Annotated in this window: 49 protein-coding genes (2 of these 49 running past the window's edge); 21 read left to right on the top strand and 28 right to left on the bottom strand. The window is 65.8% G+C overall.

Annotated features, from left to right (window positions below; translation table 11 throughout):
- The 8 genes from QX041_RS20960 to sdhC form a co-directional block, all read right to left on the bottom strand.
- Positions 1 to 228, bottom strand: the 5' end (the start) of a protein-coding gene (locus tag QX041_RS20960; protein WP_315825706.1) for a pyridoxamine 5'-phosphate oxidase family protein. It extends 258 nt beyond the left edge of the window; the window shows 228 of its 486 coding nt (coding positions 1-228); it begins with the start codon at positions 226 to 228; its stop codon lies off the left edge, out of view.
- A gap of 82 nt (positions 229 to 310) precedes the next feature.
- Entirely contained in the window at positions 311 to 1138 is an 828-nt protein-coding gene (locus QX041_RS20955) for an FkbM family methyltransferase (protein ID WP_315750535.1), read from the bottom strand.
- A gap of 118 nt (positions 1139 to 1256) precedes the next feature.
- Positions 1257 to 3212 (bottom strand): ABC transporter ATP-binding protein/permease, encoded by a 1956-nt coding sequence (locus QX041_RS20950; RefSeq protein WP_315750534.1) that lies wholly within the window; start codon positions 3210 to 3212, stop codon positions 1257 to 1259.
- Between the two features lie 64 nt (positions 3213 to 3276).
- The gene (locus QX041_RS20945) at positions 3277 to 5427 is read right to left on the bottom strand and encodes an ATP-binding protein (protein WP_315825705.1); all 2151 of its coding nucleotides are present in this window, start codon (positions 5425 to 5427) and stop codon (positions 3277 to 3279) included.
- 121 nt (positions 5428 to 5548) lie between these two features.
- A complete protein-coding gene (locus tag QX041_RS20940; RefSeq protein ID WP_315716769.1) occupies positions 5549 to 6331 on the bottom strand; it encodes a succinate dehydrogenase iron-sulfur subunit in 783 nt (260 codons plus the stop codon).
- A gap of 48 nt (positions 6332 to 6379) precedes the next feature.
- Positions 6380 to 8218: a succinate dehydrogenase flavoprotein subunit gene (sdhA, locus tag QX041_RS20935; RefSeq protein WP_315750532.1), complete on the bottom strand. Its 1839-nt coding sequence runs from the start codon at positions 8216 to 8218 to the stop codon at positions 6380 to 6382.
- A gap of 3 nt (positions 8219 to 8221) precedes the next feature.
- Entirely contained in the window at positions 8222 to 8596 is a 375-nt protein-coding gene (gene sdhD / locus QX041_RS20930; RefSeq protein WP_315716954.1) for a succinate dehydrogenase, hydrophobic membrane anchor protein, read from the bottom strand.
- Between the two features lie 20 nt (positions 8597 to 8616).
- Positions 8617 to 9015 carry a succinate dehydrogenase, cytochrome b556 subunit gene (gene sdhC / locus QX041_RS20925; protein WP_315716771.1) on the bottom strand — a complete coding sequence of 133 codons (399 nt, stop codon included), beginning with the start codon at positions 9013 to 9015 and terminating at the stop codon, positions 8617 to 8619.
- 555 nt (positions 9016 to 9570) lie between these two features.
- Between sdhC and QX041_RS20920 the strand changes: the two genes are divergently transcribed.
- The gene (locus QX041_RS20920; RefSeq protein ID WP_315758639.1) at positions 9571 to 9828 is read left to right on the top strand and encodes a hypothetical protein; all 258 of its coding nucleotides are present in this window, start codon (positions 9571 to 9573) and stop codon (positions 9826 to 9828) included.
- Between the two features lie 7 nt (positions 9829 to 9835).
- On the opposite strand, the gene QX041_RS20915 is transcribed toward QX041_RS20920, so the two are convergent.
- A complete protein-coding gene (locus tag QX041_RS20915) occupies positions 9836 to 11362 on the bottom strand; it encodes a malonyl-CoA synthase (protein WP_316166422.1) in 1527 nt (508 codons plus the stop codon).
- A 186-nt stretch (positions 11363 to 11548) separates the two neighbouring features.
- Between QX041_RS20915 and QX041_RS20910 the strand changes: the two genes are divergently transcribed.
- Positions 11549 to 12307, top strand: coding sequence for an SDR family oxidoreductase (locus QX041_RS20910; protein ID WP_316166421.1), 759 nt, complete (start codon positions 11549 to 11551; stop codon positions 12305 to 12307).
- Between the two features lie 1166 nt (positions 12308 to 13473).
- Here the strand turns inward: QX041_RS20910 and bamA are convergent.
- On the bottom strand, positions 13474 to 15975 hold the full coding sequence (gene bamA / locus QX041_RS20905; RefSeq protein WP_316166419.1) for an outer membrane protein assembly factor BamA: 2502 nt from the start codon (positions 15973 to 15975) through the stop codon (positions 13474 to 13476).
- Positions 15976 to 16784: 809 nt separating this feature from the next.
- Between bamA and QX041_RS20900 the strand changes: the two genes are divergently transcribed.
- The 3 genes from QX041_RS20900 to QX041_RS20890 all read left to right on the top strand — a co-directional run bounded on the left by QX041_RS20900 (position 16785) and on the right by QX041_RS20890 (position 21440).
- On the top strand, positions 16785 to 17999 hold the full coding sequence (locus tag QX041_RS20900; protein ID WP_316166418.1) for an aminotransferase class I/II-fold pyridoxal phosphate-dependent enzyme: 1215 nt from the start codon (positions 16785 to 16787) through the stop codon (positions 17997 to 17999).
- 11 nt (positions 18000 to 18010) lie between these two features.
- Positions 18011 to 20482 carry a DNA translocase FtsK gene (locus tag QX041_RS20895; protein ID WP_315750528.1) on the top strand — a complete coding sequence of 824 codons (2472 nt, stop codon included), beginning with the start codon at positions 18011 to 18013 and terminating at the stop codon, positions 20480 to 20482.
- A 196-nt stretch (positions 20483 to 20678) separates the two neighbouring features.
- Positions 20679 to 21440, top strand: coding sequence for an outer membrane lipoprotein carrier protein LolA (locus QX041_RS20890; protein WP_315716778.1), 762 nt, complete (start codon positions 20679 to 20681; stop codon positions 21438 to 21440).
- Between the two features lie 19 nt (positions 21441 to 21459).
- Here the strand turns inward: QX041_RS20890 and QX041_RS20885 are convergent, their stop codons facing one another.
- Complete coding sequence (locus QX041_RS20885; RefSeq protein ID WP_315750527.1) at positions 21460 to 22530, bottom strand: DUF2336 domain-containing protein; 1071 nt, start codon at positions 22528 to 22530, stop codon at positions 21460 to 21462.
- A 233-nt stretch (positions 22531 to 22763) separates the two neighbouring features.
- Here QX041_RS20885 and QX041_RS20880 point away from each other — a divergent pair, with 233 nt between their 5' ends.
- From QX041_RS20880 to QX041_RS20870, 3 genes are all read left to right on the top strand, one after another.
- Positions 22764 to 24302: a YifB family Mg chelatase-like AAA ATPase gene (locus QX041_RS20880; protein WP_316166417.1), complete on the top strand. Its 1539-nt coding sequence runs from the start codon at positions 22764 to 22766 to the stop codon at positions 24300 to 24302.
- 103 nt (positions 24303 to 24405) lie between these two features.
- A complete protein-coding gene (locus tag QX041_RS20875) occupies positions 24406 to 24837 on the top strand; it encodes a hypothetical protein (protein WP_316166416.1) in 432 nt (143 codons plus the stop codon).
- A 137-nt stretch (positions 24838 to 24974) separates the two neighbouring features.
- Positions 24975 to 27209 carry a PAS domain-containing hybrid sensor histidine kinase/response regulator gene (locus QX041_RS20870; RefSeq protein ID WP_316166415.1) on the top strand — a complete coding sequence of 745 codons (2235 nt, stop codon included), beginning with the start codon at positions 24975 to 24977 and terminating at the stop codon, positions 27207 to 27209.
- Between the two features lie 49 nt (positions 27210 to 27258).
- Here the strand turns inward: QX041_RS20870 and coaA are convergent, their stop codons facing one another.
- The 7 genes from coaA to hisB all read right to left on the bottom strand — a co-directional run bounded on the left by coaA (position 27259) and on the right by hisB (position 32024).
- Entirely contained in the window at positions 27259 to 28215 is a 957-nt protein-coding gene (gene coaA / locus QX041_RS20865) for a type I pantothenate kinase (RefSeq protein WP_315716783.1), read from the bottom strand.
- Between the two features lie 33 nt (positions 28216 to 28248).
- Positions 28249 to 28572, bottom strand: a complete 324-nt coding sequence (locus QX041_RS20860) for a phosphoribosyl-ATP diphosphatase (RefSeq protein WP_315716784.1) — start codon at positions 28570 to 28572, stop codon at positions 28249 to 28251.
- 77 nt (positions 28573 to 28649) lie between these two features.
- Entirely contained in the window at positions 28650 to 29426 is a 777-nt protein-coding gene (gene hisF, locus QX041_RS20855; protein WP_315716785.1) for an imidazole glycerol phosphate synthase subunit HisF, read from the bottom strand.
- Positions 29427 to 29437: 11 nt separating this feature from the next.
- On the bottom strand, positions 29438 to 30172 hold the full coding sequence (hisA, locus tag QX041_RS20850) for a 1-(5-phosphoribosyl)-5-[(5-phosphoribosylamino)methylideneamino]imidazole-4-carboxamide isomerase (protein WP_316166414.1): 735 nt from the start codon (positions 30170 to 30172) through the stop codon (positions 29438 to 29440).
- A 59-nt stretch (positions 30173 to 30231) separates the two neighbouring features.
- Positions 30232 to 30882 (bottom strand): imidazole glycerol phosphate synthase subunit HisH, encoded by a 651-nt coding sequence (gene hisH / locus QX041_RS20845; RefSeq protein WP_315750522.1) that lies wholly within the window; start codon positions 30880 to 30882, stop codon positions 30232 to 30234.
- A complete protein-coding gene (locus QX041_RS20840) occupies positions 30879 to 31403 on the bottom strand; it encodes a DUF2628 domain-containing protein (RefSeq protein ID WP_316166413.1) in 525 nt (174 codons plus the stop codon). Before QX041_RS20840 ends, hisH begins: the two co-directional genes overlap by 4 nt.
- A 27-nt stretch (positions 31404 to 31430) precedes the next feature.
- A complete protein-coding gene (gene hisB, locus QX041_RS20835; RefSeq protein WP_172132601.1) occupies positions 31431 to 32024 on the bottom strand; it encodes an imidazoleglycerol-phosphate dehydratase HisB in 594 nt (197 codons plus the stop codon).
- Between the two features lie 195 nt (positions 32025 to 32219).
- Here hisB and hslV point away from each other — a divergent pair, with 195 nt between their 5' ends.
- From hslV to QX041_RS20815, 4 genes are all read left to right on the top strand, one after another.
- Positions 32220 to 32798: an ATP-dependent protease subunit HslV gene (gene hslV, locus QX041_RS20830; protein ID WP_316166411.1), complete on the top strand. Its 579-nt coding sequence runs from the start codon at positions 32220 to 32222 to the stop codon at positions 32796 to 32798.
- Positions 32798 to 33295, top strand: a complete 498-nt coding sequence (locus QX041_RS20825; RefSeq protein ID WP_315825695.1) for a GNAT family N-acetyltransferase — start codon at positions 32798 to 32800, stop codon at positions 33293 to 33295. Before hslV ends, QX041_RS20825 begins: the two co-directional genes overlap by 1 nt.
- 27 nt (positions 33296 to 33322) lie before the next feature.
- Positions 33323 to 34627: an ATP-dependent protease ATPase subunit HslU gene (gene hslU, locus QX041_RS20820; protein WP_315716792.1), complete on the top strand. Its 1305-nt coding sequence runs from the start codon at positions 33323 to 33325 to the stop codon at positions 34625 to 34627.
- A 234-nt stretch (positions 34628 to 34861) separates the two neighbouring features.
- Positions 34862 to 35983, top strand: coding sequence for a hypothetical protein (locus tag QX041_RS20815; protein WP_316166410.1), 1122 nt, complete (start codon positions 34862 to 34864; stop codon positions 35981 to 35983).
- 3 nt (positions 35984 to 35986) lie between these two features.
- Here QX041_RS20815 and QX041_RS20810 read toward each other — a convergent pair whose 3' ends face one another.
- From QX041_RS20810 to QX041_RS20800, 3 genes are all read right to left on the bottom strand, one after another.
- Positions 35987 to 36562, bottom strand: coding sequence for a Smr/MutS family protein (locus QX041_RS20810; RefSeq protein ID WP_315750516.1), 576 nt, complete (start codon positions 36560 to 36562; stop codon positions 35987 to 35989).
- Between the two features lie 12 nt (positions 36563 to 36574).
- A complete protein-coding gene (locus QX041_RS20805) occupies positions 36575 to 38155 on the bottom strand; it encodes a murein transglycosylase A (RefSeq protein ID WP_316166409.1) in 1581 nt (526 codons plus the stop codon).
- Between the two features lie 169 nt (positions 38156 to 38324).
- Complete coding sequence (locus QX041_RS20800) at positions 38325 to 39026, bottom strand: Tim44/TimA family putative adaptor protein (RefSeq protein ID WP_315716796.1); 702 nt, start codon at positions 39024 to 39026, stop codon at positions 38325 to 38327.
- 384 nt (positions 39027 to 39410) lie between these two features.
- Here QX041_RS20800 and secB point away from each other — a divergent pair, with 384 nt between their 5' ends.
- Positions 39411 to 39899: a protein-export chaperone SecB gene (secB, locus tag QX041_RS20795; protein WP_315716797.1), complete on the top strand. Its 489-nt coding sequence runs from the start codon at positions 39411 to 39413 to the stop codon at positions 39897 to 39899.
- 57 nt (positions 39900 to 39956) lie between these two features.
- On the opposite strand, the gene dnaQ is transcribed toward secB, so the two are convergent.
- The 4 genes from dnaQ to QX041_RS20775 are packed head-to-tail and all read right to left on the bottom strand — an operon-like array spanning position 39957 to position 42795.
- A complete protein-coding gene (gene dnaQ / locus QX041_RS20790; RefSeq protein WP_316166408.1) occupies positions 39957 to 40655 on the bottom strand; it encodes a DNA polymerase III subunit epsilon in 699 nt (232 codons plus the stop codon).
- A 42-nt stretch (positions 40656 to 40697) separates the two neighbouring features.
- Entirely contained in the window at positions 40698 to 41297 is a 600-nt protein-coding gene (coaE, locus tag QX041_RS20785; RefSeq protein ID WP_316166407.1) for a dephospho-CoA kinase, read from the bottom strand.
- 38 nt (positions 41298 to 41335) lie between these two features.
- Positions 41336 to 41944 carry a Maf family protein gene (locus QX041_RS20780; protein WP_315716800.1) on the bottom strand — a complete coding sequence of 203 codons (609 nt, stop codon included), beginning with the start codon at positions 41942 to 41944 and terminating at the stop codon, positions 41336 to 41338.
- An 11-nt stretch (positions 41945 to 41955) separates the two neighbouring features.
- The gene (locus QX041_RS20775; protein WP_316166406.1) at positions 41956 to 42795 is read right to left on the bottom strand and encodes a pyruvate, water dikinase regulatory protein; all 840 of its coding nucleotides are present in this window, start codon (positions 42793 to 42795) and stop codon (positions 41956 to 41958) included.
- A 413-nt stretch (positions 42796 to 43208) separates the two neighbouring features.
- Here QX041_RS20775 and hemJ point away from each other — a divergent pair, with 413 nt between their 5' ends.
- The 7 genes from hemJ to QX041_RS20740 all read left to right on the top strand — a co-directional run bounded on the left by hemJ (position 43209) and on the right by QX041_RS20740 (position 51379).
- Complete coding sequence (hemJ, locus tag QX041_RS20770) at positions 43209 to 43631, top strand: protoporphyrinogen oxidase HemJ (protein WP_316166404.1); 423 nt, start codon at positions 43209 to 43211, stop codon at positions 43629 to 43631.
- Positions 43632 to 43870: 239 nt separating this feature from the next.
- On the top strand, positions 43871 to 45136 hold the full coding sequence (rho, locus tag QX041_RS20765; protein ID WP_008965552.1) for a transcription termination factor Rho: 1266 nt from the start codon (positions 43871 to 43873) through the stop codon (positions 45134 to 45136).
- A gap of 179 nt (positions 45137 to 45315) precedes the next feature.
- Complete coding sequence (gene mnmE, locus QX041_RS20760; protein ID WP_316166403.1) at positions 45316 to 46653, top strand: tRNA uridine-5-carboxymethylaminomethyl(34) synthesis GTPase MnmE; 1338 nt, start codon at positions 45316 to 45318, stop codon at positions 46651 to 46653.
- Between the two features lie 235 nt (positions 46654 to 46888).
- Entirely contained in the window at positions 46889 to 48766 is a 1878-nt protein-coding gene (gene mnmG, locus QX041_RS20755) for a tRNA uridine-5-carboxymethylaminomethyl(34) synthesis enzyme MnmG (RefSeq protein ID WP_316166401.1), read from the top strand.
- A gap of 10 nt (positions 48767 to 48776) precedes the next feature.
- The gene (gene rsmG, locus QX041_RS20750) at positions 48777 to 49445 is read left to right on the top strand and encodes a 16S rRNA (guanine(527)-N(7))-methyltransferase RsmG (RefSeq protein ID WP_410051880.1); all 669 of its coding nucleotides are present in this window, start codon (positions 48777 to 48779) and stop codon (positions 49443 to 49445) included.
- Between the two features lie 34 nt (positions 49446 to 49479).
- Positions 49480 to 50331: a ParA family protein gene (locus QX041_RS20745; protein ID WP_315716805.1), complete on the top strand. Its 852-nt coding sequence runs from the start codon at positions 49480 to 49482 to the stop codon at positions 50329 to 50331.
- A 154-nt stretch (positions 50332 to 50485) separates the two neighbouring features.
- Positions 50486 to 51379, top strand: a complete 894-nt coding sequence (locus tag QX041_RS20740; RefSeq protein WP_315716956.1) for a ParB/RepB/Spo0J family partition protein — start codon at positions 50486 to 50488, stop codon at positions 51377 to 51379.
- A gap of 413 nt (positions 51380 to 51792) precedes the next feature.
- Here QX041_RS20740 and holA read toward each other — a convergent pair whose 3' ends face one another.
- From holA to leuS, 3 genes are read right to left on the bottom strand one after another with little or no spacing between them, the layout of a single operon-like run.
- Positions 51793 to 52821: a DNA polymerase III subunit delta gene (holA, locus tag QX041_RS20735; RefSeq protein ID WP_315716806.1), complete on the bottom strand. Its 1029-nt coding sequence runs from the start codon at positions 52819 to 52821 to the stop codon at positions 51793 to 51795.
- 18 nt (positions 52822 to 52839) lie between these two features.
- Positions 52840 to 53391 (bottom strand): LPS assembly lipoprotein LptE, encoded by a 552-nt coding sequence (gene lptE, locus QX041_RS20730; protein WP_315716807.1) that lies wholly within the window; start codon positions 53389 to 53391, stop codon positions 52840 to 52842.
- Complete coding sequence (leuS, locus tag QX041_RS20725) at positions 53378 to 56002, bottom strand: leucine--tRNA ligase (protein WP_316166399.1); 2625 nt, start codon at positions 56000 to 56002, stop codon at positions 53378 to 53380. Before leuS ends, lptE begins: the two co-directional genes overlap by 14 nt.
- A gap of 324 nt (positions 56003 to 56326) precedes the next feature.
- On the opposite strand from leuS, the gene QX041_RS20720 reads away from it, so the two are divergent.
- Positions 56327 to 56795, top strand: the start of a protein-coding gene (locus QX041_RS20720) for a GGDEF domain-containing protein (RefSeq protein WP_315825825.1). It continues 518 nt past the right edge of the window; the window shows 469 of its 987 coding nt (coding positions 1-469); the start codon lies at positions 56327 to 56329; its stop codon lies beyond the right edge, outside the window.

Raw genomic sequence — 56795 nt, 5'->3', positions numbered from 1 at the left:
GCCGGCGTCCGCGAACGACAGATTGACCTGCGGCGATCGCGCGATCTCCTCGTCCTTGTGATGCCGCGCGTCAGTGAGAAAATAGATCATGTTCTCGCCGCGCGCGAGATACGCGCTCATCGGCCGTGCCCGCAGCCTGTCACCGTCGCGGGTGACCAGCATCGCAAAGCCGATCTTCTTCATCAGGTCCCAAACGCGGTCCTGGTCGCGCGCGTCGTCATTGCTCATGGTCGGCTCCCTCAATGTCAGGGGCGACAACGCCGCGTGGGGCGCCGATGTTCCGGACGCGCCCGGGGAAAGCGAACGCCATTCAGCCGCGCAGCAGCAGCGTATTGCTGCGCGTGCGGCCGCTCTCACGGTAACCGCGACCGAGCATGTCGGCGAGACAATCGTTCTGCCATTCGTCGCGCGACAGGTGTTCGATGACGACGGCACGCGGCCATAACGCGGCAGGCGCGTCACGGAAGAAGCCGGTCAGCACGCGGTCCTCAAAACCTTCCACGTCGATCTTCAGCGCATCAACCCTGGTCGCTCCGGCCTGTGCGAGAATGGTCTGCAGCCGCAACGACGGCACCTTGAACGCTTCCGCTCCGGCCTCGCCGGTCACGATGTGACTGGCGCCGAGATTGTCCCCATCGGTCTCGATCATCACCTCGCCATCGCTCTCACCCGCTGCCACCGCGAGCAGCCTGACCTGGGGCAGCGCGGACGCAGCACGGTTGAAGCTCAGCCGCGCATGCGTGACCGGATGCGGCTCCACTGCGATCACGAGGCCATCAGGCCCGACGTGACGGGCAAGCGGCAAGGCGAACGTTCCGACATTGGCGCCGACATCCACCACCACGCCGCCCGGCGGAACGTGGCTGCGCAGGAAATCCAGCTCCTCGCGATTGTAGTCGGGATTGAACAGTGCACCGCGCTCGGTCGCACTGACCTGATGGTAGAAACGGAAATTGGCGCCCTGATAGCCGACGTCGACGGGGCCTGCTCCGAGCATGTTGACGACACGCGTCAACATCGGCCGGAACGCGCCGCGCTTCAGCCCGGAGCCGTGCGCCATGCGGATCACCAGCGCCTGGGCGGCATTCGGAGCGAAGGCACCAAAGGGGGGCGGAGAAGGATCGTTGTCGGGCGTCAAGGTCGCGTCCTGGGCTGAGGGCGACGTGTGATAGCTGGTTTCGCCGCGATCTCCAATGCAGGCGGCGTGGCCGCATTGTGTCGTCTCCAGGACCGCGCTGAGGCAACGCCCGAGCCGTTCAGGCCGCCTTGCGCTGACGCAGGAAGCGGCCGATGAGGCGGCGCTTCCCCTTGCGCGGAATGAGATCGATGTCGCTGACGAGCTTGGCGCCGCCCTTGCGCCGTTCGAGCACGATCTTGCGGCTGTGGAAGGCCTCGAGCTCCGCCCGATGCGCCACGCTGACGATGGTCGCCTTCGGCAGCTCGCTCGTCACCATCTCCATCATCTTGTCCTGGCTCTTCTCGTCGAGCGCGGAGGTGGCTTCATCGAGCACGACGATGTCGGGGCTGTGGAGCAGCAGGCGCGCGAAGGCGAGACGCTGCTTCTCGCCGCCGGAGAGCGTCTGATCCCAGGGCGCGTCCTCCTCGATCTTGTCCTTGAGATGGTCGAGACCGACCTTGTGCAGGGCTTCGCCGACCTGCGCCACGCTCCAATCCTCGGCAGCCCCGGGATAGGCGACGGCCCGGCGCAGGGTGCCCGATGGCACGTAGGGTCGCTGCGGCAGCATGAACAGCTTGCGGTCGGGGTGGAAGTTGATGCTGCCGCCGCCCCACGGCCACAGCCCGGCGATGGCGCGCACGAGCGTGCTCTTGCCGGTGCCGGATTCGCCCGCGACGAGCAGGCGCTCGCCGGGATCGACCACGACCTCGGTCTCGCCGACCACGGCGGTGCCGTCGTCGAGCGTCACCTGCAGATCATTCAGACTGAGCATCGCGTCGCCGGTGGTCTCGCCGCGCTTGATGCGGCCGATGCCGTCGCCTCTCTCGGCACGTTCCAGCGCATCGAGCGACATCATCAGCGAGGCGATGCGGCGGGCACAGGCATTCCAATCCGCGAGCCGCGGATAGTTGTCGACCAGCCAGCCGAACGCGGTCTGCACGATCGTGAACGCGCTCGCCGCCTGCATCACCTGCCCGAGCGTCATGCTGCCGTCGAGGAATTTCGGCGCGCACAGCAGCAGTGGCACGACAGGGGCGATGAGGCTGGAGCCCTGCGACACCAGGGTGGTGCGCATGTGCTGGCCGGCGAGCCGCGCCCATTGCTGCAGCACGTTACCGAACGTCCGGTCGATGCCGGCGCGCTCTTCGGTCTCGCCGCCGAGCAGGGCGATGCTCTCGCCGTTTTCGCGGACGCGGGTCAGGGTGTAGCGGAAATCGGCCTCGGCCTGGTTCTTGTCCTCGGAGACCTGCACGAAGCGGCGGCCGATCGTCATGATCGAGCCCGAGGCGATGGCGGCGTAGGCGATCGCGGCAATGACCAGAAAACCGGGAATGGTGATCTCAGTGGCGCCGAGATGCAGCGTCAGCGCGCCGCCGATGGTCCAGAGCACGACGATGAAGGTCGCAGCCGACAGCAGCGCCGAGGTCACGCCGGCGATGAAGTCGACCGGCGAATCGGTCGCGATGCGCAGGTCCTCGGCGATCCGGTATTCCGGATTCTTGTGGTCGCCGCTGACGAGATTGAGCTGATAGTAGCGCCCGCTGGCCAGCCAGCGGGTGACGACGCTGTTGGTCAGCCAGGCGCGCCAGCGCCGCTGGATCGACATGCGCGCATAGACCTGGGCGACCCCGAGTATGACGCTGCCGATCGCGAGCGGGAAGAAGATCGCGGTGAGATGAAAGACCGTCGCCGAATCGCGTTTCTCGATCGCATCGAAGATCGACCGATTCCAGACGTTGATGCCGTACTGAAATCCGACAGTCGCAACGATGAGGAACAGCAGCCCGATCGTGAATGCCCACGCCAGACGGTCGCCGCTCTGACCCCAATAACCGCGGGCGCTGATCCAGAACCGCGTCAGCAGATAGCGCTTGCGCAGCTGCTCTGCCTCTTCGGGCGACAGCTCCGGATCAGGCTCCACCAGTTCGGGCGGCGGCGGCTCAACCTGGGCGCCATTCTCGGCCGCGATCTCGATGATCGGCGCCTTCTCGGGCGCCTGTGCCGGCGGCCGCGCGGTGTCCTGAACCTGTCCCATCGCGCGATAACAGCAGTGCGAACAGAAGGTTCCGGGCCTGGTTCCCGCGCGATGCGCGCCGGTTTCAGGGCACCTGCGTGTTCGGCGCCATTGGTGGGGCGCGATACAGCGGCACCGGAACGACCTTGTTCAGCACGCGCGACAATTCCTCGATCGAATAGGGTTTGCGCAGCAGCTCGAAGCCATGCGTGCCCTGCTGCGCCAGCACATGGCTGTAGCCACTCGCGAGCACGACCGGCACGTTGAGCTCGAGCCGCCTGATTTCCTCGGCAAGTTCCAGCCCAGTCATGCCGGGCATCACGACATCGGTGAAGACGACGTCGAACCGGCTGGTGCCGCTGATCAGCTCCTCCAGCGCGTCTCTGGCGTTGTCGACCAGCGTGGTCCGATAGCCGAGCTCGGCCAGCGCTTCGGTCGCCGACCTGCCGACGTCGATGTTGTCCTCGACCACCAGCACCGACATGCCTCGACCGTCGATCGGCTCCGCATGGCTGCCGTCCTCGCCGCGCTGCACCTGGGCTGGAGCGACGCGCGGCAGATAGAGCGTGAACGTCGCGCCGCGGCCCGGCTGGCTCATGACCCCGATTTCGCCGCCGGACTGCTTCGCGAAGCCGAAGACCTGCGAGAGACCGAGGCCGGTGCCCTGGCCGATGGTCTTGGTCGTGAAGAACGGCTCGAAGATGCGTCCGAAATGCTCCGACGGGATGCCGACGCCGGTGTCCTGGACGGTGATGGCGACATAGCCCAGCGGCGGACGGTCGTGCGGCGCCGCCGGCGTCGGCAGCGCCGCTGCAGGGGCGACGGTGATGCTGAGACGTCCCTGGCCGGCCATCGCATCGCGGGCATTGACGGCCAGGTTGATCAGTGCCGTCTCGAACTGGCCAGCGTCGGAATTGACGTAGCACGGCTCGTCGGGAACGGAGACCGCGACCTCGACGCGTGACCCGACCAGGGTCTTGGTCATGTCGCGCAGGGTGACGACGCTGCGGCAGATGTCGAAGACCTCCGGCTTCAGCGTCTGGCGACGGGCGAACGCGAGGAGCTGCGACGTGAGCTTCGATGCGCGCGCCACCGTATCCGAGATCGCGTCGATATAGCGCTGCCGCCGTTCATCAGCCAGATTCGGCCGGCGCAACAGGTCGGCTGAGGCCCGGATCACGGTCAGCAGATTGTTGAAGTCGTGCGCAACGCCGCCGGTCAATTGTCCGAGCGCCTCCATGCGCTGACCGTGCTTGAGCGCATCCTCGGCCTCGAGGCGGCGGGCGGCCTCGACATGCAGGCGCTCGGTCCGCCGCTGGGCAAGGGCCAGGAAGACGATGAGCAGCGCGGTTGCCGGAATGCCGAAGATGAGATGCCGGCCGATCGTGCCGAGCCAGCGGTTGCGGATGGTCGACGTCGCAAGCCCTGCCGAGACGTAGACGGGATAGCCGCCGAGCCGCTGATACCCGACGAGACGCTCGACGCCATCGACCGGCGAGATCTCGGTGACGAGCTGCTCCGTATCTGCGGCCCGGGCGGCGATGTCGCTGGGCCCCGCAGCCGCGCTTCGCCCGCCGGCCGGGAAGCGCGCCAGAACGAGACCATCGAAGCGGCGCAGCGCGAAGTAGCTGCCGGGCGCCCGGCCGATCCGGGCATAGAAGTGCTCGAAATAATCCGGAAGCACCGAGGCCTGGATGATACCGGTGAAGCTGCCGTCGTCGCTCTGGCGGCGGCGGCTGATGCTGAAGAACGGCGCGCCTTGATAGGGCGGCCGCGGCGTCAACTGCGCGCCGATGAAGGTGCCGATGCTGTCCTTGACGTGGGCGCTGAAGTAGTCGCGGTCGAGGAACGTCATGTCCGGCGCCGGATAGATCATGCTGTTGACCAGCGGCCGGCCATTGGCGTCGAACACCCAGGCGGACTTCATCTGCGGCAGCGCGTCCGACAATTGTCGCAACCGGGCATGCAGCACCTGCTCGCGCGCCTTGATGTCGGCATCCGACAGATCGCGGACGACCTCGTCGATCTCCGAGAGGCTGCGCTCGATCGTCTCGAACACCTTCAGCGCGTGCTCGTGGACGATTTCGAGCGAGCGGCGGATCTCGCGATCGGCCTCCTCATACGTCGTGCCGTGGGATACGTAGGCCGTGATCACGAACAGCGCGACGGGAAGCGCGAGGGACGCGACCATCATCCAGCGCAGCATCGTCATCGATTTGCGTTGTGCGGTCTGCACGGTCGCTCCGGCTTCAAAGGGCCACGAGCTTAACGCAATCGACGGCAGCTACAAACTAGCCGCGCCCGAAACTTGCACCGGTATCGGGCGCGGAAGGTGAGATCGAAAGCCGCCCGTCAGGCTAGATCTGCCGCTCGACCAGCTTGAACTTGAGTTCCGCGATCGCCTCGGCGGGGTTGAGCCCCTTCGGGCAGGCCTTGGCGCAGTTCATGATGGTGTGGCAGCGGTACAGCCGGAACGGGTCCTCGAGATTGTCGAGCCGCTCGCCGGTGGCTTCGTCCCGGCTGTCCTTGACCCAGCGCGTCGCCTGCAGCAGAGCGGCGGGTCCGAGATAGCGCTCGCTGTTCCACCAGTAGCTCGGGCACGAGGTCGAGCAGCAGGCGCACAGGATGCACTCGTAAAGGCCGTCGAGCTTCTCGCGATCCTCGTGGCTCTGCCGCCATTCCTTCTGCGGCGTCGGCGAGGTCGTCTTCAGCCACGGCTCGATCGAGGCGTATTGCGCGTAGAAATTGGTGAGGTCCGGCACCAGGTCCTTCACGACAGGCTGATGCGGCAGCGGATTGATCTTGACCGCGCCGTCCTTCACGTCGTGCATCGACTTGGTGCAGGCCAGCGTGTTCTGGCCGTCGATATTCATCGCGCAGGAGCCGCACACGCCCTCGCGGCAGGAGCGGCGGAAGGTGAGCGACGGATCGATGTGGTTCTTGATCCAGATCAGCCCGTCCAGCACCATCGGGCCGCAATCGTTGACGTCGACGTAGAAGGTATCGACGCTCGGATTCTTGCCGTCGTCCGGATTCCAGCGATAGACCTTGAACTCGCGGACCTCGGTGGCGCCGGCCGGCTTGGGCCAGGTCTTGCCGCCGGTGATCTGAGAATTCTTCGGAAGTGCGAACTCAGCCATTTCGGAAGGCCTTCTTGGGTTTGACGGACGGGCTCAGGTCACACGCGATCAGTACACCCGCGCCTTCGGCGGGATGTACTGCACGTCGTTGGTCATGGTGTAGTTGTGCACCGGGCGGTAATCGATCGTGGTTTTGCCGTCCTTGCTGTCGATCCACGCCAGCGTGTGCTTCATCCAGTCCTTGTCGTCGCGATCCGGAAAATCCTCGCGCGCATGGGCGCCGCGGCTCTCGGTGCGATTGACGGCCGAGTCCATCGTCACGACTGCCTGCGCGATCAGATTGTCGAATTCGAGCGTCTCGATCAGGTCGGAATTCCACACCAGCGATCTGTCGGACACCGCGATGTCGCCGATGCCGCCATACACCTTGTGGATCAGGTTATGGCCTTCCTGCAGCACCTCGCCGGTGCGGAACACGGCACAGTTGGTCTGCATCACGTTCTGCATGCTCTCGCGCAGCTTCGCGGTCGGCGTGCCGCCGGAGGCGTAGCGATAATGATCGAGCCGGCTCAGCGCCTTGTCGGCGGAGTCCTTCGGCAGATCCGGCTGCTTGCCGTTCGGCGTCAGCTTCTCGGCCAGCCGCAGCGCCGCCGCGCGGCCGAACACCACGAGGTCGATCAGCGAGTTCGAGCCGAGCCGGTTGGCGCCGTGCACGGACACGCAGGCCGCCTCGCCCACCGCCATCAGGCCGGGGACGATCGCGTTGTCGTCGCCATCCTTCTTGGTCAGCACCTCGGCGTGATAGTTGGTCGGGATGCCGCCCATGTTGTAGTGCACGGTCGGCACGATCGGGATCGGCTCGCGCGTCACGTCGACATTGGCGAAGATCTTGGCCGATTCGGAGATGCCGGGCAGACGCTCGGCCAGCACCTTCGGGTCGAGATGGTCGAGATGCAGGAAGATGTGGTCCTTCTTCCGGCCGACGCCGCGGCCTTCGCGGATCTCGATGGTCATCGCGCGGGAGACGACGTCGCGCGAGGCGAGGTCCTTGGCGGACGGCGCATAGCGCTCCATGAAGCGCTCGCCTTCGGCGTTGACGAGATAGCCGCCTTCGCCGCGCGCGCCTTCGGTTACCAGACAGCCCGAGCCGTAGATGCCAGTCGGGTGGAACTGCACGAACTCCATGTCCTGCAGCGGCAGGCCGGCGCGCAGCGCCATGCCGCCGCCGTCGCCGGTGCAGGTATGCGCCGAGGTGCAGGAGGCATAGGCGCGGCCATAGCCGCCGGTCGCGAGGATGGTGGTCTGGGCGCGGAAGCGGTGCAACGTGCCGTCGTCGAGCTTCAGCGCGATGACGCCACGGCAGACGCCCTGGTCGTCCATGATCAGGTCGATGGCGAAGAACTCGATGAAGAACTCAGCGGCGTGCCGCAGCGACTGGCCATACATCGTGTGCAGCATCGCGTGGCCGGTGCGGTCGGCGGCGGCGCAGGTGCGCTGCGCCTGGCCCTTGCCGTAGTCCAGGGTCATGCCGCCGAACGGCCGCTGGTAGATCTTGCCGTCCTCGGTGCGCGAGAACGGCACGCCCCAATGCTCGAGCTCGTAGACGGCGTCGGGCGCGTTGCGCACCATGTATTCGATCGCGTCCTGATCGCCGAGCCAATCCGACCCCTTGACGGTGTCGTACATGTGCCAGCGCCAGTCGTCCTGGTGCATGTTGCCGAGCGAGGCCGAGATGCCGCCCTGCGCCGCCACCGTATGCGAGCGGGTCGGGAACACCTTGGTGATGCAGGCGGTGCGCAGGCCCGCCTCGCTGCAGCCGACGACGGCGCGCAGGCCCGCGCCACCGGCGCCGACCACGACGACGTCATAGGTGTGGTCCTCGATCGGATAGGCTTTTCCGTTCGTCGCGGGCGCGCCATTCGCGCTGCCATTTGCTCCGCCGGCCATAGGCTAGACTCCAGTGGACAGTTTGATGAGGGCGTAGATCGAGGCGAGCGCCACGGTCACCGCGAAGAAGTTGTTGGCCATGATCGCGACGAGCTTGAGCGGCTCGCTGTGCACGTAGTCCTCGATCACGACCTGCATGCCGATCTTCATGTGCCAGCAGCTCGCGATCACGAACAGCAGCATGATCACCGCGATCGGAATCGAGCCGAGGATCTGCGCCGCGCCGGCCTGGTTGCGGCCGAGCAGCATGATCACGACCACGACGACCGGCACGATCAGCAGGGTCATGGCGACGGCGGTGAGCCGCTGGCGCCAGAAGTCGCCGGTGCCGGAATGCGCTGCGCCGAGGTTGCGGACCCGGCCGAGCGGGGTGCGCATCGATTTCGCGTGTGCGTTGCTCATCGGCCGCCTCCCACTGCGTAAGCCACGATCCACACCAGGACGGTCAAGGTGATGCCGCCGATCAGGGCGCCCCAGGTGAGCGCCTCGCGCTCATTGGCTTTGAAGCCGTAGCCGAGGTCCCAGACGAAGTGGCGGATGCCGGACAGCAGGTGGTGCAGCAGCGCCCAGGTGTAGCCGAACACGATCAGGCGGCCGAGGAAGCTGCCCATGAAGCCCTGGACGTAGGAGTAGGCGCTGGGACCGGACGCGGCGGCGATCAACCACCAGGCCAGCAGCAGCGTCCCGAAATATAATGCAACCCCGGTGGCGCGATGGACGATCGAGAGGATCATCGTCAGCGTCCAGCGGTAGGTTTGCAGATGCGGCGAAAGCGGTCGTTCGATCCTGGCTGTCATTGGTTGCTTTGATGATTTCTTGTGGGCCGTGAACGCGGGGGGCTTGCGGCCGTGTGGATCGGCAGGCGGGCTTTATTTACGGAGAAGGAACAGGCGTTGCAACGGACAAATCGCCCAAATCCGAACAAGGATTCAGTCCTAGGCGACCGATCGCAAAAGGATCAATGGCCGTCGTGGTATACCAGAAACCGATCGCGCCCGGATGCGGCGAACTATTATTCATTCCTAACTCCTCACCAAGGCCACAACCAACGCGGCGAGACTGTCAAATGGCGCCGACTGTCGAGCGTTGATTCACCGCTTAGCTACGGTCCTGAGCAAGCCGGTTTCGCGGCAAGCGCCAGCGCCATCTGATGATTCTGCAAACCTGCCCGGAGCGATTCGCGGAGCAACAACCTGCGTTGCGACCGCCTGCGCTGCAGCAAATCTCCCTCGATCTCCCGCGTTCCTCGCCCACACGGGGCCCCTCCGCCGGTCGATTTTGCCGCATGTCGCCGCCCGGCGAAGCGGCCTAGTCTGAGGCGAGGTGCAACAGACGCGGTGCAGGGAGCCTCGATGCCGCTGCCGACGGTCCGACCGACAACCACCGAACGCCCGGCGGCACTGCCGGCGCGCAAGGTGTCGTCGCACGAGCCCGTCGAGGAGCCCCTGACCTGCGTGCTCGGCTTCACCGCCGCCGGCCTGTTCGCCGCCTGTCTCGCGCTGGCCATCCAGCATGAGATTGCCTCGCTCGCCGTGCTCGAATTCGTGCTGATCTGCGCCGCGCCGCCGCTGGCCGCGCTCGCCGGCCTCGCGATCGGACGACGGCGCTAGGCCGCCGTCACTTCGCATAGATGTCCTTGTACTGATCACGCAGCACGTTCTTCTGCACCTTGCTCATCGCATTGCGCGGCAGTTCGTCGACCACGAACACGCGCTTGGGCATCTTGAATTTCGCCAGTCGGCCGTCGAGACCCTTGAGCACGCCGGCCTCGCTGACATCGGCCCCCGGATGGCGCACCACGACCGCCGTGACACCTTCGCCGAAATCGGGATGCGGCACACCGATAACGGCGGACTCGACCACGCCCGGCATCGCGTCGATCTCGCTCTCGATCTCCTTCGGATAGACGTTGAAGCCGCCGGAGATCACGAGGTCCTTGCCGCGGCCGACGATGTGGACGTAGCCCTGCTTGTCGATCTTGCCGAGATCGCCGGTGATGAAGAAGCCATCGTCGCGGAATTCCGACTTGGTCTTCTCAGGCATCCGCCAATAGCCCTTGAACACGTTCGGGCCCTTCACCTCGATCATGCCGATCTCGTCGCGCGCGAGCTCCTTGGCCGTCTCGGGATCGGTGACGCGCACCGAGACTCCGGGCAGCGGGAAGCCGACCGCGCCGGGCACGCGCTCGCCCTCGTAAGGATTCGACGTGTTCATGTTGGTCTCGGTCATGCCGTAGCGCTCGAGGACGGCATGGCCGGTCCGCGCGAACCATTCGCGATGGGTATCGGCGAGCAGCGGCGCCGAGCCGGAAATGAACAGCCGCATGTGGCTGGTCGTCTCCTTCGACAGCCGCGGGTTCTGCAACAGCCGAGTGTAGAACGTCGGCACACCCATCAGCACGGTGGCGCGCGCCATCAGGTCGATGATCAGATCCGGATCGAGCTTGGGCAGGAAGATCATCGACGCCCGCGCAAACAGCGTGACGTTGCTGGCCACGAACAGACCATGGGTGTGATAGATCGGCAGCGCGTGGATCAGCACGTCGTCCTTGGTGAAGCGCCAGTAGTCGATCAGGGTCAGCGAGTTCGAGGCGAGATTGTCGTGAGACAGCATCGCGCCCTTGGAGCGGCCGGTGGTGCCCGACGTATAGAGAATGGCGGCGAGATCATCGGCGCCACGTGGCACGGTGGTGAACGCCTTGTCGGCCTTGTCGGCCGCCTCGGTCAGCGAGCCCCTGCCCGACGCATCGAGCGTTTCCACCTTGGCGCCGACCTTGGCCGCCAGCGCGCCGATGCCCTCGGCCTTGGCCGGATCGCAGACGACGACGGTCGGCTCGGCGTCGCCGATGAAATAGTCGAGCTCGTTGAGCGTATAGGCGGTGTTGAGCGGCAGATAGACGCCGCCTGCACGCACCGTGGCGAGATAGAGCACGAGGCCGGACACCGACTTCTCGGTCTGCGCCGCAACCCGGTCGCCCGGCTTGACGCCGCGAGCCGCCAGCACATTCGCCATCTGCCCTGCCCGCGCGATCAGGTCGCCGTAGGTGATGCGCTGACCGTCATGGGTCTCGATCGCCAGGCGGCTGGGATCGTCGAGGCCATCGAACAGGCGGGAGAACAGATTGGCGTTGGCGGCTTGGTTCATGCAACATTCCCCTGGGAGCATGGGCAGGCCGGCAGTGCCAGCCGGCGGAACATCATGCTCGACGAAGACGAAAAGGGCCGGGACAGCGAACAAGACCGGTGACATCGCCATCACCACGGTCGCCATCTCTGATCGAGGCTGCTCTAGCAAAAACGCCCTTTCGAAGGCAACGGGAGACGCTGGGATATGGTCAAGGGAAAACGGATCGCGTGGATCACCGGCGGCGGCACCGGAATCGGCGAGGCCGGCGCACTGGCGCTCGCCGCCGACGGCTGGACGGTGATCGTCTCGGGCCGGCGCACGGCCGCGCTCCAGGCCGTGGTGGCCAAGGTTGCCGCGGCGGGCGGCACGGCCGAGGCCGTCGCGCTCGACGTTGCCAAGGCCGCCGACGTGCAGGCCGCGGCCGATGCCATCCTGGCGCGGCATCGCCGCATCGATCTGCTGGTCAACTCGGCCGGCGTGAACGTGCCGAAGCGGCGCTGGGACGACATGACGATCGAGGGCTGGAACCAGCTGGTCGAGATCAACCTCAACGGTGTGCTCTACTGCATGAAGGCGGTGCTGCCGGCGATGCGGGCGCAGCAGGACGGCACCATCATCAACGTCTCGTCCTGGGCCGGCCGTCATGTCTCGAAGATGCCGGGACCGGCCTACACCTCGACCAAGCACGCAGTGCTGGCGCTGACGCACTCGTTCAACATGGAGGAATGCGTCAACGGCCTGCGCGCCTGCTGCCTGATGCCCGGCGAGGTCGCCACGCCGATCCTGCAGCAGCGCCCGGTGGTGCCGAGCGCCGAGGAGCAGGCGCGGATGCTGCAGCCGGAAGACCTCGGCCGCACCATCGCCTTCGTCGCGAACATGCCGCCGCGGGTGTGCGTCAACGAGATCCTGATCAGTCCGACGTGGAATCGGGGATTCATCCAGACGCCGGGGAACCGGGATTGAGCGGGGCTGGATATCGGTTGCGGCAATCGTGTCGGCGCGGGTCATGAAGATCGAGGTGATGCCCAGCTACCGGTGTCGTCCCTGCGAACGCAGGGACCCATACCGCGTGATTGTTGTAGGAGGCAGGCGGCGAGTCCCGTGCAAAACAACTGAACCCTGTGGTTATGGGTCCCTGCGTTCGCAGGGACGACGGCGGAGGTTGGCGTTGGCAGCGTTGCCTTCGAGACAGAGTTGAATACGTGTGTGTTCACCCCGCGACGCATCCGCGCCCGAGCTGTGCTGAATTTGGTCGCCCCTCAAACAGAGGGCGCAGGGAAGGCCGGGCGCTGGCCGCGCCCGTGGCCCGCCTGCGAAAGAAAATGCAGGCGGCAGGTACCACAGGTCTGGCCGAGAACGCCCGGCCTTCCCCGCGCAACGGTTTTAACGGCTGCTTCGCGTTCTCCCTGGTGCGCCGGGCTGTCTGGCCACCATCCCCACGCGAAGCAAAGCCTCAACGTGAGTTGACATCAGCATCGGGATGTCAGGACCGCGCGACTTGACCGTGCGTGCATCACCGTTCGTCCGCGCAGACTGATCCACGCTGCGGCGACACACGCCCATCGCATCCCACTGCCAGCGGTTCGTGACGGTCGCGAAGCGCCCCTCATGCGGCAGCAGGGACGTGCGGAAATGTGCAGGTGATTTGCCCGACGGTGCAAGCCTTATTGCTGCGGCAAACTAACACGACGGGCAATTTGCGCATGGGAGGGATGCTGGCAGCCCCACCGTCATTGCGAGCGAAGCGAAGCAATCCAGAGTCCCGCCGGAGCTCTGGATTGCTTCGTCGCTTCGCTCCTCGCAATGACGGTGGCGAGCATCACGCTATCGACCGCCGGCATGATCCCCAGCCGCCTCATCATTCTGGTCGAGCTATTACCACGACAGCAGTCTGCTCCCTCCCCCTTGCGGGGAGGGGTTGAGGGTCCGCGGGCGTTGAATTCGGTGGCGTGCGTGACCCCGAACAACAAAGTGCGATGAACACGATCGGCGGATTATTGGCTGGGGGGCTCGGACTCCGATTGAGAGCGGACTCGTGTACCCGCCCCGCTCCCCACAGGGGGAGGGGGAGCGCACCGCCCGCGTGGTGAGCGTCTCGCACCTCTGGGAGAGCGCAGTCGCTGTGCGCCTCAGAACGACGTGCCGCCGCCGAACCTGAACTCCTGGACGGTGTCGTATTTGCCCTTGGACAGCGGCACCGCGTAGTCGAAGCGGAGCGGGCCGAACGGCGAGGCCCAGATCAGGCCGACGCCGACGGAAGAGCGCACCACCTTGCTGTCATCGTACAGCAGGCCGCATTTGCAGGTCGCGGTGTTGACCTCGCCGGTCGCCGCCCAGGAGGTCGGCCCCTGATAGCCCCACAGCGAACCGGCATCGGCATAGACGGCGCCCTTCAAGCCCACTTCCTTCGGCAGGAACCAGAACGGCATCTGCAGCTCGGCCGAGGCGCCCCAATATTTGGTGCCGCCGAGCGCATCGCCGGTGGCACCGAGGCTGCGATAGGTGATGTCCCGCGCCCCGATTCCGTTCGAGGCGAAGCCGCGCACCAGGCTCGGTCCCATCTGGAAGTGGTCGAGCATCCGCAGATCCTTGTCGCCGATCTTGTTCAGCATGCCGCCCTGCAGATGGATGATGCCGACGATGTCGGCCACCAGGGGCGAGTAATATTTCGCGTCCACCGCCGACTTGAGGTAGCTGACATTGCCGCCGACGCCGGCGAAATCCTGCTTCCAGTCGATCAGCAGGCCATCGGTCGGGTTCTTGTTGTTGTCGAGCGTGTTGTAGCTGAGCGTGTAGCCGAGCGCAGAGGTCAGCGCGGCGCCGTCGCTCAGCTCCTTGCGGACCGGCAGGCTCGACTCGCCATCGCCGTAGCAGCCCCAGCCATAGTAGCCCGAGCTGGTCGAATTGGTCGGATCGACGCCGCCGAGCACGCTCTTGATGTAGGCCGGGGTCGGGTTGAAGGCGAGCAGGCTGTTGGCGGCGTTGTTGTTGCAGTTCTTGTAGTAGGACGGCAGCGATATCTCCTGGCGATACAGCGAGTATCGCAACTGGAGCGAGAGGTCTTCGCGCAACTGGAAGCCAAGCCGCGGGCTGAAGCCGATCGTCGTCACACCATAGCTCGTATAGCTGTTCGCCAGCTGCTGCTTGTAGTAGACATCCAGGCCGAGCGCGATCCGGTTGTCGAGCAGATAGGGCTCGACGAAGGACAGCGAGACGCCCCTGCTGTATTGGCCGTAGCTCACGGACGCCTTGGCGTACAGACCGCGGCCGAGGAAGTTGCGTTCCGAAACCGAGACCTCACCCAGCGCGCCATCGGTGGTCGAATAGCCGCCGGAAACGGAGAGGTCGCCGGTCGACTTCTCCTCCAGATTGACCACGAGGATGACGCGGTCGCTCGACGACCCCGGCTCGGCCGCGATCTTCACGTCCTTGAAGAAGTCGAGATTCTTCAGCCGGCGCTCGGCGCGGTCGACCAGCGCGCGGTTGTAGGCGTCGCCCTCGGACAGATCGAACTCGCGCCGGATCACGTACTCGCGGGTGCGGGTGTTGCCGCGGATGGTGATGCGCTCGATATAGGTGCGCGGGCCCTCGTCGACCTGGAACACGATCGCGACCGTATGCGCTTCCAGATTGCGGTCGCCGCGCGGACGCACGACGGCGAAGGCAAAGCCGCGACGCGAGGCCTCGATCTGCATCTCCTCGACCGACTTCTCGAGCTGCTCGACGTTGTAGAGCGCGCCGACATTGACGCGCGAATAGCCGCGCAGCGTGTTGGCGTCGAGCGCCGCGACGCTCGACTGGAACTGCACCGAGCTGACGCGGTATTGCTGGCCCTCCTCGATCTGGAACGTGACCAGGAAGCCCTTCTGGTCGGGGTCATATTCGCTGAGCGCCGCGACGACCTGAACGTCGGCATAGCCGTTCTTCAGATAGAAGCGGCGGATCAGGTCGCGATCGGCCTCGACGCGGTCGGGGTCGTAGACGTCGTTGTTGCCGAGGAAGCTGAGCCAGTTCGTTGCGTGCGTCTTGATGACGTCGCGCAGCCGCGCGGCGGAGTAGGCGTTGTTGCCGACGAAGCTGATCGACTTCACGCCCGTCTTGACGCCCTCTTCGATGGTGAAGACGAGGTCGACGCGGTTGTTGGGCTGCTCGATGATCTCGGGCGTGACGCGGACGTCGTAGCGGCCGGAGCGGCGGTAGATCTCGGCGATGCGCTGCGCGTCCGACTGAACCATCGGACGGGACAGCGTGCCGCGCGGCTTCGATTGCACTTCCGCCGAGAGCTGCTCGTCCTTGACCTTCTTGTTGCCCTCGAAGGCGACGCGGCCGATCACGGGATTCTCGACCACGCGCACGATCAGCCGGCCGCCCTGCCGGTCGATCTTCACGTCGGCGAACAGGCCGGTCTGGACCAGGGCCTTGAGGCCGTCGTCGACCTGGCCGGGATCGAGCGTGCCGGCGGGACCCGGCTTGAAGTAGGAGCGGATGGTGTCGGATTCGACGCGCCTGTTACCCTCGACGGTGATCGCGCTGGCGACGGCGGGTGCCGCCGCGGCCATGCGGGGCAGCGAGGAAACGGGCATGGCCAGCAGCATCAGGGCAAGCACGCCCAGCAGTCTCAGACGCATCATCGACGCTCTTTCGAAAGTCAGAGTCCTCGGCGCGCAGACGTTCGTCGGCACGCCACCGGAATCGCTGATGCCCGTCAAAGATGGTCGCGATGCGCCGATCTCGTTTCGTGAAATGTCTGATGATGCTGGATGTGACTGAGTGTTTCCGGTCAGACAAGATTCTCGGGCCAACCGAGCGGCAGAGGGCATGAGCAGCTAATAAGTGCGTCGCCCGCGCTGCGACCGGAAAGCCACGGCTGAGACGGACATCTCCGTTAAGCAATCGGCCCGGCCGCGCCGCATTCGGTGACTTCCGAAATCAAATTCTACAAATCTTCGGAAATTGGCAATACGAGGGAAAAACGAGGGTGCTAATTGATCGTCATCCGAACTAAGCCCCCAAGTAGTTCGGCCAAGGCCCGGTGCGCGTAGATTCCCATTTATATTCCGGCGCACCGGGCCGCCCGTTTTCCCTCGCGCGCGAGCCGATGGCCCGTAGGATGGGCGGAGGCGGTCGTGCCGCGGCTCCATCCGAGGTCGCGGCAGCGCCATGCCCACGGTCTGAGCGCGAATGCGCTGCGCGGCGGTGTGCAGGCCGCCGCCTTCGGCGGCCGCCTTGCCCTCCCACGGTTCCCGCCGCCCCACCCGAATCACCACAATGTCCGCCGCTGTTGCGAAATTGCCTCTGGATCGGGGCGGGAAAACCGATCAAAACGGGCGGCAGCGCCGATGGTTAATCGCGTCTTAACCTCGCCCCACCTATGGTGACCAGACAGGCACCGGTTCATGGGCGATCGGCGGCTTCCACTGGTTTGGCGCGCGTTTTACGTATGGCAATGACCGCTTCATCCCCCGCGCCCGCTGGCGCCAGCCATTCGGAGAGCGAACGCTCGCCGTTTGCGCGGCTGAACGAGCTGCTCGCCCCTTACAAGCCGGGCAAGCCGATGATCACACTCGCCGTTGGCGAGCCGCAGCATCCGGTGCCGGACTTCGTCGGGCCTGTATTGGCCCAGCACATCGCCGAGTTCGGCCGCTACCCGGCCGCCAAGGGCATCGAGCCGTTCCGCAAGGCGGCCGCCGGCTGGCTGTCGCGCCGATTCGCGCTGCCGCGCGCTGTTGATCCCGAGCACGAGATTCTGGTCCTGAACGGCAGCCGAGAGGGCCTGTTCTTCGCCGCCCATGCGGCGCTCCGCCATGTCGGCCCGCGCCGCGGACGGCCCGCGATCCTGATGCCGAACCCGTTCTATCCGGTGTATGGCGTCGGCGCCCGCACCGCCGGCTGCGACTCCATCTATCTGCCGACCACGCGCGACAACGGCTTCCTGCCCGATCTCGATGCGATCGACGAGGCGACCCTGGCGCGCACGATCGCGTTCTACCTCGCGACGCCGGCCAACCCGCAAGGCTCGGTGGCATCAGCGGACTACATGCGCAAGCTGGTCCAGCTCGCCAACGCTTACGGCTTCCTGATCTTCAGCGACGAATGCTATTCGGAGATCTACACGAAGGCGGCACCCGGCAGCATGCTCGAGCATGCCGGACCCGACTACACCAACGTGGTCGCGTTCCAGTCGCTGTCGAAGCGCTCCAACGTGCCGGGCATGCGGATCGGCTTCGCCGCCGGCGACCGCCGATTCCTCGCGGGCTTTCACGAGCTGCGCAACGTCGCGGCGCCGCAGGTGCCGGTGCCGCTGCAGCACGTGGCCGTCGCCGCCTATGCCGACGAGGCGCATGTCGAGGAGAACCGGCGGCTGTACCGCGCCAAGTTCGATCTCGCCGACCAGATCATCGGCAACCGCTATGGCTACAAGCGTCCCGATGGCGGCTTCTGCGTCTGGCTCGACGTGGCTGATCGCGGCGGCGACGAGGACGTGACGTTGCGGCTGTATCGCGACGCCGGCGTGCGCGTGGTGCCCGGCAGCTACCTGGCGCGGCCGCAAGCCGACGGGTTCAATCCGGGCCTGGGCTACATCAGGCTGGCGCTGGTGGCGGATGCCGGATCCACCGGTGAGGCGTTGCACCGGCTGGTCGAGGTCCTGGGATAATCGCGGGGCTGATGCAGATGCCGGCGATCGAACGAGTCATCCCCCTGGTCAACCACCTGCCGACGTCGCTGCGCGACGCGCTGGTGCGACGGCTGCGCGAGCTCGCGGGCCTCTGCCTGATCGCGCTGTGCGGCGTGGCCGCGGCGGCGCTGATGACGTGGTCGGTGCAGGACCCCAGCCTGAGCCACGCCACCTCGCGCGCCATCCGCAACATCGTCGGCTATCCCGGCGCGATCAGCGCCGATCTGCTGATGCAGATCCTCGGTCTCGGCTCGATCATGGCGATCCTGCCGCTTTCGATCCGTGGCTGGCGGATGATGACGCACCGGCCGTTCGACCGCGAGGCGCTGCGCTTCGGCGCCTGGATTCTCGGCGCCGTCATCGCCGCCGGCTTTGCCAGCTGCTGGCCGCGCTCGCACGCCTGGCCGCTGCCGACCGGCCTCGGCGGCGTGGTCGGCGACGCCCTGGTGCGCGCACCGGCCGTGGTGTTCGGTCCGCCCGGTGTGATCTATCGGCTGGTGCTCGGCGCCCTTCTTCTGGTTGCGATGATCGGCTGCCTGCTGGTGGCCGGCGGCATGGGCGCGAAGGAAGCCGATCCGAGCCTGCTCGCGGATGAGGACGACGACACGCCGCTGGCCGACCCCGAGGACGACGACGACCGCAAGGCGATCCGGCTCGGCTGGGTGTTCCACGCCATCATGAGCGCCAAGGCCCAGGTCGTCTGGTTCCTGAGCACGGCCTATCGTGCGCTGGTCTCCTCCGGCCCGCAGCCGCGCGCCGCCGCCGCAGGCCGGCAGGAGCCCAGCCTGGGTCGCGGCAAGCCGACGCTCGCGCCCGAGATGGACGAGGACGGCGGCGACGAGGACGAGGCCGACGAAGGCGAGGATGAAGAAGAGGAGGAGGAGCCCGCTCCCCGCGCCCGCAAGAAGCCCGCGGCCAAGACGCCGGCCCGAAAGGCCAACGACAAATACGACCTGCCCTCGGTCTCGATGCTGGCGGCGCCGAAATCCTCCGACCGCCAGCCGCTGTCGAAGAGCGAGCTGGAGGCCAATTCGCGCGCGCTGGAAGGCGTGCTGCAGGACTTCGGGGTGCGCGGCGAGATCGTCAAGGCGCATCCCGGCCCGGTCGTCACGCTGTACGAGCTGGAGCCGGCGCCGGGCATCAAATCGTCCCGCGTCATCGGTCTTGCCGACGACATCGCCCGCTCGATGAGCGCGCTGTCGGCGCGCGTCGCGGTCGTGCCCGGCCGCAATGCCATCGGCATCGAGCTGCCCAACGCGCACCGCGAGAAGGTGTACCTGCGCGAGCTGCTCGTCGCCAAGGAGGCGACCGAGAGCGTCGCCAAGCTGCCGCTGTGCCTCGGCAAGAACATCGGCGGCGAATCCATCATCATCGACCTCGCCCGCACCCCGCACATGCTGATCGCCGGCACCACCGGCTCGGGCAAATCGGTCGCCATCAACACCATGATCCTGAGCCTGGTCTATCGCCTCAGGCCCGACCAGTGCCGGCTGATCATGGTCGACCCGAAGATGCTCGAACTGTCGGTCTATGACGGCATCCCGCATCTCCTCACGCCGGTCGTGACCGATCCGAAGAAGGCCGTCGTCGCGCTGAAATGGGCCGTGCGCGAGATGGAGGAGCGCTACAAGAAGATGGCCAAGCTCGGCGTGCGCAACATCGACGGCTACAACGCCCGCCTGGGCGAAGCGCGCGCCAAGGGCGAGGAGCTGACGCGCACCGTCCATACCGGCTTCGACAAGGAGACCGGCAAAGCGATCTACGAGGAAGAGAAGCTCGACCTCGATCCCCTGCCCTACATCGTCATCATCGTCGACGAGATGGCCGACCTGATGATGGTCGCCGGCAAGGACATCGAGGGCACGGTGCAGCGCCTCGCGCAGATGGCGCGCGCCGCCGGCCTGCACGTCATCCTGGCAACGCAGCGCCCGTCGGTCGACGTCATCACCGGCACCATCAAGGCGAACTTCCCGACCCGCATCTCCTTCCAGGTCACGTCCAAGATCGACAGCCGCACCATTCTCGGCGAGATGGGCGCCGAGCAACTGCTCGGCCAGGGCGACATGCTCTACATGGCCGGCGGCGGCCGCATCAGCCGCGTGCACGGCCCGTTCTGCTCCGACGAGGAGGTCGAGAAGGTCGTCAAGCATCTCAAGGCACAGGGCTCGCCGGAATATCTCGAGGCGGTCACCGCCGAGGAGCCGAGCGAGGAGGATGGCGCCGTGTTCGATGCCACCGGCATGGGCGGCGGTGGCGGCGGCGACGACCTGTTCTCCCAGGCGGTCGCCGTGGTCAAGCGCGACCGCAAGGCCTCCACCAGCTACATTCAACGCCGGCTGCAGATCGGCTATAACAAGGCCGCTTCGCTGATGGAGCGGATGGAACAGGAAGGCATCGTCGGCCAGGCCAACCACGCCGGCAAGCGCGAGATCCTGGTGCCCGAGGAGGAAGGCGGGTTCTGACGGCCCCGATGGCCGCAGAAACGCCGCTTCGGTGCCCGATCTTCACGCGATTACGATCACGCTGCCCGGCCGAACCGGGATAGAACGCGTAAAACCTCAGGACGTCGTTTTGAAAAGCTCCTTGTTGAACAGCACGTTTTCGTATCACGCAGCTTGGCGCGGGCGCCGGATCGGCGCTTGGCTGGTCGCCTGCGCCGTGACGATATGCTCTGTCGCCGGTGCGTCCGGTCACGCCGCCGCGCAGGGCACGCCGGCTCCGAAATCAGGCCCGAAGAGCGGCTCCCAGCTCAGCGCCTCCGACCAGCAGCGGGCCGGCCAGAGCCCCTCGACCACCCAGACGGCCCCGCCCAACCCGGTCATTCCCGATCCCCGGCGCAACGTGCCGGCCAGCATCTTCACCTCGTTCGACGCCAACCAGAAGGCGCAGGCGGCCAAGGTCAGCGCCTATCTGTCGTCGCTGCAGACCCTGGTCGGGAACTTCGTCCAGGTCGGCCCGGACGGCAGCAAGACCAAGGGCGATTTCTACATCCAGAAGCCGGGCAAGGTCCGCTTCGAATACGAGCCGCCGACGCCGATCGACATCATCGCCGACGGCTCTTCCTTGGTGGTGCGCGACCGCAAGCTCGCGACCCAGGACGTCTATCCGCTGTCGCAGACGCCGCTGCGTTATCTGCTGTCCGACCGCATCGACCTGTTGAAGGACACCAACGTGATCGCGGTCGCCGCCGACGACCTCTACGTCACGATCACGATCGAGGAGAAGCAGGCCCTGATCGGCACCAGCCGGCTGATGCTGATGCTCGGCGCCAAGGACGGCCAGCTCAAGCAGTGGACCGTGACCGATCCGCAGGGCTACGACACCACGATTGCCGTCTACAATCTGGATACGACCAAGAAGCTCGATCCGGCGATGTTCAAGATCGACTTCACGGCCTATCCGAGCACGCCGCCGGGCTGACGCCGCCTCTCGCGCTCGCTCAGCGCGATTCGAGCCCGCGCACCTTCCATTGCGCTTCGGACAGTGCGAGCTTCTCGAAGCGCTTGCGCGCCTCCTCGAGGTCATCGGCCGGCAGCGCGTCGCAGCCGGGCCGGTCGCGCAGGATCATCGACGTCGTCGCCCAGCTGAGCCGCGCGGCCTTGCAGGCCAGCAGCAGGTCCGTGATGCGGTCCTCCTCCAGCAGCGATTCGATCGTCTCGATGGTGACGACGCAGAGCAGCGCCAGCGCTGCGATCACGGCAGGGAAATCGCCGGTGGCGCAGAAGCGGTTGACGGCGGAGTCGCCGAGCTTGCCAGTCCGGCTGAGGGCGGCAACCTCGGCCTTGACCTGCTGATAATCCCAGATCGCGCGCATTGCCGCGCCGGGCGAGCGGGTCGGCGTCGCCTGCAGGGTGGCGCGGGTCGCCGGCGGCGCGGCCTTGATGAAGCGGGCGCGGGCGCCCTCGCTGGCCGCGGCGACGAAGGCCCGCGACAGCTTGGCCGGCAGGTCGGTGCGCAGCGCCAGCTTCTCGGCGAGATCCTCGTCGCGCTCGGCGATCTTGAACAGGCTGCGATAGCCGTCCTCGGACAGCCGCGCGGAAAGATTCTGCGCCAGCGCCATGCGCACCGCCGGAAAGCCGCGCGCGATCAGCTGCGTCGTGAGGCTGTCGCCGATGCCCCTGCGGCTGGCGATCGCAACGAGATGCGCCGGGCTGCCGGTGCGGATGAACTCGGCGAGATCGCGCTCGGTCAGCACCGCCGCCTTGGCCAGCATCGGCCCGGCGACGCGCAATTCGGGGTGAACGGCGAGCATCCGCGCCGTCGCGTAAGGCGCGCGCTCGACGCCGGCGAGCGCCATGCTCAGCTCGGCCAGCAGCTCGGTCGCGACCTGCGGCATCAGCCGGGCGAACATCTGATCGTAGAGATCGAGCTGCTCGGCCGAGGCTGGCCGCGGACCGGCCAGGAACAGGCTGGTGGTCCGGCGCAGCATGTCGGTGGCGAGCTCGGACACCGTCCGCGCATCACCGGGGGGCGTCTTGGCGGTCGGAGCTGCCGCAGGCGCTGGAGGCATCGCACGTCCCTCGTTGGGCGCCTCCCTCGGCTGTGACGGAGGCGCGGGTCGATCATCAATTGAGGAAGAATGCGAAGGCCGGACTAAAGGGGCGTTAAGCGCAGCGGGCGGAGCTGAAACCCCACGCGGCTGTCGTTAATGGATTGCGGCAGAGCGCGGCAACGACGATGTTCCTGTATTGTTCTTGCGAACGATGCCGGCTTCCGCTAGCCTCCTTGCCCGGGAGGGGCATCATGGTCCAGCGCGTTTCCACCGTTGCCTTCGAGGGGATCGAGGCCCGCGCGGTCGACGTGCAGGTCCAGGTCGCGCCCGGCCTGCCGGCGTTCGCGATCGTCGGCCTGCCGGACAAGGCGGTGTCGGAAGCGCGCGAGCGGGTGCGCTCGGCGCTGATCGCCTCGGGCCTGGCGCTGCCGGCGCGGCGCATCACCGTCAACCTGGCGCCGGCCGACGTGCCCAAGGAAGGCAGCCATTACGATCTGCCGATCGCGCTCGGCCTGATGGCCGCGATCGGGGCCATTCCGCCGGATGCGCTCGGCGGCTTCACGGTGCTCGGCGAGCTCGGACTCGACGGCTCGATCGCGCCGGTTGCTGGCGTGCTGCCGGCGGCGATCGGCGCCAATGCGCGCGAGGAAGGATTGATCTGCCCGGCCGCCTGCGGCGCCGAGGCGGCGTGGGCGAGCCCCGATTTGCAGATCATCGCGGCAAGCTCGCTGATCCAGATCGCCAACCATTTCAAGGGCACGCAGGTGCTGTCGCGGCCGCAGCCGAAGATCCAGGAGGCGCCGGCAAGCCTGCTCGACCTGCGCGACATCAAGGGCCAGGAGAGCGGCAAGCGCGCGCTCGAGATCGCCGCCGCCGGCGGGCATCATCTGCTGATGATCGGCTCGCCCGGCGCCGGCAAGTCGATGCTGGCGGCGCGAATGCCCTCGATCCTGCCGCCGCTGTCGCCGGCAGAGCTCTTGGAAGTCTCGATGATCGCCTCGGTCGCCGGCGAGATCGAGGGTGGCGCGCTGACGTCGCGCCGGCCGTTCCGCAGCCCGCATCATTCCGCGAGCATGGCGGCGCTGACCGGCGGCGGCCTGCGCGCCCGACCCGGCGAGATCTCGCTGGCGCATCAGGGCGTGCTGTTCCTCGACGAACTGCCGGAGTTCGATCCGCGCGTGCTGGATTCGCTGCGCCAGCCGCTCGAGAACGGCGAGGTCTCGATCTCGCGCGCCAACCACCGCGTCACCTACCCTGCCCGCTTCATGCTGGTCGCCGCGATGAATCCGTGCCGCTGCGGCAACGCCTTCGAGCCCGGCTATGCCTGCAAGCGCGGCCGCATCGACCGCTGCACCGCCGACTACCAGATGCGCATCTCCGGCCCGCTGATGGACCGCATCGACCTGCGCATCGAGGTGCCCGCGGTGACCGCCGCCGACCTGATCCTGCCGCCGTCGAAGGAAGGCTCGGCCGAGGTCGCTGCCCGCGTCGCCGCCGCACGCGACCTGCAGCGCGAGCGCTATGCCAAGGCCGGCCTGCCACACATCCGGACCAACGCCGAGGCCCCCGCCGCCGTGCTCGACGAGGTCGCCAGGCTGGATGCGCCCGGCCAGAAGCTGCTGCGCGAAGCCGCCGAGACGATGCGGCTGTCCGCCCGCGGCTATCACCGCGTCCTGCGCGTGGCGCGGACGCTCGCCGATCTCGACCACACTGATGCGATCGGCCGGCTGCATCTGGCCGAGGCGCTGTCGTATCGCGCGCTGGCGGAGGACAGCCGGCATGCGGCGTAAAGGCGCCCCCTCCCCCTCAACACTCCGGTAACGACTTCTCTTTACGCTCCGACAACCATAGGGCCCGCGTTTTGTCCTCAGGCCTGCCGCGTCGGTGCGTATCATGTTGCGTTTCAAGGTCCTCGTCTCGGCTGTGCCGCTGATCGCGGCCGCTGTCATCGCCAGACTCGAATTGGCGCCCTCCCCGCAGCCCTGCATTGCCGTCGGTGCCGACAGCGTCTCGCTCGGCTCGGCGCCGTTTACCGCCGATCTCCATGTCGACGTCACCGATGACCCGGCGCTCGCCACCGTTCGCGTGGCGCTGGCCGACAGTCCGGAGACGGCTGATCTCGTCGTGGTCGACGATGTGCTCGCCAAGGAGGATCGTGGCTGCGGCATGACTGCCGCGACTGCGGTCGTCGCGATCGCCGCCGATCCGCATCCTGGCGCGCTCCGGATCCATCTCGCCAAGGACAGTGCAGCAGATGCTCACGCCGCCGCGCTCATCGTCTCGGCCCGCGGCCACCACTCACCGCCGGCCGATCCGGTTCGGTGAGTCGGGCTAACGCCCGGTTCACCATCTCAGCACGGCTTCATCGCGCGTGCATGACCTTTCAAAGTCTCAGCAATACCGACGCCGCATGGTGCGGGCCGGCCATGACATTGGGATCGAAATCGTCGGGGGTGATCGAGATGGGACCGATTTTTCACGTCAGGCTGCGCCTGCGCCGGTTCATGCGCCGTCACCGCACCATCTTCGCCATCCTGCGCTCGCTGATGATCTTCTCCGCCGGCTTCGGCGGCGCGTACGGCTTCATCAAGGCCAGCATCTCCGACAACTCCGGCTATAACCCGCACACGTTCGCGATCGGCGCCAGCTTCCTGTTCGCGCTCGCCTGCGTCGGCCTGGCCACGCTCAGCATGCGGCTGCGCTTCGTCGCCAGGAAGATGCACAAGATTGCGCTCCACAACGAGGTGCTGGCCGACCGGAACTGGGAGCTGCAGGAAGCCGAGCAGCGCGCCCGCAATCTGTTCGAGCAGCAGGGCGATCTCATCGTCATGCGCGAGCGCGGCGGCAGCATCATCTTCGTCAACGACGCCTATTGCCGGATGGCGGGCCTCGATCGCGACAACCTGCTCGGCAGCGCGTTCACCTTCGAGCTGATCGAGCAGGGCGACAGCGCGCTGGAGCCGAACGGCACGCGCGTCCACGACCAGCGCATCGAGAGCGCGATCGGGCCGCGCTGGATCGCGTGGCGCGAGGCGCTGGTGCGTTCCGACGCCGGCCAGCCCGCCGTGCTGCAATGTGTCGGCCGCGACGTCACCGACCGCACCGAGACCGAGCGGGCGCTGGCGGACGCGCGCGATCAGGCCAACGCCGCGAACCGCGCCAAGTCGCGGTTCCTGGCGATGGCCAGCCATGAGATCCGCACGCCGCTGAACGGCATCCTCGGCATGAGCGGACTCTTGCTCGAAACGCAGCTGACGCCGGAGCAGACGACCTACGCCAAGGCGGTCCGCACCTCGGGTGAGGCCTTGATGTCGCTGATCGACGAGCTGCTCGACTATTCCAAGATCGAAGCCGGCAAGCTGGCGCTCGAGGCGCAGCCGTTCTCGCTGGCGGCGCTGATCGAGGAGATCACCGAGCTGCTGGCGCCACGGGCGCAGGCCAAGCAACTGGAGATCGCGGCCTATCTCGACGAGCGGCTGCCGACCTGGGTGACGGGCGACGCCGCGCGGCTGCGCCAGGTGCTGCTCAACCTCGCCGGCAACGCCATCAAGTTCACCGCGACGGGCGGCGTTGCCCTGATCGCCGAGCCCGGCATCTGGCCGAACGAGATCAGCTTCCAAGTGTGCGACACCGGCATCGGCATCGCAGCCGACGCGCAGGAGCGCATCTTCCGCGAATTCGAGCAGGCCGACGACAGCGTCGCGCGCAGCTTCGGCGGCACCGGGCTTGGCCTTGCGATCTCGGACCGGATCGTCAAGCGGATGGGCGGCCGCATCGCGCTGCAGAGCGCGCTCGGCGCCGGCTCGACCTTCGAGGTGTCGGTGCCGCTGCCGCCGGCGCTGGAGCGCGGCGAGCAGAACAGCTTCCGCGGCCCCGATCTCGCAGGACGGTCGATCATGCTTGTGGCGCCGGCCGGGCTGCAGGCCGAGCTGATCGAGCGGCGCTTGCAGAACTGGGGCGCGCAGACCTGCCTGGTCGCCGAGGCCGAGGTGGCGGAGGCCCTGCTGCCCGAACGCGCCTGGCACGCCGTGCTGGTCGACGACAGCATCGGCGGCGATGAATCGCTGCGTGTGGGCGGGGTCGCGCGACATCACACGACGCGGCTGATCGTGCTGGTGACACCGGCGAGCCGCCACGAGCTGGCGCCGGGGGCGCCATTCAACGGCTATCTCGTCAAGCCGCTGCGGGCCGCCTCGCTCGCCGCGCGCGTGAGCTTCGACACCGACGGCACGGTCATGGCCGACGATCCGATCCCGACCATCGCGCCGCCGATCGCGGCCCAGGCCGGCACGGGACTGTCCATCCTGGTCGCCGAGGACAACGACATCAACGCACTGCTGATGCGCTCGCTGCTGAGCAAGCTCGGCCACCACGCCGACATCGCCGTGCATGGCGAAGCCGCGCTGGACTCCTGGCTCGCGGCGCGCTCGGCCGGCGCGCCCTATGATCTGATCCTGATGGACGTGCAGATGCCGAAGCTCGACGGCATTGCCGCCGCCAGGCGCATTCGCGCCATCGAGGCCAGCGAGCCCGGCGGGCGCACCCCGATCCTGGCGCTCACGGCCAATGCCCTGGTCGAGGATCGTTACGCCTGCTTCGAGGCGGGCATGGATGGGTTCCTGGTCAAGCCGATCGATCGCGACAAGCTCGACGAGGCGCTGGCGAATCTGGCGGCGGCGCGACAGGTGCCAGCGTAGGTCATCAGTTGGAGCGGATCAGCTCGGCGCCGCGCTCGCGGGCCCCCGCTCACAACCGCCGCAGCGCCACCGTCTCGATCTCGTGATCCGCGCCCTTCTTCAGGATCAAGGTCGCACGCGGCCGTGTCGGGAGGATGTTGTCCTCGAGATTGGCCAGGTTGGTGCGCTCCCAGATCGCGATCGCGGTGGCGATGGCCTCCTCGTCCGACAGCAGCGCGTAGCGGTTGAAGTAGGACCGCGGATCATGGAACGCCGTGTCGCGCAGCGACAGGAAGCGCTTGACGTACCATTTGCGCAGGATCGCCTCGTCGGCGTCGATGTAGACCGAGAAGTCGAAGAAGTCGGAGACGACCGGTACTGCCTGGCCATCGCGCGGCAGCGGTCCGGTCTGCAGCACGTTGACGCCTTCGACGATCAGGATGTCCGGCTGGTCGATCTCGGCCCACTGATTGGGGACGATGTCGTAACTCAGATGGGAATACACCGGTGCGCGCACGGGATGGCGGCCGGCCTTGATGTCGGAGAGAAAACCGAGCAGCCGCGGCAGGTCATAGCTTTCCGGAAAGCCCTTCTTCTGCATCAGGCCCTGCCGCTCCAGCACCGCGTTCGGATACAGGAAGCCGTCGGTGGTGATGAGATCGACCTTGGGCCGCGGCGACCAGCGGGTCAGCAACGCCTGCAGCACGCGCGCAGTGGTCGACTTGCCGACCGCCACCGAGCCGGCGACGCCGATGATGTAGGGCATCTTACGGTCGCGGATGCCGAGAAACTGGCGCTGCGCGTAGTACAGCCGCTGCGCCGCATCGACATACATCGACAGCAATCGCGACAGCGGGAGGTAGATGTCCTCGACCTCCTGAAGGTCGAGACGATCGTGCATCGACCGCAGCTTGGAGAACTCGCCGGGCTCCAAGGTCATCGGCGTGTCGTTGCGCAGCTCGGCCCATTGTTCGCGCGTGAAGACGCGGTACGGATTATATTGTTGTTCGGTGGTGCGCATGTCCATGACGCTGCCCTTCGTTTCCCCCGCCGTCGCGCCCTACTCCGTCTTGCGCGACGCCTTTTCTTCCAGCCCCGATTGGCCGGTCCGCTTGCCAAGCGCCGCCTCGACCTCCTCGAGCCGGACGTCGCGCGACTTCAACAACACCAACAGATGAAACAGCAGGTCGGCGCTTTCGGAGATCAGATGCTCACGGTCGGTGCCAAGTGCGGCGATGACCGTCTCGACCGCCTCCTCGCCCATCTTCTTGGCGCATTGCGGCGGGCCCTTGTCGAGCAGCTTGCGCGTATAGGACGCCTCACCGCCCGCCGCGGCGCGCGCGTCGATGATGGCAGCCAGGTCGTGAAGCGTGAAGCGGGACATCAGCCGGTACTCGGAACGCCTGCCCGACCACGGCGGCCGGACCAGCGTTCATCTAACATTTTTGCGACGCAATGTCGTCAGGGATCGAGCCGCATCGGCAGCCCCTGGCGCACCATGTGCTCCTTGGCCTGCCGGATGGTAAATTCCCCGAAATGGAAGATTGACGCCGCCAGCACCGCGGTCGCGTGGCCCTCGCGGATGCCGTCCACCAGATGATCGAGGTTACCGACACCGCCGGAGGCGATCACCGGCACCGGGACGCTGTCGGCGACTGCCCGGGTCAGCGGCAGGTCGAAGCCCTGGCGGGTGCCGTCGCGGTCCATCGAGGTCAGCAGGATCTCGCCGGCACCGAGCGCGACCACCTCCTGGGCGTATTCCAGGGCATCGATGCCGGTCGATTTGCGGCCGCCATGGGTGAAGATCTCCCAGCGGCTGCCGCCGCCCGGCCGCGACACGGACTTGGCGTCGATCGCCACCACGATGCACTGCTCGCCGAACTTCTCGGCCGCCTCCTTGACGAATTCGCGCCTGCTCACCGCGGCCGAATTGATCGAAACCTTGTCGGCGCCGGAACGCAGCAGGGTCTTGATGTCGTCGATGGTGCGCACGCCGCCGCCGACCGTGACCGGCATGAAGCAGGCCTCCGCCGTGCGCCGGACGACGTCCAGCATGATGCCGCGGTTCTCATGGGTGGCGGTGATGTCGAGGAAGCACAGCTCGTCGGCGCCGGCCGCGTCATAGGCGATCGCGGCTTCGACCGGATCGCCGGCATCGCGCAGATTGACGAAGTTGACGCCCTTGACGACTCGTCCGTCCTTGACGTCGAGGCAGGGAATGACACGGACCTTGAACATCCTGTTTCCTCCTACGCACGCGCCGCGCGGATCAGCGCCAGTGCTTCCGCGGGATCGAGGCGGCCGTCATAGAGCGCGCGGCCGGCGATGGCGCCTTCGAGCTTTTTCGCCCGCGGTGTCAGCATCGCCTTGACGTCCTCGATCGAGGCCAGGCCGCCGGAGGCAATCACGGGAATCGAGATGGCGTCACCTAGCGCGATCGTGGCATCGAGGTTGAGGCCCTTGAGCAGGCCGTCGCGCGCGATGTCGGTGAAGATGATCGCGGCGACGCCGGCGTCCTCGAAACGCTTGGTAATGTCGAGCGCGGTCACTTCGGATGTCTCGGCCCAGCCCTCGACGGCGACCTTGCCGTCGCGCGCATCGAGCCCGACGGCGACGCGGCCGGGGAAGGCCTTGGCTGCGGTCTTCACCAGCTCGGGATCGCGCACCGCCGCGGTGCCGATGATGACACGGGTGATGCCTTTGCTGAGCCAAGCCTCCACCGTCTTGAGATCGCGGATGCCGCCGCCGAGCTGCACCGGCATCTTGACGACTTTCAACATCGCTTCCACGGCGTGCGCATTCATCGGCTTGCCGGCGAAGGCGCCGTCGAGATCCACGACGTGGAGATAGTCGAACCCCTGGTCGGCGAAGCTCTTGGCCTGCGCGGCGGGATCGAGGTTGAACACGGTGGCGCGCGCCATGTCGCCCTGCTCCAGTCGCACGCACTGGCCGTTCTTCAGATCAATGGCAGGAAACAGGATCATCGGAGCTGTCTTTCAGGCAAGCGCCCTGCTCGCCCCTTGGACGAGCAGGCACGCTGCGCTCATGGCTTCCACTTCAGGAAGTTGGAAATGAGGGCGAGACCGAAACGCTGGCTCTTCTCGGGATGGAATTGGGTGCCGATCGCGGTGTCCTTGCCGACGATCGCGGTGACCGGTCCGCCGTAATCGGCGCGTGCCAGAACGTCGCTCTCGTTGACGGCATTCAAGTGATAGGAGTGCACGAAATAGGCGTGCAGGCCCTTCGGTCCGAGCGGCAGCCGCTCCAGCACCGGATGCTCTTGCAGCGCATCGAGCGTGTTCCAGCCCATATGCGGGATCTTCAGGCTCTCGTCGCGAGGCGTGATCTTCTCGACGTCGCCGGAGATCCAGTCGAAGCCGTCGGTGGTGACGTGCTCCTTGCCGCGCGTTGCCATCAATTGCATGCCGACGCAGATGCCGAAGAATGGCCGCGCCTTGTGGCGCACGGCTTCGGTCATCGCCTCCAGCATGCCGTCGACGGAGTCGAGCCCGCGGCGGCAGTCGGCGAAGGCGCCGACGCCGGGCAACACGATGCGATCGGCGCGATAGACCGTATCGGGATCGCGTGTCACGACGACCTTCTGCGGATCCGCCATGCCGCGCGCAGCGCGCTCGAACGCCTTGGCGGCGGAATGCAGATTGCCGGAGCCGTAATCGATGATCGCAACACTCATCGTCCACCTCCGGGTTCGGGAAACAAGCCAATGATGCTGGCATGCGGCAGCGGCGGCGGGTGCTGCCCATTGCCATTGTCGCGTGTCGGCGGCGCCGCGCCGCGATCGACGGTGTGGTTGTCGTAGCCGAGCGTGCTGCGCCGGGCGGCCCAGCGCTCGAAGAAGCGGCGCTCGGCGGCATCGAGATCGTCGGCGACGACGACGTCGATCTGGCGCCAATTGCCGCGCGAGTAGCTCCAGCGCTTCAGGCTCGAGGCTTCGAGCCCGAGCAGGATCGCAAGCAACAGATCGATGCCGGCAATCGCGCCGCCGCTGACGCCGACGCGCACCAGGACGACGTCGAGCGCGATCGTCAGCACGGCCCAGACCAGCATCGCAAGCCAGAGACGATGCCAGGCCAGCCAGACGGCGCCGAGCACGGCGGCCCAGAAATGGAAGCCGTCGCGGATGAAGACAAAGCGATCGGTCGAACGCAGATCGGCCCCGGCGGCCAGGGGAGCGTGAACCGTATAGACGGGCATGTCGAAAATCCCTTGGGAGGAGGGAGGTCAGCCGCCGAGCTGACCCTTGGTGGATGGCACTTCGCCCTGATTGCGAGGATCGATCGCAAGGGCTGCGCGGAGGGCCCGCGCCAGACCCTTGAAGCAGGATTCGGCGATATGATGGGCGTTCTCGCCGTACAGCGTCTCGACATGCAGGGTGATGCCGGCGTTCATGGCAAAGGCGTTGAACCATTCGCGCACCAGCTCGGTGTCGAACTCGCCGATCTTGTCGCGCGCAAAGGTCGTGCGGAATACCAGCATCGGCCGGCCCGATACGTCGATCACGACGCGCGTCAGGGTCTCGTCCATCGGCATGTGGATCGAGGCGTAACGGGTGATGCCGGCCATGTCGCCGAGCGCCTGACGCACGGCCTGGCCGAGGGCGATGCCGACATCCTCGGTGGTGTGGTGGAAATCGATATGGAGGTCGCCGACCGCCTTGACGGTCATGTCGATGCGGGAATGCCGGGCCAGCAGATCCAGCATGTGATCGAAGAAGCCGATCCCGGTCGCGATGTTCACGACGCCGGTGCCGTCGAGGTTCACGGACACCTCGATGTCGGTCTCTTTGGTCTTGCGCTTGATGGTCGCGCTACGCATGGGGTCAGCTTTCCCTTGAAAACGCGGCCCTTTTATCAAACGGATGACGCCTTAGCTACTGCGGGATGAGCCCCATGAGGCCTGATCTCGGGCCATGGTGAGCGGATTTCAAGACCCGGTCGGGCAGGGCAGGGACCCGGTAATTGTATCCCGACGCCTGAGCGCCTAAATCAGGGCATCAACCAGGGATCCCCCATGCACGCATCTTCGAACGAGCCCACTGTCTGGCACGGCACCACGATCCTGACCGTCCGCAAGGGGGGCAGGGTGGTGATCGGCGGCGACGGCCAGGTCTCGATCGGCCAGACCGTGATCAAGTCCAATGCCAAGAAGGTGCGCAAGCTCGGCAAGGGCGACGTCATCGGCGGCTTCGCCGGCGCCACCGCCGACGCGTTCACCCTGTTCGAGCGGCTGGAGAGCAAGCTCGAGCAATATCCGGGTCAGCTGACCCGGGCCGCGGTCGAGCTCGCCAAGGACTGGCGCACCGACCGCTATCTGCGGCGGCTCGAAGCCATGATGATCGTGGCCGACAAGGAGGTCTCGCTGGTGCTGACCGGGACGGGCGACGTCCTGGAACCGGAGGCCGGCGTGATGGCGATCGGCTCCGGCGGCAACTATGCGCTTGCGGCCGCGCGTGCGCTGATCGACACCGACAAGGACGCCGAGAGCATCGTGCGCCGCTCGCTCGACATCGCCGCCGACATCTGCGTCTACACCAACCGCAACATCACCATCGAGACCTTGCAGGGCGGCTCAGCCATGGTGCGGGATTAATGGCTCAGGATTACGCCATCCGCGCAATGGCTGCCGCCGACCTGCCCTTGATACGCCGTTGGCTTGGCACGCCGGACGTGATGCGGTGGTGGGGAGAGCCCGACGAGCAATATGCGCTGGTGAGCGGCGATCTCGCTCATCCTGACATGGACCAATTTATCGTCGCGATCGATGGCCGGCCGTTCGCATATCTCCAGTGCTATGCGCTCTCAGCCTGGGATCATGGATTCGGGCCTCAACCGCCTGCCACGCGTGGCATCGATCAGTTCATCGGCGAGCCCGACATGATCGGGCGCGGCCATGGGGCGCGTTTCATTCGGCAGTTCGTCGAAGACCTGCTGCGATCGGCCGCGCCACGCGTGGTGACCGATCCAGATCCGGCGAACGCCCGTGCCGTGCGCGCCTACGAGAAGGCCGGATTCAGACGCGATCGGCTCGTCGAAACGCCGGAGGGCTCTGCGCTGCTGATGGTGAGCCAGCCCGGCGACTTGCCCTGATTGCGATCCAAACCTAGCTAGAGCCCCATGACCGACTTTTCACCCCGCGAAATCGTCTCCGAACTCGACCGCTACATCGTCGGCCAGGCCGACGCCAAGCGGGCGGTGTCCATTGCCTTGCGCAACCGCTGGCGCCGGCTGCAGCTCGATGCAGGCCTGCGCGAAGAGGTGCTGCCGAAGAACATCCTGATGATCGGGCCGACCGGCGTCGGCAAGACCGAGATCGCGCGGCGGCTGGCCAAGCTTGCGGGCGCACCGTTCCTCAAGGTCGAGGCGACCAAGTTCACCGAGGTCGGCTATGTCGGCCGCGACGTCGAGCAGATCATCCGCGACCTCGTCGAGGTCGCGATCGCCCAGGTCCGGGAGCGCAAGCGCAAGGACGTCGCCGCCCGCGCGCAGCTCGCCGCCGAGGAGCGCGTCCTCGACGCGCTGGTCGGCGCCAATGCGAGTGCTGCGACGCGCGACTCGTTCCGCCGCAAGCTGCGTGCCGGCGAGCTCAACGACAAGGAGATCGAGATCGAGACGCAGTCCTCCGGCGGCGGCTTGCCGATGTTCGAGATCCCCGGCATGCCGGGAGCCCAGATGGGCGCGATCTCGATCGGCGACATCTTCGGCAAGCTCGGCGGCCGCACCAAGACGCGGCGCGTGACGGTCGAGGCCTCGCACGACATCCTGATCGCGGAAGAATCCGACAAGCTGCTCGACAGCGAGCAGTTGGTGCAGGAAGCAATCAGCGTGGTCGAGAACAACGGCATCGTGTTTCTCGACGAGATCGACAAGATCTGCGTGCGCGAGAACCGCGCCGGCGGCGACGTCTCGCGCGAGGGCGTGCAGCGTGACCTGCTGCCGCTGATCGAGGGCACGACGGTCTCGACCAAGCATGGTGCGGTCAAGACCGACCACGTCCTGTTCATTGCCTCCGGCGCGTTCCACATCGCCAAGCCCTCGGACCTCTTGCCGGAGCTGCAGGGACGATTGCCGATCCGGGTCGAGCTGCAGGCGCTGACGCGCGACGACATGCGGCGCATCCTGACCGAGCCGGAGGCATCGCTGATCAAGCAATATGTCGCGCTGATGCAGACCGAGGGCGTGACGCTCGACATCACCGACGATGCGATCGACGCGCTCGCCGACATCGCGGTCGCGGTGAATTCGACGGTCGAGAACATCGGCGCGCGCCGGCTGCAGACGGTGATGGAGCGCGTGCTCGACGAGATCTCCTTCACGGCGTCCGATCGTAACGGCGAAACCATGCGCGTCGACGCTGCGTATGTGCAGCAACACATCGGCGACCTCGCCAAGAACGCGGATCTCAGCCGGTTCATTTTGTAGTCGGCTGCGCCTAGCAAGCGCTGAGCTTCTTCGCTCCGGCGCGGCGTCAAAATCCGCTGCCGTCCCCGCGAACGCGGGGACCCATAACCACCAAAGCTGATTGTGACTCACGATGGCGGCTCCAGCCTTGCCTCACCACGAACGGCGGCGGCTATGGGTCCCGGCTCAAGGCCGGGACGACAGTGGTGGACGGGGCGACGACCTCGTCGCCATCTATCACCGCTCGGACGCCGCATGACCGCCGCCTCCAGCAAACACTGGCGCCTGATGCTCGCCGTCAACGCCGCCGTGATGCTCGGCGTCTTCCTGCACAAGCTCACGCTGCCGCCCTACATTCCGTACATCCATCTGCTGGTCGACTATCATTTCGGCTTCATCAAGCGCGCGCTGATCGGTGCCATGGTCGGCCTGTTCGCCGCGAAGGTGCCGGTCTGGCTGGTGTTCGCGCTGGCCGGTTGCGTCTGGCTCATCACCTTCGCACTGTTCGCGCAGCTCTTCCGCCGCACGTTCGGCTTCGATCGCGCACGGCTGCCGTTGTTCATCTTCACCGCCTGCTCGCCGTTCGTGTTCAAGAACTTCCTGTTCACGCTCGGCCATTTCGACATCTATGGCTGTCTCGGCGCGATCGTCCTGCTGCTGGTGCCGGCGCGCACGCTGGCCTACGTGCTGCTTGCGGCATTGATCTCGGCCCTGCTCGTGCTGATTCATCACATCCATCTGCTGATGTACGTGCCGACCATCACCGCGATCGTCGTGCTGCGCTACTACCTGACACGTCCCCTCACTCGCCTGGATATTGCAGTCGGCGCTAGCGCGCTGCTCGGCCTCGGCGCGCTGTTCCTCGCGGCGCAATTCCTCGGCACCATGCCGCTGCCCGAGGCCGACTTCGCGTCCTACTTGCGCTCGCGCATGGTCGATCCGTCGCGCACCGAGCTCTTGCAGTTCGCCTATGTCTGGTATCAGCCGCTCGCCAAGGAGGTGCAGGAGACCTGGGCGCGGCTGCCGTCGAACCTGCTGGGTCTGCCCATCTATGCGCTGCTGCTGTGGCTGCACGCGCCGCTGTGGCGGAATCTCAAGGATCTCATCGGCGCCTTGGCTGACAAGCGCCATCGCCAGATCGTCATCGCCGCGCTGATCGTCATCAGCTCCGCTTACCTCGTCATGTTCGCCATGGTGTTCGACTATTCGCGCTGGATCTCGAGCTGGGTGGTCTGCATGGTACTGATGCTGCACGCGCTGAAGACGCTTCCTGCGACCAAGCCGATCACTCCGATCGACGCCGACGACCGCATGACGACGATCCTGGGCTGGATTGTCACCGCCGTACCGCGGATCGGGATCATCCGCCCGTTCTGACGCTCAGCCGCGGGCGCGCCTGATCCGGACATAGAGCGCGCCGGCGCCGCCATGGCCGACATGAGCCTCCTCGAAGCCGACGATGAGCGAGCGGAATTCCGGCAGGCTGAGCCAATGCGGCACCTGCCGCCGGAGCACGCCACGTTCGGGATCCGCCCCGATGGTGCCCTTGCCGGTGATGACCAACACGAAGGTGAGACCGTCATGCTGGGCGCGATGCAGGAAATGATGCAGCGCCTGATGCGCCCGACTCTGGGTCATGCCGTGCAGATCGAGCCGCGCATCGATCTCGCTGCGGCCGCGCGACAGCTTGGACCGCTCCTTGCGGCCGAGCGAGACCAGCGGCGGGATCGCCGGCCGGGCCGGCTTGGGCACGACCATCGGCGCGACCGGCCGCGGTGTCATCATCGGCTTGTCCGGCTGCGGCTCGGCCGTCACCATCGGCGGATGCGGCCGCACCGGACGGTGCGTCTTGCGCAGCGGCTTGACCTGGCGCGCCACCGTCTCCCACAGGGTGCGCTCGTCCTCGGAGAGGCCACGCTTGCGACGGCCGCGCGGCGGCTCGGGATCTTCAGACATGGAGACGGCTTGTCATCGGCGGTTGCGATGGCGCCTGCCATAACGCAATCGGCGGATATTGCGATCACTTTCGATACGGGGGCGGGCCTCGGGCAGGGGCACGGGCTGCGGCGCCACAACGTTCTGCGCCACCGTGGTCGCCGGGATTGCGCTCGCGGCGGAAGCAGGGGCCTTCGCATCGTTGACCGGGGAGGCGGCGGCTTTGGCGGCCTCCTTCGGCAGCACCTGCGGAAACAGTTTTGCGATCTTCTCCGACGGGCGTGCATCCGGCAGCGGCATCTTGCGGCCACGCGCGACCGGATCGAGGCTCTTCGGCACCAGCATCACGAACTGGATGCTGTGCTTGAGACGGCCGGAGACCTTGCCGGCGTCCTGGCCGGCGCCGAAATAGAGATCGGCGCGCGCAGGTCCGACGATCGCCGAGCCTGTATCCTGCGCAATCATCAGCCGGTGGAACGCGGTCTTCGACTTCTCGGATTCGATCGGCAGCTCGCCGGTGATGAAGAACGGCGTGCCATAGACGTGCAGCGACTTGTCGACCGCGATCGAACGGCCGGGCGTCAGCGGGATGCCCTGCGCGCCGACCGCCTCGTCCTTCTCCGACAGCTGCACCTCGCGGAAGAAGATGTAGGAGCGGTTCATCCGCCGCAGCTCGTTGGCACCTTCCGGATTCTGCTCCATCCAGTCGCGGATACGCTGCATCGACATCTGCTCGCGCGGAATGATGCCGCGTTCGATCAGGATGCGGCCGACCGGTGTGTAGGGAAGGCCATTATAGGCATCGTAGTTGATGCGGATGGTCGAGCCGTCGTCGAGACTGATGCGCGCCGATCCCTGGATCTGGGCAAACAGCAGGTCAGTCTGGTTCCTGAGCCACGCGATCTCCAGGCCGCGGCCCTCGATGGCGCCGTCCTCGATCTCCGCGCGGTCGTAATAGGGGACCAGCTTGCGCCGTCCGATCTTCCGATAGACGGGACCCTTGTTGGGCAGACTCGTCGCGTCCTGCTTGAAGCCACGGACGAACAGATTGGAGGGGCGACGATAGACCGGAACGTTGTAGACCTCGTTCTGGGTCCGCGAGCCCTCGATGACGGGTTCGTAGTAGCCGGTGACGAAGCCATCGACATCGCCGAGCTTGGAGATCTTCAGCGGCTCGAAGTGCCGTTCGAAGAAAGCCCTTGCCGCAGCATTGTCGGCGAGATCGGTGGCCCGAGCGTCGCGACAGGGGTCGCGCAGGGAATCACCCAGCGGCTTGCCATCCGCCTTGGCATCCGGCGCTGCATCCGTCTTTGCGGCGATCGGCTTGCAGCTGGCGCGGAACGTCCGATAGGCCGCAAGCTGGTCGTCGTCGTTCCAGCCGGGCACGTCGTTCCAGGCCAATGGCAGGTACTGGCTGTTGCTGATCTCGAGCGGCCAGTCGAGTTGCGGGTAGGGCAGGTGGCGCACCGGGGGCGCCGCCGCCCGGTGGCGCGAGCGCACCGCCTCGGCCGCATAAGGGGCGAGCGCCACGGCGGCGACGCTCAGGGCGAGCGCCGGCGTCCAGTATTTCAGGCGATGAGCGGTGAAACCCCGCTTCCAAATTTCGCGAACCATGCTTGCACCATCAAAGTACCACTCAACGCGAAATTCAGAGAAAACGGGATGCTGAAAAGATCCGGGTCAAAAAGCCGAGGATGGACCTCGTCGTCCTCCTTGCAGAACTGGGTCGACATCGAGAGCGGGCGATCTCCCGATGTAACGCCGGCGGCGGCAACCTATTCCATCAATGGCTGCCGGTGCCGACCAGCTTCCAATTGGGATCGCGCGAGCCGGTATCGCGGGCGAAAGTCCAGATGTCGGTGATGTCGGCCACCTTGTCCGGATTGCCGTCGACGATGTTGCCCCCCTTGTCGCGTGTCACCGAGATCATTTGCGAGACGAAGCGCACCGTCACCTGCGCGGTGCGGTCGCGCAGCTCGGCACCGACCAGTTCGGCGGTATCGATGGAGACGAAGCGGGTTTCGGTCTTCTGCTCCTGCTTCTCACGCTCCTTGATGACGGCGTCGAAACTCTCATAGACCTCGGACGACAACAGGTCGCGCAATGCGCGGCGATCGCCATTGGCGAACGCCAGCACGATCATCTCGTAGGCACTGCGCGCGCCGGTCAGGAAATGGCGCGGATCGAACGACGAGTCGTCGGCGACGATCGCGTCGAGGCCACGGGCGAGCGGTGTGCCCGGCTCGGCCAGGCCACGCCAGCGATCGCCCGGCGCCGGCATCTCGCCGCCGGGGACCGCAGCCGAGGGATCGATGGGCTTGTTGGGAACCGGCATGACGTGGTTGTCCGGCGCGCCCTGGACCGCGTTTCGGGCGGCGTGATCGAACGGCGTCCGCTCGCTCCCGGTGCGCTGCCCGAGCACGGCGCGCAGGCGGATGAAGATGAAGACCGCCAGCGCCAGGAAGATGATGGTATAAATGTCCACTTCGTGTTCGCTTTCTGACTTGTCGAGCCGAACGCGGAGCCCGGCCACCGGGCACCCGTTCTACAGGATCCGGGTAAAGACCCGTGAATCCCTCGGTCGACCCGGATGTAGTCATCGAATTGGGCCCGGCCAATGGCACATTGTGGCCCGGTGATCCTAACCCTTTTCCCTCTCAAGGGGAAATCCGATCGACCTTGGATTGGAACAGAGTAGACGGTCGCTGGTTCCGCCCCCGGGCCGATGCGACAAATAGAGGCATGCCGGCCGGATCAACCCTCTGCCTCGGCCTTTTGCGGCGTCCGTGCCTCGTCCTTGTGGAACAAGCCGGCCCTATGGTAGCCACGCGCCGCAACGACCCGCCCTTTTTGCCTGGAGAACACTGCGATGACCAACGGTAACGGCGCCACTCCCGAGGCGGCTCCTCCTCCTCAACTGAACGTGCTGGCGCAATACATCAAGGATCTCTCGTTCGAGAATCCGAACGCTCCGCAGTCCCTGGCGCCGCAGGGCCAGCCGCCGCAGATCAACATCCAGATCAATGTCGGCGCCAATGCGCTGAATGACACCGAATACGAGGTGACGCTGACGATCGAGGGCAAGGCCGAGAGCGGCAGCCAGGTGATGTTCAGCTTCGAGCTGGTCTATGGCGGCGTGTTCCGGCTGGTCAACATTCCGCGCGAGAACCTGTCGCCGATGCTGCTGATCGAATGCCCGCGCCTGCTGTTCCCGTTCGCCCGCGAGATCGTCGCCAATTCGGTGCGCGACGGCGGCTTCCCGCCGCTGATGCTGGACCCGGTCGATTTCGTCGGCCTGTACCGCCAGAACATGGAGCGCCAGGCGGCGGCCCAGGGCGGCCAGGTGCTGTCGAGCTGATCCGGTTCTGCTTACGATTGATTTTTGCCGGGCGTGATCCGCTGCCGATCAGGCGGATCACGTGCCGGCGAGAAACTCCGTCCAGATCGGCTTGTCGCCGAGCGTGGCGATGAAGGCGCGATGCGCCTCTCGCTCCGCATCCGTGACCCGCGGCAGCAGTGGCCGCTCGCGCTGACGGCGCGGCGTCTCGCCGGCAGATCCGATGCGGATCTCCTGGCTGTCCTGGGTCAGGATCAGCTGCGACTGCCGCGCCCCGACCAGATCGACATAGACCTCCGCCAGCAGCTCGGCGTCGAGCAACGCGCCGTGCTTGGTGCGGCGTGAGTTGTCGATCGCATAGCGTGAGCACAGGTCGTCGAGGCGGTTCGACACGCCGGGATGCTTGCGACGTGCCAGCAGCAGCGTGTCGACCAGACGGTCCCTCGGAATGGCCGCGCGCTTGACCCGGTCGAGCTCGGCATTGATGAAGCCGATGTCGAACGAGGCGTTGTGGATCACCAGCGGGGCATCGCCGATGAATTCCAGGAACTCCTCCACGATCTCGTGAAACAGCGGCTTGTCCGCGAGGAACTCGCTCGACAGTCCGTGAACCGCGAACGCCTCCGCCGGCATGTCACGTTCGGGATTGATGTAGCGATGGTAGACTTGGCCGGTGGGCATGCGGTTGATGATCTCGACGCAGCCGATCTCGACCAGGCGGTCGCCGCGCAGGGCGTCGAGGCCGGTGGTTTCGGTGTCGAGAACGATCTCACGCATCTGATTTGATCCGTCGGATTCCGCGCGGCCGGCGTTCGCGAATCAGCCCCGGCGCTGCGGCATTCTAACGACCTCCGCCAGGATGTCGCGGATGCGTGCCCGCACCGGATCGAGCCCGTGCGAGGTATCCACGACGAAATCGGCGCGCTTGCGCTTCTCGGCATCCGGCATCTGCCGTGCGAGCAGCGCATCGAGCGCTTCTTCCGTCATCGTGCCGCGCGCCAGAATGCGCTGACGCTGGATCTCGGGCGCGGTCGACACCACCACCACGGCATCGACGCGCTTGTCGCCGCCGGTCTCGAACAGCAAGGGGACATCGACGACGGCAACGGGCACGCCGGACTGCTCGGCGTCGTCGAGAAACTTCTGATGATAGGAGCGCAGCATCGGGTGCACGATCGCTTCGAGCCTGCGGATCGCGTCGGCATCACCGACGACCTTGGCGGAGAGCCTGGCCCGATCCACCTTGCCGTCCACCGTGGTCCCAGGAAATTCGGCTTCGATCGCCGGCACGGCTTCGCCCTCATAGACCTTATGAACGGTCGCGTCGGCGTCATAGACCGGGACGCCGGCTTCGGCGAACAGCTTTGCGGTCGTCGACTTGCCCATGCCCATCGAGCCGGTCAGACCCAGCACTCTCATCCGCGGTCACTCCCCCTTGCGCGTGGCTGCGGTCGGCATCAGATCCTGAGCAGCTTCGCTTCGCGAAAATAGGCGAGCAGCGGCAGCAGCGGCAGGCCGAGGATGGTGAAGTGATCGCCGTCGATGCGGTCGAACAGGTGCACGCCGAGCCCTTCCAGCTGGTAGGCGCCGACGCTGGATGTGACGGTTTCGCCGGCGGCATCGAGATAGGCTGCGATCTCGGTTTCGGTGAGGGCACGCATCGTCATCCAGGCGACGGCGACGTGCGAGAACAGCACCTCGCCATTGCGGACCACGGCGATGGCCGAGTGCAGCGCATGGGTGCGTCCGCCCAGCGCCAACAGTTGCTGCATGGCATGCTGGCGGCCGGCCGGCTTGTTGAACATGCGCTCACCCAATGCCAGCGTCTGATCCGCGCCCACCACATATGAATTGGGCCTGTTTGCCGAGACCGCTGCGGCCTTCGCGTTGGCAAGGTGCAACGCAATCTCGTAGGGCGCGACCAGGCCAGCTTCGGCCTGCACCGCGCGTTCGTCGATATCGGCGGGAAGCGCCTCGCACGCGAGTCCTGCGTTCGCGAGCAGCATCCGCCGCGCGCGGCTCTGCGATGCCAGAATGAGAGGCTCGTCACTGCACCAGATGGACATTGATCCGCTCACTAGTCCGGAAGCCGCTGCCGCTGCCGGTCGGTATAGAGTTTCAGGATCGCGGCGGCCGTCTCCTCGATCGAGCGCCGCGTCACGTCGAGCATGACCCAGTTGAACTTCGCACTCAGCTTGCGTGCATAGGCGACCTCGTCCGTCACCGACTGCTTGTCGACATAGTTCTCATTGCCGGATTCCGCACCCATGCTGAGCAGGCGATTCTGCCGCACCTGGATCAGCCGCTCCGGGGTCGCATGCAGGCTGACCACCAGCGGCTTCTTCAATATCTCGAGCTGATGCGGGATCGGAATGCCCGGGACCAGCGGCACGTTGGCGGTGCGCACGCCGCGATTGGCGAGATAGATCGAGGTCGGAGTCTTCGACGTCCGGCTGACGCCGACCAGCACCACTTCGGCGTCTTCGAGACCGTCGACCATCTGCCCGTCATCGTGGAGCATCGTGTAGTTCAGCGCATCGATGCGGGCGAAATATTCGGCATTGAGCACGTGCTGCGCACCGACGCGGCCGGCGGTCGATGCGCCGAGATAGGCCTCGAACAGCTGCATCACCGGACCGATGATCGACAGGCTCGGGATGTTGATCTGCTGGCACTTGGCTTCGAGCCGGCTGACCAGATCCTTCTCGAGCAGCGTGAACAGAACGATGCCCGGCGCTTCCTCGATCTCGTCGAGCACGCGGTCGAGCTGCTTCTGGCTCCGCACCAGCGGGTACACGTGCTCGACCGGGGTCACGTTGGTGTATTGCGCGGCGACCGCACGCGCGACCGTGATCAGGGTTTCGCCCGTCGAATCGGAAACCAGATGGAGGTGAAAGTAGTTGCCGGTGGTGGGCATCAAATCCTTAACGATCTGTGAATCCCTGTGAAGGATGGGGCCAAAAAGCCGCCTCGGACCGCTCCCTTTGTATAACCCCGATTGTTCTGCACATGGTCGCCGTCCGGGACAACGTCAGGCAGCAGCGCGATGATATCGGGACGAGGCCCATTTGTCTCTGGATAAGCTGTCGAAGGATTTCGACAAGCGTCTGAATCACATCAGACTCTGGGGCGAACCGGCGTGCGCAGCTCGCATGTTGAGGGATGTGAACAAGCTGCGGGCAGACTGCGGATGACATTGCATGAGTCCAATCCACCGCTACCTAGACTCAAACCTTAAGATTCTAAAATTATTTGGTTTGGAGGGGACTGAGCGAGCGGATATGTCTCGACACGCAAGCTGATCGCAGCCGAGAGGACCACGCGTTTCCGATGTATGAGTGGATCAAGGCCCTTCACGTCATCGCTGTCATCGCGTGGATGGCCGGCATGCTGTATCTGCCACGGCTGTTCGTCTATCATTGCGACGCCGAGATCGGCTCGAAGCAATCCGAGACGTTCAAGATCATGGAACGGCGCCTGCTCAAGGCGATCATCAATCCCGCGATCACCGTGACGTGGCTTGCCGGACTCTATCTGGCCTGGTCCGGCCACTGGTATACCAGCGGTTGGTTTCATGCGAAATTTCTGCTGGTGCTGATCATGTCCGGGGTCCATGGACTGTTCACCCGCTGGGTCAGGGAATTCGGCGCCGACAAGAACACCCGAAGCCAGAAATTCTACCGGTATATCAATGAGGTACCAACGGTGCTGATGATCGGCATCGTGATTCTCGTCATCGTCAAGCCGTTCTGACCGCTTCCCAGGGAATACCGCTCCGCTGCAGATGCCTTGCAGACGACGGCGCGATTTTCTATATTATGGATATCCCACCCCACGCAGGCGGATGTGGTTGCGTTCCGGCTCGACCGGCCGCCGCATCAGGTCTGGTGCCTCATCGGCGCCAACCTTGCTCAGACCTGCGGACCTCATTTCGTCCGCCTTCCCACAGCCACCTCGCATCCCTCCCAAGTCGCTTCCACAGGACCACCCCAATGCGGGAAATCAAACTACAGGACCTCAAGTCAAAGACGCCGGCCGAGCTCGTCTCCTTCGCGGAGGAAAACGGGGTCGAGAACGCCAGCACGATGCGCAAGCAGGAGCTGATGTTCGCCATCCTCAAGCAGCTCGCGATCCAGGAAACCGACATCATCGGTGAGGGCGTCGTCGAGGTGCTCTCCGACGGCTTCGGCTTCCTGCGCTCGCCGGATGCGAACTACCTGCCCGGTCCCGACGACATCTATGTCTCGCCGTCGCAGATCCGACGCTTCGGCCTGCGCACCGGTGACACGATCGAAGGGCATATCCGCAGCCCGAAAGAAGGCGAACGCTATTTCGCGCTGCTCAAGGTCAACACACTGAACTTCGAGGATCCCGAGAAGTCCAAGCACAAGGTCAATTTCGACAACCTTACGCCACTGTTTCCGGACGAGCGCTTCCGGCTCGAGCTCGAGGATCCGACCCGCAAGGATCTGTCGCCACGCGTCATCGACATCGTCGCGCCGATCGGCAAGGGACAGCGCGCGCTGATCGTGGCGCCGCCGCGCACCGGCAAGACGGTACTGATGCAAAACATCGCGCACTCGATCACGGCCAATCATCCGGAGTGCTACCTGATCGTGCTGCTGATCGACGAGCGTCCGGAAGAAGTCACGGACATGCAGCGCTCGGTGAAGGGCGAGGTCGTGTCCTCGACCTTCGACGAGCCGGCCGCCCGTCACGTCCAGGTCGCGGAGATGGTGATCGAGAAGGCCAAGCGCCTCGTCGAGCACGGCCGCGACGTCGTCATCCTGCTCGACTCGATCACCCGCCTCGGCCGCGCCTACAACACCGTCGTGCCGTCCTCCGGCAAGGTGCTGACCGGCGGCGTCGACGCCAACGCGCTGCAGCGTCCCAAGCGCTTCTTCGGCGCTGCCCGCAACATTGAGGAAGGCGGCTCGCTCACGATCATCGCGACCGCGCTGGTCGACACCGGCAGCCGCATGGACGAGGTCATCTTCGAGGAGTTCAAGGGCACCGGCAACTCCGAGCTCATCCTCGACCGCAAGGTCGCGGACAAGCGGACCTTCCCGGCGATCGACATCGCTCGCTCCGGCACCCGCAAAGAAGAGCTCATCACCGAGCCGCAGAACCTCAAGAAGATGTACGTGCTCCGCCGCATCCTCAATCCGATGGGCACCATGGACGCGATCGACTTCCTGCTCGACAAGCTCCGCAGCACCAAGAGCAATGCCGAGTTCTTCGAGTCGATGAACACCTGATCGAGGCACTGCTTCAATCTGTAAAGGGCGCTCTCCGGAGCGCCCTTTTTGTTTGACGTGTTTGTCGCTGCGCTCGGCGTGAAGACCTCGATGCTTATCCGCCCGCCATGGTTCGCCGGCGTAAAGCATGCCGCTGCAAACCGATTGTCTTTCGCTGCCGGTGAGCCCTACTGAGGATCATGCATCCACACGACCAGACCATCTTCGCGCTGTCCTCCGGACGCCTGCCGAGTGCGATTGCGATCGTCAGGCTCTCCGGGCCTCACGCCGGCATCGCCCTTCAGATGCTTGCGGGGAAACTGCCGCTGCCGAGGATGGCGACGCGCGCCTTGCTGCGGGATGGTAATGGCGAGCCGATCGACGATGCCGTCGTGCTGTGGTTTCCCGGACCCGCAAGCGCCACCGGCGAAGATGTTGCCGAGCTGCATGTGCACGGCAGTCGAGCCGTCGTGGCGACAATGTTCTCGGTGCTGTCGACGATGCCGCAGATGCGCCCTGCTGAGCCGGGCGAGTTCACGCGGCGCGCGTTCGAGAATGGCAAGATCGATCTGACCGAGGCCGAAGGTCTCGACGACCTCATTCACGCCGACACGGACCGCCAGCGGCGCCAGGCGTTGCGGCAGCTGAAGGGTCTGTTGGGCGACAAGGCGCGGAGCTGGCGTGAGCAGATCATCGAGGCGGCGGCGCTGATCGAGGCCGGGATCGATTTTGCCGATGAAGGCGACGTGCCAATCGAGCTGATGGCGCCGGCGCTCGCCCGGATCGGCGAGCTGTTGACCGAGATCGAGTCGGTGCTGTCGGCCCAGGGCCGGGCCGAACGTCTGCGCGACGGCCTGACGGTCGTCATTGCCGGACCGCCGAACGCGGGCAAGTCGACCCTGATGAACCAGCTTGCGCGTCGCGAGGTCGCGATCGTCTCTCCGCAGGCCGGCACCACGCGCGATCTCATTGAGGTCCAGCTCGATCTCGACGGCTATCCAGTGACGGTGATCGACACCGCGGGCATTCGCGAGACGGACGATCCGGTTGAGCAGGAGGGTGTTCGGCGCGCGCGGGACCGAGCGGCGCAGGCGGATCTGGTGCTGTGGCTGTCGGAGGATGAGCAGGCCGAGGTTGAGCGCCAAAGCGAGGCTCCCGTCTGGCTCGTTCGTAACAAGATCGATCTGAGCAGAGGTCGGGAGGGGAGTCGTCCATCGTCCAGCGGAGATAACCCGGTCTTTCAGATCTCCGCGCGAAGCGGGGCAGGGCTGGTCGAGCTGCTGGATGCGCTGGTTGGCTTTGCCCGGGACTATTTTGGATCAACTGAGAGCGGCCTGATCACACGGCAGCGGCAGCGGACTCTGCTCGCCGACACCGCCGCTGCGCTTCAGCGTAGCATCTCGGCGATCGACCTGGGCGAGGAGCTTGCTGCGGAGGAGCTGCGGATCGCCGCGCTTGCGCTCGGGCGTCTTTTGGGACGAGTGGATGTCGAAGACCTGCTCGACGTGATCTTTCGCGAGTTCTGCATCGGCAAGTAGCCGCGGTTCCCGACGAACCGGGTCGGATATACTTAATGAAGCGTTGCTTGGTTAATCGAGCGTCAATTGTTTCACGTGAAACAGGTGTACGGACGCCGTCAGGGATGTTTCACGTGAAACACGATGGGACCGCGGAGTTGGTCATGTTTCACGTGAAACAACGAGGATTCGATGTCGGCGAATGTTTCACGTGAAACGTCTTCCGAGCATTGTCTGCGAGCGTTAGATAAGCCCCATGATCCAGCATCTGACATCCTACGACGTCGTCGTCATCGGTGGCGGCCACGCCGGCTGTGAAGCGGCGGCGGGCGCGGCGCGCATGGGCGCCCGAACTGCGCTGATCACCCATCAGTTCGCGACGATCGGGGCCATGTCCTGCAATCCGGCCATCGGAGGACTGGGAAAAGGACATCTGGTTCGCGAGGTCGACGCTCTCGACGGCTTGATGGGTCGCGTCGCCGACGCCGGCGGCATCCAGTTTCGCGTTCTGAATCGCCGCAAAGGACCGGCCGTTCGAGGTCCACGCGCCCAGGCCGACCGCAAGCTCTACGCCGCGGCGATGCAGTCGGCGATCCGGGAGACCCCAAACCTCACCGTCATTGAAGGCGAGGCGGACGAACTGATCGCTACCGGCGGACGGATGGCAGGGGTGCGGTTGGCTGACGGCCGGACCTTCATCTGTGGCGCTGTCGTCATCACGACCGGCACGTTCCTGCGTGGTCTGATCCACCTGGGTGAGAGGACCTGGCCGGCCGGCCGGGTCGGCGAGGCGCCGGCGCTGGGGCTGTCCCAGTCTCTCGAAGCCATCGGATTTCGGCTCGGCCGCCTCAAGACCGGCACGCCGCCGCGCCTGGATGGATCGACGATCGACTGGAGCGCGGTCGAGATGCAGCCCGGCGACGATCCGCAGGAGCCGTTCTCCGTCCTGACCGACAGGATCACCACCCCGCAGATCCAATGCGGCATCACCCGGACGACGACCGCAACCCACGAGGTGATCCGCGCCAACGTCCATCGCTCGCCGATGTACTCCGGGCAGATCAAGTCGACCGGGCCGCGTTACTGTCCCTCGGTCGAGGACAAGATCGTCCGCTTCGGTGACCGCGACGGTCACCAGATCTTCCTGGAGCCCGAGGGGCTCGACGATACGACGGTCTACCCGAACGGCATCTCGACCTCGCTGCCGGAGGAGGTCCAGCTCGCGCTGCTGCCGACCATCCCGGGTCTCGAACGGGTCCGGATGATCCGGCCGGGCTATGCCATCGAGTACGACCACGTCGATCCGCGTGAGCTCGAGCCGACCCTGCAGACCAAGCGGATGAAGGGTCTGTTCCTCGCTGGCCAGATCAACGGCACGACCGGGTATGAGGAGGCCGCAGCTCAAGGTCTGGTCGCGGGCCTCAATGCCGCGCTGGCCGCGGGCGGCGGCGGGCCGGTCGTATTCGATCGCGCCGATGGCTATCTGGGGGTGATGATCGACGACCTCGTCACGCGGGGGATCACCGAGCCGTATCGGATGTTCACCTCCCGCGCCGAGTATCGGCTGACGCTGCGGGCGGACAACGCGGACCAGCGGCTGACCGACAAGGGCATCGCGCTCGGCTGTGTCGGCATTGATCGTGCGCGTTTCCATCGAAGCAAGATGGGCGCGTTGGAAGCTGCCCGCGCGATGGCGAGGTCGCTGACGATCACGCCCAACGAGGCGGCGAAGCATGGCTTCACGCTCAACAAGGATGGCCAGCGCCGCTCGGCCTTCGAACTGATGGCCTATCCGGAGATCGGTTTTTCCGAGGTGAGGGCGATCTGGCCGGAGCTCGGCGCGATCGATCCCGCCATCGTCATCCATCTTGAGATCGATGCCAAATATGATGTCTATGTCCGCCGGCAGAGCCAGGACGTCGACGCCTTCCGGCGCGACGAAAGCCTGGTGCTCGGTGACGTCGACTATGCGCTCGTCCCAGGTCTCTCCAATGAGGCGCGAGCGAAGCTGACGGCGGCTAGGCCGTGGACGATCGGGCAGGCCGGCCGGATCGATGGCATGACGCCGGCGGCGCTCGGGATCCTTGCGGCCTATCTCCGCCGCGAAGCGCGTCGAAGCAAGGCCACGGGTTGAGGCGTTTCACGTGAAACAGGCATCGCCAGCGGTGGCATCCAAGATGATCGAATCGGACAAGGCGGCAGCGCTCGCGCTGACTCCCGTTTCACGTGAAACGGAGCAGCGTCTCGATCGCTACGTCGCACTGCTGCTGGAGTGGCAGGCGAAGACCAATTTGATCGCGCCGTCGACCTTGCCGCATCTCTGGACGCGCCACATCGCCGACTCGCTTCAGCTCCTGGACCTCGCGCCCGACGCCCGGATCTGGATTGATCTCGGCAGCGGCGGCGGCTTCCCGGGCGTCGTCCTCGCCTGCGCCCTGGCCGAGCGGGATGGTGCCCAGGTCCATCTGGTCGAGCGCAACGCCAAGAAGGCCGCCTTCCTGCGCGAGGCAATTCGCGTCACCGGCGCTCCGGGGATCGTGCATTTGTCAGAGATCGGGGATATCGTGGAGAAGTGGGGCGGGCGAGTCGATTGCGTGACCGCACGCGCGCTTGCTCCGCTACATCAGCTCATCGGCTTTGCGGAGCCCTTGGTGAAAAAAGGCGCGAAAGCGCTGTTTCTCAAGGGTCAAGATGTAGAAGCGGAATTGACCGAATCTACTAAGTATTGGAAAATTGAGTCGAAACTTCACTCCAGCCGGACGGGCGGGCAGGGCTGGATCGTCGCAATCGATTGCATCGAGCGACAGAGCTGAATTCCGTCAAGACGACAACCAATGGCGATCGCGCATGGCCGTAATTGATCAGATTTATCAAGAAGATAGGGCTCCTCACCCGGAGGGGCATCCGCGCATCCTGGCGCTCGCCAATCAGAAGGGCGGGGTCGGCAAGACCACGACCGCGATCAACCTCGGTACGGCGCTGGCCGCGATCGGCGAGCGGGTGCTGATCGTCGATCTCGATCCGCAGGGCAACGCCTCGACCGGCCTCGGCATCGACCGTGGCAGCCGCAACTGCTCGACCTATGACGTGCTGATCGGCGAGGCCTCGCTGCGCGACGCCGTCGTTGCGACGGCCGTGCCGCGGCTGCACATCGCCTCCTCGACGATGGACCTGTCGGGGCTCGAGCTCGAGCTCGGCTCCACCGCCAACCGCGCCTTCCGTCTGCGCGATGCGATCGCCGGCCTCAACAACAACGTCTCGCCGGAGAACGACTACACCTACGTGCTGGTCGATTGTCCGCCGTCGCTGAACCTGCTGACGGTCAATGCGATGGCCGCGTCCGACGCGATCCTGGTGCCGCTGCAGTGCGAGTTCTTCGCGCTCGAAGGTCTGTCGCAGCTGTTGCAGACCGTGGAGCAGGTGCGCTCGACCTTGAACCCGAACCTCTCGATCCACGGCATCGTGCTGACGATGTTCGACTCGCGCAACAACCTGTCGAACCAGGTGGTCGCCGACGTCCGCCAGTTCATGGGATCGAAGGTCTACAACACGATGATCCCGCGCAACGTGCGCATCTCGGAAGCGCCGTCCTACGGCAAGCCGGTGCTGGTCTACGACTTGAAGTGCGTCGGCAGCGAGGCCTATCTCAAGCTCGCGACCGAAGTCATTCAGCGCGAGCGTGACCTGCGCACGAACTGACTTTGCCTCTGCTCCGGGGGACCTCGTCGCCCGGATCTCATTCGAGGACGGCAGCGGATTCCGAAATGAATCCGCTCCCTCGTTCATTGTGCCGGCGGGACCCGATCGGCAGCAGACGCAAGCGGAGCGTGACGTGAATCCAAAGGAGAAGGCGATGGCCGACGAGTCGCGATCGCGATTGGGCCGGGGTCTCGCAAGTCTGATCGGTGACGTCGGCCGCGAGGCCGGCGCGCCGCCGGAGCGGCCGCGCAATCAGCGCAAGGTGCCGATCGAATTCCTCAAGCCGAACCCGCGCAATCCGCGTAAGACGTTTTCCGACGGCGAGCTCGCCGAGCTCTCGGCCTCGATCAAGCAGCATGGCGTGATCCAGCCGATCGTGGTGCGTCCGGTGAAGGGCCAGCACGACCGCTACGAGATCATCGCCGGCGAGCGGCGCTGGCGCGCCTCGCAAGCCGCCGGCCTGCACGAGGTGCCGATCGTTCCGGTCGATGTCAGCGACAGCGATGCGCTGGAGCTCGCGATCATCGAGAACGTGCAGCGCGAGGATCTCAATCCGATGGAGGAGGCGCAGGGCTATCACGCGCTCGCCAACGAGTTCAAACGCAACCAGGAAGACATCGCCAAGATCGTCGGCAAGAGCCGCAGCCACGTCGCCAACATGATGCGGCTGACCAAGCTGCCGGCCGAGGTGCAGGGCTTCATCGCGACCGGGCAGATCTCGGCCGGCCACGCGCGAGCGCTGATCAACCTGCCGGATCCGATGTCGGCGGCGAAGAAGATCATCGCGGAAGGGCTGAACGTCCGGCAGACCGAGGCGCTCGCGCATGAGGAGGGCGTGCCGGAACGCAAGCCGCAGAAGCCGCGCAGCAGCGGCAGCGCGCCGGCGGAGAAGAAGGACGCCGACACCATCGCGCTGGAGAAGCGCGTCGGCGATGCACTCGGCCTTTCGGTGTCGATCAGCCACCGCGACCCCGGCGGCACGGTGCAGATCACCTACCGCAGCCTCGAGCAGCTCGACGAGGTGATGCGCCGGCTGGAGCAGGGCTAGGTTGTTAGGTCGTGGCGCTCATTGCGCCGCCGCGGCTGTGCCTCGGGCCTCCATGAGTTCGTTGCTCCGCTCTCACCTACGTCACGGCCGGGCTTGACCCGGCCATCCATTTTTTTGGACGAAGCGGATGGATGCCCGGGTCAAGCCCGGGCATGACGAGCTAATAATTTGGAAGAGCTACGGCTGTGTTTTTCGTCGCGATTGCCAAAGCGAGCACACGACTCTCTCCTCCGTCATTCCGGGGCGTGCGAAGCACGAACCCGGAATCCATCTCTCAGCAGATCCTGTAGCCCGATGGATTCCGGGCTCGCCCTTCGGGCGCCCCGGAATGACGGCTGAGGTTGGAGAGCGATCTCGGGTCCACTCGGGCTGAAGTTCTCGACGCCGTATTCAGGGAGCCGGCGCACTGACCATCACCCCTTCCGCCGTGCCGCGACCGCGATCGACAGCAGCGTCCGCTGCGCGATCGCTGCCGCCAATCCCGGCTGCTTGCGCATGTCGAGCGCGGCTGTCGCCAGTTGGTCGATGATCGGCAGCAGGCGGGCAGGGGAGAAATTGCGCAGCGCCGTCTCGGCGCTCGGCTTGCGCGAGAAGTGCAGCCGGGGGAAGCCGCCTTCGAGGATGGACGAGACTGGCGTGCCGGAAGCGACGGCGAGCGCCGATTTGTGCAGCCATGCGGCATGTCGCTGCGCGGCGGAGATGATGACGCCGGGATAGGTGCCCGCGATCATCGCCTTGCCGAACTCGGTCTCGACCATTTCCGGCTTGCCGCCGAAGGCGCCGTCGACGATCGGATCGAGCTTCATCTCCGAGGCGTCGGCGACCACGGCCATCACGTGGTCGAGCGTCACCTCGCCTTCGCCGTGGGCGAACAGGGTCAGCTTGCGCAGCTCGTTGCGGGAGGCCTGGCGGTCGCCGCCGAGCAGCGCCATCAGATAGGCGCGGGCCTCCGGAGAGATGCGCAGCGAGGCCAAGCGCAATTCGTCGTCGATCAGCTTGGCGAGATCGCGCTCGGTGTCCGGGTAGCAGCCGATCGCCACCGCCGTTCTGGCCTTCTCGCAAATCTTGCGCAGTGGCGAATCGGGGCGGATGTCGCCGGCCTCGATCACGACGCGGCAGTCCCGCACGTTCATCTCGCTGAGCGTCTCGACGCCGCTGGCGAAATTGCGCGAGCCGGCGCGCACCCGGATGGCCCGGCGGCCGCCGAACAGCGGCACGGTCATGGCTTCGTCGACGAGGCGCGACGGCTCCGCGGAGAGCTCGTCACCGTCGAGCCTGACCACGGAGAAGGGATCATCGGGGTTGTCGACGGCCGAAGCGATGAGGGCCTCGGCGCGCTCGCGAACCAGGCCGGTATCCGGACCGTACAACAGGATCAGCGGACGAGCGGCGTCCGGTTTGGCCAGGAAGGCATCGATGTCTCGTCCGCGCAGCGCGACCACGGCGATGTCAGCCGTGCGTCAGGTGCCCGCGGTGAAATAGGCCGCGAGCCGCGTTTTGATCTTCTCGGCGACCTCCTCGGAGGCGCGATCCTCGGCGTCACGGAAGGCCCGCTGCCGGGCGAAACGCTGGTACGAGCCGGGGATGTCATAGGAGGTGCGTGCGAAGGTCGTTCCGGTCATGACCGATTTGTTGGTCGCCAGCTCGACCAGATTGTACTGCACGTCGAGGCCGACATTCTCGGTGGTCGGCAGGCCGGTGGTCTGCGAGACGATCAGCGAGGACCGGCTGGTCTGCAATCGCAGGACCAGCTTGTGGGTCGGCGCCGTGCCGGTTGCGGTGCCGTACAGCTTGAAGGCGAGCGCGTTGCGGATGCCGACGCCGATGCGCGCCTCGGGCGAGGCGTTCGGCTTGTCGACCGGCGGCAGCTCGATGCCCATCAGCTTTTCGCGCAGGCCGGGCGTGCCGTCGGTATGCTCTGCATACATCGGCTGGAAGCAGCCTGCCGTCAGCGCGGCCAAAGCGGCCACGGCAACAAGCCGAGCAGCGATCCGAAACCTAGCCGACGACATTCACGATCCTCTTGGGAACAATGATCACCTTGCGGACGGGTTTGCCATCCAGCGCCACTTTTACTGCATCGAGGGCCAAAACGGCAGCCTCAATTTCCGGATTCTGCGCGTTGCTGGCGACTGTGACTTCTCCGCGCTTCTTGCCGTTGACCTGGACGACCAGGGTCATGCTGTCCTCAACCAGCAAATCTCGTTCGATTTGCGGCCAGGAGGCCTCCGAGATCAGCCCGGTCTGACCCAGCACCTGCCAGCATTCTTCGGCCAGATGCGGCATCATCGGCGAGAACAGCTGCACCAGGATCCCGGCGGCCTCGCGAATCGCCCAGGCCAGGTCGGCCGCCGGCTTGGCCGGCCGCGCCAGGACGTCGGCCAGCGCATTGGCGAACTCGCGGATATGCGCCAGGCAGACGTTGAAGTGCAGCCGCTCGATGCCGCCGGTCACCTTGTCCAGGGCGCCGTGGGCAGCCTTGCGCAGCGCCAGCGCGTCGGGGCCGAACGCGGCCGGGCGGGAGGAGGGCGCCTCGGCCGCTGCCGCGACCGATTCGTTGACCAGCCGCCACAGCCGCTGGACGAAGCGCGCCGCGCCCTGCACCCGCTCGTCGCTCCAGATCACGTCGCGGTCCGGCGGCGAGTCCGACAGCATGAACCAGCGCGCGACGTCGGCGCCGTAGCTCTCGATGATGTCGTCGGGGTCGACGGTGTTCTTCTTCGACTTCGACATCTTCTCGATCGGGCCGATCGTGATGTCCTCGCCGGTGGCGGCCAGCACGGCGCGGCGGCCGTTGCCGCCGATCTCGATCTTGACCTCCGCCGGGTTGACGTAGGTGCCGTCGGCCTTCTGATAGGTCTCGTGGACCACCATGCCCTGTGTGAACATGCCGGCGAACGGCTCGTCCATCGCGACGTGGCCGGTGGCCTTCATCGCGCGGGTGAAGAACCGGCTGTAGAGCAGATGCAGAATCGCGTGCTCGACGCCGCCGATATACTGGTCGACCGGCATCATCCGGTTGGCCACGGCCGGCGTCGTCGGCGCGGTCTCGTTCCATGGATCGGTGAAGCGCGCGAAGTACCAGGACGAATCCACGAAGGTGTCCATGGTGTCGGTCTCACGCTGCGCCTTGCCCCCGCATGCGGGGCAGGTGACGTGCTTCCAGGTCGGATGGTGGTCGAGCGCATTGCCCGGCTTGTCGAAGGTGACGTCGTCCGGCAGCACCACGGGCAGGTCCTTGGCCGGCACCGGCACGACATCGCAGGTCGGGCAGTGGATCACCGGGATCGGGCAGCCCCAATAGCGCTGGCGCGAGATGCCCCAATCGCGCAGCCGGAAATTGACCTGGCGCTCGCCGACGGCGGCGCCAGCGCGCTGCTCGGTCTCCAGCCGCTTGGCGACCTCGTCCTTGGCCTGCGCGATCGTCATGCCGTCGAGGAAGCGCGAATTGATCAGGCGGCCGTCGCCGTCGAACGCGGTGTCGGTGATGACGAAGCTCGCCGGGTCTTGACCCTCGGGGCAGACCACCGGCGTGTTGCCGAGATTGTATTTGTTGACGAAGTCGAGGTCGCGCTGGTCATGCGCCGGGCAGCCGAAGATGGCGCCGGTGCCGTACTCCATCAGCACGAAGTTCGCGACATAGACCGGCAAGGTCCAGCTCGGATCGAACGGATGCACGGCGCGGATGCCGGTGTCGAAGCCCTGCTTCTCCGCGGTGTCGATCGCCTCCTGCGCGGTGCCGATCCGCTTGATCTCGGCGACGAACGCGGCGAGCTCCGGGTTCTTGGCGGCCGCGGCTTGCGCCAGCGGATGGTCCGCCGAGATCGCCATGAACTTGGCGCCGAACAGCGTGTCCGGCCGCGTCGTGAAGATCTTCAATTCGGTCTCGCCCGCCGGCGTCGTCTTGGGATCCAGCGCGAAGCGGATCAGCAGGCCTTCGGAGCGGCCGATCCAGTTGCGCTGCATCAGCCGCACCTTGTCGGGCCAGCGGTCGAGACCATCGAGCGCGTCCAGCAGCTCCTGCGAGTACTTCGTGATCTTGAACACCCATTGGTTCATCTCACGCTGTTCGACCACCGCACCGGAGCGCCAGCCGCGACCGTCGATGACCTGCTCGTTGGCGAGCACGGTCATGTCGACCGGATCCCAGTTCACCTTGCGCTTCTCGCGCTCGACCAGCCCCGCTTGCATGAAGTCGAGGAACATCTTCTGCTGGTGCTTGTAGTAGGATGGATCGCAGGTCGCGAACTCGCGCGCCCAGTCGAGCGACAGGCCGATCGAGCGCAGCTGCTTCTTCATCGCCGCGATATTGTCGTAGGTCCACGCCTTGGGCGCCACCTTGCGCTCGATCGCGGCGTTCTCGGCCGGCAGGCCGAACGCGTCCCAGCCCATCGGGTGCAGCACGTTGAAGCCCTTGGCACGCATGAAGCGCGCCAGCACGTCGCCCAGCGTATAATTACGGACATGCCCGATATGGATGCGTCCCGACGGATAGGGAAACATCTCGAGCACGTAGTATTTCGGACGCGGATCGTCGTTCCTGGTGGCGAAGATCGCCTTTTCGTCCCACTGGCGCTGCCAGCGCGGCTCGGCTTCACGGGCGTTGTAGCGTTCGGATGTCATGGAATCGCTTGTAATTTTCGAGGATTCGCGTCGTTTGAAGACGGCGGACTAGGCCACAAAAGCGGCAGCCCGGTCAATGGGGCGACAGATGATGATACCATTTTGGGCATCCGCTAAGCGACGGTAATCGTGAGTTTTTTTGCAGCCTCTGCCGGCAGTGTCGAAGGTTCGATTGAGGCACGGTTAAGACTTGAATGGGAGACTGAGTGCATACATCCAGGCATCAGCCCGCATCTGGGATCACTCCACATCGTGTCCGGCGCTACGTTCGACGAGCTTGACTTCGAGTACGCGACGACGGTCGCGGAAAAGGCCATGAAATCCATGGCTCAACAGCGCGTGCCACCGACGCCTAACAACTTCCATCTGTGGTTCAAGTACTCACTGGGCTCGGCGTCGGATCTCAAGCGCGCCGTCGACATCCTGGTCAGCAACAAGCGCAAGTTCGACAAGACCACCAACCAGGCGCTGTTCGACACGTACATCGGCCAGCAGGGTACGGAAGCGGCTGTCGTCCACAAAGTCTCGCAGCAGTTGCATGGCGTGATGGACTCCGCCAAGCAGTATCTGACGGCCGCGATCGCCGACAACCGCACACACATGGCGGCGATCGATGGCGTCGCCGAACGCAGCGAGCAGGGCGTCGATCCGAAGATCCTGATCGAGAACCTGGTCAGCGAGCTCGCCCAGGCGACCGCGCGTGCGGCGAAACTCGAAGCGAGCTTTGCCGAGAAGTCACGCGAGCTCGACACCATCCGAGACTCGCTCAACAAGTCGGAGCAGCGCGCACGCA

Origin of the sequence: Bradyrhizobium sp. SZCCHNRI2009, from assembly GCF_032485115.1 — a bacterium.
Classification (GTDB): domain Bacteria; phylum Pseudomonadota; class Alphaproteobacteria; order Rhizobiales; family Xanthobacteraceae; genus Bradyrhizobium.
Note: the sequence above shows the minus strand (reverse complement) of the source record. Positions and strands in the feature narration are given on the sequence as shown.

What these genes read in the sequence shown, in the direction of transcription:
- secB (WP_315716797.1), top strand. Translation starts at nt 39,411, where the DNA reads ATGACCAACGGTAACGGCGCCACTCCCGAGGCGGCTCCTCCTCCTCAA.
- QX041_RS20740 (WP_315716956.1), top strand. Translation starts at nt 50,486, where the DNA reads ATGGCCGACGAGTCGCGATCGCGATTGGGCCGGGGTCTCGCAAGTCTG.
- QX041_RS20895 (WP_315750528.1), top strand. Translation starts at nt 18,011, where the DNA reads ATGCAGATGCCGGCGATCGAACGAGTCATCCCCCTGGTCAACCACCTG.
- QX041_RS20880 (WP_316166417.1), top strand. Translation starts at nt 22,764, where the DNA reads ATGGTCCAGCGCGTTTCCACCGTTGCCTTCGAGGGGATCGAGGCCCGC.
- hisF (WP_315716785.1), bottom strand. Translation starts at nt 29,426, where the DNA reads ATGTTCAAGGTCCGTGTCATTCCCTGCCTCGACGTCAAGGACGGACGA.
- hisH (WP_315750522.1), bottom strand. Translation starts at nt 30,882, where the DNA reads ATGAGTGTTGCGATCATCGATTACGGCTCCGGCAATCTGCATTCCGCC.
- hslV (WP_316166411.1), top strand. Translation starts at nt 32,220, where the DNA reads ATGCACGCATCTTCGAACGAGCCCACTGTCTGGCACGGCACCACGATC.
- QX041_RS20825 (WP_315825695.1), top strand. Translation starts at nt 32,798, where the DNA reads ATGGCTCAGGATTACGCCATCCGCGCAATGGCTGCCGCCGACCTGCCC.
- mnmG (WP_316166401.1), top strand. Translation starts at nt 46,889, where the DNA reads ATGATCCAGCATCTGACATCCTACGACGTCGTCGTCATCGGTGGCGGC.
- leuS (WP_316166399.1), bottom strand. Translation starts at nt 56,002, where the DNA reads ATGACATCCGAACGCTACAACGCCCGTGAAGCCGAGCCGCGCTGGCAG.
- QX041_RS20915 (WP_316166422.1), bottom strand. Translation starts at nt 11,362, where the DNA reads ATGAACCAAGCCGCCAACGCCAATCTGTTCTCCCGCCTGTTCGATGGC.
- QX041_RS20815 (WP_316166410.1), top strand. Translation starts at nt 34,862, where the DNA reads ATGACCGCCGCCTCCAGCAAACACTGGCGCCTGATGCTCGCCGTCAAC.
- sdhD (WP_315716954.1), bottom strand. Translation starts at nt 8,596, where the DNA reads ATGCGCACCCCGCTCGGCCGGGTCCGCAACCTCGGCGCAGCGCATTCC.
- QX041_RS20920 (WP_315758639.1), top strand. Translation starts at nt 9,571, where the DNA reads ATGCCGCTGCCGACGGTCCGACCGACAACCACCGAACGCCCGGCGGCA.
- QX041_RS20940 (WP_315716769.1), bottom strand. Translation starts at nt 6,331, where the DNA reads ATGGCTGAGTTCGCACTTCCGAAGAATTCTCAGATCACCGGCGGCAAG.
- QX041_RS20745 (WP_315716805.1), top strand. Translation starts at nt 49,480, where the DNA reads ATGGCCGTAATTGATCAGATTTATCAAGAAGATAGGGCTCCTCACCCG.
- dnaQ (WP_316166408.1), bottom strand. Translation starts at nt 40,655, where the DNA reads ATGCGTGAGATCGTTCTCGACACCGAAACCACCGGCCTCGACGCCCTG.
- hslU (WP_315716792.1), top strand. Translation starts at nt 33,323, where the DNA reads ATGACCGACTTTTCACCCCGCGAAATCGTCTCCGAACTCGACCGCTAC.
- QX041_RS20805 (WP_316166409.1), bottom strand. Translation starts at nt 38,155, where the DNA reads ATGGTTCGCGAAATTTGGAAGCGGGGTTTCACCGCTCATCGCCTGAAA.
- QX041_RS20885 (WP_315750527.1), bottom strand. Translation starts at nt 22,530, where the DNA reads ATGCCTCCAGCGCCTGCGGCAGCTCCGACCGCCAAGACGCCCCCCGGT.
- QX041_RS20860 (WP_315716784.1), bottom strand. Translation starts at nt 28,572, where the DNA reads ATGTCCCGCTTCACGCTTCACGACCTGGCTGCCATCATCGACGCGCGC.
- sdhC (WP_315716771.1), bottom strand. Translation starts at nt 9,015, where the DNA reads ATGACAGCCAGGATCGAACGACCGCTTTCGCCGCATCTGCAAACCTAC.
- mnmE (WP_316166403.1), top strand. Translation starts at nt 45,316, where the DNA reads ATGCATCCACACGACCAGACCATCTTCGCGCTGTCCTCCGGACGCCTG.
- QX041_RS20870 (WP_316166415.1), top strand. Translation starts at nt 24,975, where the DNA reads ATGGGACCGATTTTTCACGTCAGGCTGCGCCTGCGCCGGTTCATGCGC.
- bamA (WP_316166419.1), bottom strand. Translation starts at nt 15,975, where the DNA reads ATGATGCGTCTGAGACTGCTGGGCGTGCTTGCCCTGATGCTGCTGGCC.
- QX041_RS20810 (WP_315750516.1), bottom strand. Translation starts at nt 36,562, where the DNA reads ATGTCTGAAGATCCCGAGCCGCCGCGCGGCCGTCGCAAGCGTGGCCTC.
- hemJ (WP_316166404.1), top strand. Translation starts at nt 43,209, where the DNA reads ATGTATGAGTGGATCAAGGCCCTTCACGTCATCGCTGTCATCGCGTGG.
- QX041_RS20775 (WP_316166406.1), bottom strand. Translation starts at nt 42,795, where the DNA reads ATGCCCACCACCGGCAACTACTTTCACCTCCATCTGGTTTCCGATTCG.
- lptE (WP_315716807.1), bottom strand. Translation starts at nt 53,391, where the DNA reads ATGTCGTCGGCTAGGTTTCGGATCGCTGCTCGGCTTGTTGCCGTGGCC.
- coaE (WP_316166407.1), bottom strand. Translation starts at nt 41,297, where the DNA reads ATGAGAGTGCTGGGTCTGACCGGCTCGATGGGCATGGGCAAGTCGACG.
- QX041_RS20900 (WP_316166418.1), top strand. Translation starts at nt 16,785, where the DNA reads ATGGCAATGACCGCTTCATCCCCCGCGCCCGCTGGCGCCAGCCATTCG.
- QX041_RS20840 (WP_316166413.1), bottom strand. Translation starts at nt 31,403, where the DNA reads ATGCCCGTCTATACGGTTCACGCTCCCCTGGCCGCCGGGGCCGATCTG.
- hisB (WP_172132601.1), bottom strand. Translation starts at nt 32,024, where the DNA reads ATGCGTAGCGCGACCATCAAGCGCAAGACCAAAGAGACCGACATCGAG.
- sdhA (WP_315750532.1), bottom strand. Translation starts at nt 8,218, where the DNA reads ATGGCCGGCGGAGCAAATGGCAGCGCGAATGGCGCGCCCGCGACGAAC.
- QX041_RS20780 (WP_315716800.1), bottom strand. Translation starts at nt 41,944, where the DNA reads ATGTCCATCTGGTGCAGTGACGAGCCTCTCATTCTGGCATCGCAGAGC.
- hisA (WP_316166414.1), bottom strand. Translation starts at nt 30,172, where the DNA reads ATGATCCTGTTTCCTGCCATTGATCTGAAGAACGGCCAGTGCGTGCGA.
- QX041_RS20950 (WP_315750534.1), bottom strand. Translation starts at nt 3,212, where the DNA reads ATGGGACAGGTTCAGGACACCGCGCGGCCGCCGGCACAGGCGCCCGAG.
- QX041_RS20875 (WP_316166416.1), top strand. Translation starts at nt 24,406, where the DNA reads ATGTTGCGTTTCAAGGTCCTCGTCTCGGCTGTGCCGCTGATCGCGGCC.
- rho (WP_008965552.1), top strand. Translation starts at nt 43,871, where the DNA reads ATGCGGGAAATCAAACTACAGGACCTCAAGTCAAAGACGCCGGCCGAG.
- coaA (WP_315716783.1), bottom strand. Translation starts at nt 28,215, where the DNA reads ATGGACATGCGCACCACCGAACAACAATATAATCCGTACCGCGTCTTC.
- QX041_RS20910 (WP_316166421.1), top strand. Translation starts at nt 11,549, where the DNA reads ATGGTCAAGGGAAAACGGATCGCGTGGATCACCGGCGGCGGCACCGGA.